Annotated in this window: 52 protein-coding genes and 1 pseudogene (1 of these 53 cut by a window edge); 19 read left to right on the top strand and 34 right to left on the bottom strand. The window is 64.6% G+C overall.

Annotation, left to right across the window (positions count from 1 at the left end):
* Window positions 1–50, bottom strand: the 5' portion of a protein-coding gene (locus GSQ79_RS00260) for a flagellar export protein FliJ (protein ID WP_158806729.1). It extends 355 nt beyond the left edge of the window; the window shows 50 of its 405 coding nt (coding positions 1–50); the start codon lies at window positions 48–50; its stop codon lies beyond the left edge, outside the window.
* A 451-nt stretch (window positions 51–501) separates the two neighbouring features.
* Here GSQ79_RS00260 and ctrA point away from each other — a divergent pair, with 451 nt between their 5' ends.
* The gene (gene ctrA / locus GSQ79_RS00255) at window positions 502–1,203 is read left to right on the top strand and encodes a response regulator transcription factor CtrA (protein ID WP_158806728.1); all 702 of its coding nucleotides are present in this window, start codon (window positions 502–504) and stop codon (window positions 1,201–1,203) included.
* A 98-nt stretch (window positions 1,204–1,301) separates the two neighbouring features.
* On the opposite strand, the gene GSQ79_RS00250 is transcribed toward ctrA, so the two are convergent.
* The 3 genes from GSQ79_RS00250 to GSQ79_RS00240 form a co-directional block, all read right to left on the bottom strand.
* Complete coding sequence (locus GSQ79_RS00250; RefSeq protein ID WP_158806727.1) at window positions 1,302–1,811, bottom strand: chemotaxis protein CheW; 510 nt, start codon at window positions 1,809–1,811, stop codon at window positions 1,302–1,304.
* Entirely contained in the window at window positions 1,808–4,354 is a 2,547-nt protein-coding gene (locus GSQ79_RS00245; protein WP_158806726.1) for a chemotaxis protein CheW, read from the bottom strand. Before GSQ79_RS00245 ends, GSQ79_RS00250 begins: the two co-directional genes overlap by 4 nt.
* A gap of 143 nt (window positions 4,355–4,497) precedes the next feature.
* Window positions 4,498–5,172 (bottom strand): TetR/AcrR family transcriptional regulator, encoded by a 675-nt coding sequence (locus tag GSQ79_RS00240; RefSeq protein ID WP_158806725.1) that lies wholly within the window; start codon window positions 5,170–5,172, stop codon window positions 4,498–4,500.
* 75 nt (window positions 5,173–5,247) lie between these two features.
* On the opposite strand from GSQ79_RS00240, the gene GSQ79_RS00235 reads away from it, so the two are divergent.
* Entirely contained in the window at window positions 5,248–6,465 is a 1,218-nt protein-coding gene (locus tag GSQ79_RS00235) for an HlyD family secretion protein (protein ID WP_246725006.1), read from the top strand.
* Window positions 6,462–8,024 (top strand): MDR family MFS transporter, encoded by a 1,563-nt coding sequence (locus GSQ79_RS00230; RefSeq protein WP_158806724.1) that lies wholly within the window; start codon window positions 6,462–6,464, stop codon window positions 8,022–8,024. The genes GSQ79_RS00235 and GSQ79_RS00230 overlap by 4 nt, the downstream gene beginning before the upstream one ends.
* Window position 8,025: 1 nt before the next feature.
* On the opposite strand, the gene GSQ79_RS00225 is transcribed toward GSQ79_RS00230, so the two are convergent.
* From GSQ79_RS00225 to GSQ79_RS00205, 5 genes are read right to left on the bottom strand one after another with little or no spacing between them, the layout of a single operon-like run.
* Window positions 8,026–8,295: a BrnA antitoxin family protein gene (locus tag GSQ79_RS00225; RefSeq protein ID WP_158806723.1), complete on the bottom strand. Its 270-nt coding sequence runs from the start codon at window positions 8,293–8,295 to the stop codon at window positions 8,026–8,028.
* Complete coding sequence (locus GSQ79_RS00220) at window positions 8,288–8,572, bottom strand: BrnT family toxin (RefSeq protein WP_246725005.1); 285 nt, start codon at window positions 8,570–8,572, stop codon at window positions 8,288–8,290. Before GSQ79_RS00220 ends, GSQ79_RS00225 begins: the two co-directional genes overlap by 8 nt.
* 42 nt (window positions 8,573–8,614) lie before the next feature.
* On the bottom strand, window positions 8,615–9,712 hold the full coding sequence (locus tag GSQ79_RS00215) for an LLM class flavin-dependent oxidoreductase (protein ID WP_158806722.1): 1,098 nt from the start codon (window positions 9,710–9,712) through the stop codon (window positions 8,615–8,617).
* A 10-nt stretch (window positions 9,713–9,722) separates the two neighbouring features.
* Window positions 9,723–10,841, bottom strand: a complete 1,119-nt coding sequence (locus GSQ79_RS00210) for an acyl-CoA dehydrogenase family protein (RefSeq protein ID WP_246725007.1) — start codon at window positions 10,839–10,841, stop codon at window positions 9,723–9,725.
* A 44-nt stretch (window positions 10,842–10,885) separates the two neighbouring features.
* Entirely contained in the window at window positions 10,886–11,815 is a 930-nt protein-coding gene (locus GSQ79_RS00205; RefSeq protein WP_158806743.1) for an aliphatic sulfonate ABC transporter substrate-binding protein, read from the bottom strand.
* 415 nt (window positions 11,816–12,230) lie between these two features.
* Here GSQ79_RS00205 and GSQ79_RS00200 point away from each other — a divergent pair, with 415 nt between their 5' ends.
* Both GSQ79_RS00200 and GSQ79_RS00195 read left to right on the top strand, forming a co-directional pair.
* Window positions 12,231–13,217 (top strand): rhodanese-related sulfurtransferase, encoded by a 987-nt coding sequence (locus tag GSQ79_RS00200; RefSeq protein ID WP_158806720.1) that lies wholly within the window; start codon window positions 12,231–12,233, stop codon window positions 13,215–13,217.
* Window positions 13,218–13,270: 53 nt separating this feature from the next.
* Entirely contained in the window at window positions 13,271–13,417 is a 147-nt protein-coding gene (locus tag GSQ79_RS00195; protein WP_158806719.1) for a hypothetical protein, read from the top strand.
* Window positions 13,418–13,477: 60 nt separating this feature from the next.
* Here the strand turns inward: GSQ79_RS00195 and GSQ79_RS00190 are convergent, their stop codons facing one another.
* Window positions 13,478–14,344 carry a sterol desaturase family protein gene (locus tag GSQ79_RS00190; protein WP_158806718.1) on the bottom strand — a complete coding sequence of 289 codons (867 nt, stop codon included), beginning with the start codon at window positions 14,342–14,344 and terminating at the stop codon, window positions 13,478–13,480.
* A gap of 491 nt (window positions 14,345–14,835) precedes the next feature.
* On the opposite strand from GSQ79_RS00190, the gene GSQ79_RS00185 reads away from it, so the two are divergent.
* Window positions 14,836–15,471, top strand: coding sequence for a 2,3-bisphosphoglycerate-dependent phosphoglycerate mutase (locus GSQ79_RS00185; protein ID WP_158806717.1), 636 nt, complete (start codon window positions 14,836–14,838; stop codon window positions 15,469–15,471).
* A gap of 24 nt (window positions 15,472–15,495) precedes the next feature.
* On the opposite strand, the gene GSQ79_RS00180 is transcribed toward GSQ79_RS00185, so the two are convergent.
* The 4 genes from GSQ79_RS00180 to GSQ79_RS00165 form a co-directional block, all read right to left on the bottom strand.
* The gene (locus GSQ79_RS00180) at window positions 15,496–16,860 is read right to left on the bottom strand and encodes an efflux RND transporter periplasmic adaptor subunit (RefSeq protein WP_158806716.1); all 1,365 of its coding nucleotides are present in this window, start codon (window positions 16,858–16,860) and stop codon (window positions 15,496–15,498) included.
* A complete protein-coding gene (locus tag GSQ79_RS00175) occupies window positions 16,857–20,060 on the bottom strand; it encodes an efflux RND transporter permease subunit (RefSeq protein ID WP_158806715.1) in 3,204 nt (1,067 codons plus the stop codon). The genes GSQ79_RS00180 and GSQ79_RS00175 overlap by 4 nt, the downstream gene beginning before the upstream one ends.
* 277 nt (window positions 20,061–20,337) lie before the next feature.
* Complete coding sequence (locus GSQ79_RS00170; protein WP_158806742.1) at window positions 20,338–20,628, bottom strand: YggT family protein; 291 nt, start codon at window positions 20,626–20,628, stop codon at window positions 20,338–20,340.
* 90 nt (window positions 20,629–20,718) lie between these two features.
* Entirely contained in the window at window positions 20,719–21,417 is a 699-nt protein-coding gene (locus GSQ79_RS00165; protein ID WP_158806714.1) for an ABC transporter ATP-binding protein, read from the bottom strand.
* Between the two features lie 184 nt (window positions 21,418–21,601).
* Between GSQ79_RS00165 and GSQ79_RS00160 the strand changes: the two genes are divergently transcribed.
* A complete protein-coding gene (locus GSQ79_RS00160; protein ID WP_368669899.1) occupies window positions 21,602–22,165 on the top strand; it encodes an arylesterase in 564 nt (187 codons plus the stop codon).
* A 1-nt stretch (window position 22,166) separates the two neighbouring features.
* On the opposite strand, the gene GSQ79_RS00155 is transcribed toward GSQ79_RS00160, so the two are convergent.
* On the bottom strand, window positions 22,167–22,502 hold the full coding sequence (locus tag GSQ79_RS00155; protein WP_158806713.1) for a type II toxin-antitoxin system HicB family antitoxin: 336 nt from the start codon (window positions 22,500–22,502) through the stop codon (window positions 22,167–22,169).
* A complete protein-coding gene (locus GSQ79_RS29225) occupies window positions 22,499–22,678 on the bottom strand; it encodes a type II toxin-antitoxin system HicA family toxin (protein WP_256378968.1) in 180 nt (59 codons plus the stop codon). The genes GSQ79_RS00155 and GSQ79_RS29225 overlap by 4 nt, the downstream gene beginning before the upstream one ends.
* A 161-nt stretch (window positions 22,679–22,839) precedes the next feature.
* Between GSQ79_RS29225 and thpR the strand changes: the two genes are divergently transcribed.
* Together thpR and GSQ79_RS00140 are read left to right on the top strand one after the other, a co-directional pair.
* Window positions 22,840–23,373 carry an RNA 2',3'-cyclic phosphodiesterase gene (thpR, locus tag GSQ79_RS00145; protein WP_158806712.1) on the top strand — a complete coding sequence of 178 codons (534 nt, stop codon included), beginning with the start codon at window positions 22,840–22,842 and terminating at the stop codon, window positions 23,371–23,373.
* A gap of 272 nt (window positions 23,374–23,645) precedes the next feature.
* Complete coding sequence (locus tag GSQ79_RS00140) at window positions 23,646–24,761, top strand: EAL domain-containing protein (protein WP_246725002.1); 1,116 nt, start codon at window positions 23,646–23,648, stop codon at window positions 24,759–24,761.
* Window positions 24,762–24,775: 14 nt separating this feature from the next.
* On the opposite strand, the gene GSQ79_RS00135 is transcribed toward GSQ79_RS00140, so the two are convergent.
* The 6 genes from GSQ79_RS00135 to GSQ79_RS00110 form a co-directional block, all read right to left on the bottom strand.
* The gene (locus GSQ79_RS00135) at window positions 24,776–26,737 is read right to left on the bottom strand and encodes a PAS domain S-box protein (RefSeq protein WP_158806710.1); all 1,962 of its coding nucleotides are present in this window, start codon (window positions 26,735–26,737) and stop codon (window positions 24,776–24,778) included.
* A 105-nt stretch (window positions 26,738–26,842) separates the two neighbouring features.
* On the bottom strand, window positions 26,843–28,132 hold the full coding sequence (locus GSQ79_RS00130; RefSeq protein WP_158806709.1) for an NAD(P)/FAD-dependent oxidoreductase: 1,290 nt from the start codon (window positions 28,130–28,132) through the stop codon (window positions 26,843–26,845).
* A 39-nt stretch (window positions 28,133–28,171) separates the two neighbouring features.
* A complete protein-coding gene (locus GSQ79_RS00125; RefSeq protein WP_158806708.1) occupies window positions 28,172–29,833 on the bottom strand; it encodes a cisplatin damage response ATP-dependent DNA ligase in 1,662 nt (553 codons plus the stop codon).
* Window positions 29,830–30,858 carry a ligase-associated DNA damage response exonuclease gene (locus GSQ79_RS00120; protein WP_158806707.1) on the bottom strand — a complete coding sequence of 343 codons (1,029 nt, stop codon included), beginning with the start codon at window positions 30,856–30,858 and terminating at the stop codon, window positions 29,830–29,832. Before GSQ79_RS00120 ends, GSQ79_RS00125 begins: the two co-directional genes overlap by 4 nt.
* Before the next feature lie 37 nt (window positions 30,859–30,895).
* Window positions 30,896–31,198: a hypothetical protein gene (locus tag GSQ79_RS00115; protein ID WP_158806706.1), complete on the bottom strand. Its 303-nt coding sequence runs from the start codon at window positions 31,196–31,198 to the stop codon at window positions 30,896–30,898.
* Between the two features lie 184 nt (window positions 31,199–31,382).
* Window positions 31,383–31,748, bottom strand: coding sequence for a hypothetical protein (locus GSQ79_RS00110; protein ID WP_210252967.1), 366 nt, complete (start codon window positions 31,746–31,748; stop codon window positions 31,383–31,385).
* 187 nt (window positions 31,749–31,935) lie between these two features.
* Here GSQ79_RS00110 and GSQ79_RS00105 point away from each other — a divergent pair, with 187 nt between their 5' ends.
* The 5 genes from GSQ79_RS00105 to pdeM all read left to right on the top strand — a co-directional run bounded on the left by GSQ79_RS00105 (window position 31,936) and on the right by pdeM (window position 37,065).
* Window positions 31,936–32,862: a class I SAM-dependent methyltransferase gene (locus tag GSQ79_RS00105; protein ID WP_158806705.1), complete on the top strand. Its 927-nt coding sequence runs from the start codon at window positions 31,936–31,938 to the stop codon at window positions 32,860–32,862.
* Window positions 32,863–32,887: 25 nt separating this feature from the next.
* Entirely contained in the window at window positions 32,888–35,425 is a 2,538-nt protein-coding gene (locus GSQ79_RS00100; RefSeq protein WP_246725001.1) for a ligase-associated DNA damage response DEXH box helicase, read from the top strand.
* A 57-nt stretch (window positions 35,426–35,482) separates the two neighbouring features.
* Window positions 35,483–35,746 (top strand): hypothetical protein, encoded by a 264-nt coding sequence (locus tag GSQ79_RS00095; protein ID WP_158806703.1) that lies wholly within the window; start codon window positions 35,483–35,485, stop codon window positions 35,744–35,746.
* Window positions 35,743–36,054, top strand: a complete 312-nt coding sequence (locus tag GSQ79_RS00090; protein ID WP_158806702.1) for a type II toxin-antitoxin system RelE/ParE family toxin — start codon at window positions 35,743–35,745, stop codon at window positions 36,052–36,054. Before GSQ79_RS00095 ends, GSQ79_RS00090 begins: the two co-directional genes overlap by 4 nt.
* A 282-nt stretch (window positions 36,055–36,336) precedes the next feature.
* Window positions 36,337–37,065 carry a ligase-associated DNA damage response endonuclease PdeM gene (gene pdeM, locus GSQ79_RS00085; RefSeq protein ID WP_158806701.1) on the top strand — a complete coding sequence of 243 codons (729 nt, stop codon included), beginning with the start codon at window positions 36,337–36,339 and terminating at the stop codon, window positions 37,063–37,065.
* On the opposite strand, the gene GSQ79_RS00080 is transcribed toward pdeM, so the two are convergent.
* Together GSQ79_RS00080 and GSQ79_RS00075 are read right to left on the bottom strand one after the other, a co-directional pair.
* Complete coding sequence (locus tag GSQ79_RS00080; RefSeq protein WP_158806700.1) at window positions 37,066–37,812, bottom strand: Imm52 family immunity protein; 747 nt, start codon at window positions 37,810–37,812, stop codon at window positions 37,066–37,068. It lies immediately after the preceding gene.
* Window positions 37,730–38,200, bottom strand: a complete 471-nt coding sequence (locus GSQ79_RS00075) for a hypothetical protein (protein WP_158806699.1) — start codon at window positions 38,198–38,200, stop codon at window positions 37,730–37,732. The genes GSQ79_RS00080 and GSQ79_RS00075 overlap by 83 nt, the downstream gene beginning before the upstream one ends.
* A gap of 1,326 nt (window positions 38,201–39,526) precedes the next feature.
* Here GSQ79_RS00075 and GSQ79_RS00070 point away from each other — a divergent pair.
* On the top strand, window positions 39,527–39,691 hold the full coding sequence (locus tag GSQ79_RS00070) for a hypothetical protein (protein ID WP_158806698.1): 165 nt from the start codon (window positions 39,527–39,529) through the stop codon (window positions 39,689–39,691).
* A 13-nt stretch (window positions 39,692–39,704) separates the two neighbouring features.
* Here the strand turns inward: GSQ79_RS00070 and GSQ79_RS00065 are convergent, their stop codons facing one another.
* From GSQ79_RS00065 to GSQ79_RS00055, 3 genes are all read right to left on the bottom strand, one after another.
* Window positions 39,705–40,016 carry an ATPase inhibitor subunit zeta gene (locus GSQ79_RS00065; RefSeq protein ID WP_158806697.1) on the bottom strand — a complete coding sequence of 104 codons (312 nt, stop codon included), beginning with the start codon at window positions 40,014–40,016 and terminating at the stop codon, window positions 39,705–39,707.
* Window positions 40,017–40,119: 103 nt separating this feature from the next.
* A complete protein-coding gene (locus tag GSQ79_RS00060) occupies window positions 40,120–41,379 on the bottom strand; it encodes a glycerate kinase (protein ID WP_158806696.1) in 1,260 nt (419 codons plus the stop codon).
* Window positions 41,380–41,388: 9 nt separating this feature from the next.
* The gene (locus tag GSQ79_RS00055; RefSeq protein WP_158806695.1) at window positions 41,389–45,246 is read right to left on the bottom strand and encodes an SEL1-like repeat protein; all 3,858 of its coding nucleotides are present in this window, start codon (window positions 45,244–45,246) and stop codon (window positions 41,389–41,391) included.
* Between the two features lie 252 nt (window positions 45,247–45,498).
* Here GSQ79_RS00055 and GSQ79_RS00050 point away from each other — a divergent pair, with 252 nt between their 5' ends.
* Window positions 45,499–45,933 carry a MerR family transcriptional regulator gene (locus GSQ79_RS00050; RefSeq protein ID WP_158806694.1) on the top strand — a complete coding sequence of 145 codons (435 nt, stop codon included), beginning with the start codon at window positions 45,499–45,501 and terminating at the stop codon, window positions 45,931–45,933.
* 71 nt (window positions 45,934–46,004) lie between these two features.
* Here the strand turns inward: GSQ79_RS00050 and GSQ79_RS00045 are convergent, their stop codons facing one another.
* A complete protein-coding gene (locus tag GSQ79_RS00045) occupies window positions 46,005–47,807 on the bottom strand; it encodes an ATP-binding protein (RefSeq protein ID WP_158806693.1) in 1,803 nt (600 codons plus the stop codon).
* A gap of 326 nt (window positions 47,808–48,133) precedes the next feature.
* Here GSQ79_RS00045 and mscL point away from each other — a divergent pair, with 326 nt between their 5' ends.
* Complete coding sequence (mscL, locus tag GSQ79_RS00040) at window positions 48,134–48,556, top strand: large conductance mechanosensitive channel protein MscL (RefSeq protein ID WP_158806692.1); 423 nt, start codon at window positions 48,134–48,136, stop codon at window positions 48,554–48,556.
* 200 nt (window positions 48,557–48,756) lie between these two features.
* Window positions 48,757–50,025 (top strand): pyridoxal phosphate-dependent aminotransferase, encoded by a 1,269-nt coding sequence (locus tag GSQ79_RS00035; protein WP_158806691.1) that lies wholly within the window; start codon window positions 48,757–48,759, stop codon window positions 50,023–50,025.
* A gap of 368 nt (window positions 50,026–50,393) precedes the next feature.
* Here GSQ79_RS00035 and hemA read toward each other — a convergent pair whose 3' ends face one another.
* The 5 genes from hemA to GSQ79_RS00015 form a co-directional block, all read right to left on the bottom strand.
* The gene (gene hemA, locus GSQ79_RS00030) at window positions 50,394–51,686 is read right to left on the bottom strand and encodes a 5-aminolevulinate synthase (protein ID WP_158806690.1); all 1,293 of its coding nucleotides are present in this window, start codon (window positions 51,684–51,686) and stop codon (window positions 50,394–50,396) included.
* 225 nt (window positions 51,687–51,911) lie between these two features.
* Complete coding sequence (locus tag GSQ79_RS28750; RefSeq protein WP_174243141.1) at window positions 51,912–52,496, bottom strand: hypothetical protein; 585 nt, start codon at window positions 52,494–52,496, stop codon at window positions 51,912–51,914.
* 276 nt (window positions 52,497–52,772) lie between these two features.
* On the bottom strand, window positions 52,773–52,985 hold the full coding sequence (locus GSQ79_RS00025) for a hypothetical protein (protein ID WP_158806739.1): 213 nt from the start codon (window positions 52,983–52,985) through the stop codon (window positions 52,773–52,775).
* 228 nt (window positions 52,986–53,213) lie between these two features.
* Window positions 53,214–53,921 carry a hypothetical protein gene (locus GSQ79_RS00020; RefSeq protein WP_210252966.1) on the bottom strand — a complete coding sequence of 236 codons (708 nt, stop codon included), beginning with the start codon at window positions 53,919–53,921 and terminating at the stop codon, window positions 53,214–53,216.
* 129 nt (window positions 53,922–54,050) lie between these two features.
* The gene (locus tag GSQ79_RS00015; RefSeq protein ID WP_158806689.1) at window positions 54,051–54,827 is read right to left on the bottom strand and encodes a YoaK family protein; all 777 of its coding nucleotides are present in this window, start codon (window positions 54,825–54,827) and stop codon (window positions 54,051–54,053) included.
* 155 nt (window positions 54,828–54,982) lie between these two features.
* Here GSQ79_RS00015 and GSQ79_RS00010 point away from each other — a divergent pair, with 155 nt between their 5' ends.
* On the top strand, window positions 54,983–55,228 hold the full coding sequence (locus GSQ79_RS00010) for a hypothetical protein (RefSeq protein WP_158806688.1): 246 nt from the start codon (window positions 54,983–54,985) through the stop codon (window positions 55,226–55,228).
* Here the strand turns inward: GSQ79_RS00010 and GSQ79_RS00005 are convergent.
* Window positions 55,225–55,525, bottom strand: a pseudogene (locus GSQ79_RS00005) (MFS transporter); the annotation flags it as partial. The gene GSQ79_RS00010 and the pseudogene GSQ79_RS00005 overlap by 4 nt on opposite strands.

Here is a 55,525-nt window from a genome sequence, read left to right as displayed (position 1 = left end):
TCATCGACCTGAAAGCGTTTTAAACGCAAGAGTGAATCCCGCGACTTCATACCGTGACTCCGCGATGCAGGTTGATTGAACCTGATCATTTTTACAGGACTTCCGCGAGACAGTGTGATCCTGCCGCATCAAAGTTGCCGCTTTGTTACCAGGGCGATCAAATCGTCGGCCACGGGCGTGCTCGCGTGTATAGTTGACGGCGCATTGATTCGATTTCGTCGCTTTTGAGCCGGCGTAGCCTCCGATCAGGGCTCTCGCGTACTGCGTTCCGCTACCTTCGTTCATGATTGTCGGTCCTGCTCCGAGGCGGAGCGGCAAAAATCATGAACATGTCATGGCGCTCCCGGGATTGGGTGGAATTCGTTAACCAATCCCCGTTAACGTTATGACAATTCGTATTGAGGGATGTCGCGCCGCCGCCCGATGGGCTGGCGAGTAGGCGATGTTCAGGGATGCTGTCGCGCCGTCGGGCAACCGATGTGGGCAATCTGGGGGCCAATTATGCGCGTTCTACTGATCGAAGACGACAGCGCGACTGCACAGAGCATCGAGCTGATGCTGAAATCCGAGAACTTCAACGTCTATACGACGGACCTCGGGGAAGAAGGTATCGACCTCGGCAAGCTCTACGATTACGACATCATCCTTCTCGATCTCAACCTTCCCGACATGTCCGGCTACGAGGTGCTGCGCACCCTTCGCGTGGCCAAGGTCAAGACGCCGATCCTGATCCTATCGGGTCTCGCCGGCATCGAGGACAAGGTGAAGGGTCTCGGCTTCGGCGCCGACGATTATCTCACCAAGCCGTTCCACAAGGACGAGATGGTCGCCCGCATCCACGCGATCGTCCGCCGCTCCAAGGGCCATGCCCAGTCGGTCATCACCACCGGCGACCTCATCGTCAACCTCGATCAGAAGACCGTCGAAGTCTCGGGCTCGCGCGTTCACCTCACCGGCAAGGAGTACCAGATGCTGGAGCTCCTCTCGCTGCGCAAGGGCACGACGCTCACCAAGGAAATGTTCCTCAACCACCTTTATGGCGGCATGGACGAGCCGGAACTGAAGATCATCGACGTGTTCATCTGCAAGCTGCGCAAGAAGCTGGCGAACGCTAGCCAGGGCCGCAACTATATCGAGACGGTTTGGGGTCGCGGCTATGTGCTGCGCGAGCCGAACGAAGAAGAAGACCGCATCACCGCCTAAGGTTTTCCGCCGCGCCTCCGGCAGCGAAACCTGCCGGGTCCCCGCCAAAGCATCACACGATACGAAACAGCCCGAGGCTTGCCTCGGGCTTTGTCCTTTCAGAGCGTCGAAACGAGCGGGCGGACCTCCGTCGCGCGCGAAAAGGTGAACACCCAGTCCAGGTCGAGCAGCGGCAGGATCATCGCATCGAGGCGATGCACGGCCGAGATCTTGATGCCCTCCGCACCGAGATGCGGCGGCGTGACGATCCGGGTGCCGGGATCGAGAATGATGACATCCCCGACTTCGTCGACGACGAGCGCGAAGCTTTCACCGCGATGCTCCATGCCGATAGCCAGCATCGACGTCTCGACGGCATGGGCATCTGCCTTCAACCGCCGCCGCAGGCTGACGGCCGTGACGATCTTGCCGCGCAGGTTCACCAGGCCGAGGATCTCGTAAGGCGCGAGCGGCACCGGCGTCAGCGCGACCATCTCGAACACCGTCTGGATGGACTCGACCGGAAGCCCGAACGTGCGGCCCTCCGAGACCACCGTGAAACAACGATTTTCGTCCGGCTTGTGGAAGCTGCCCGGGGCCGAGGGGGCGGTCGCCTGCTCTCTCGTCATGCCGCGAATTCCCGAATGATGCGCTCTTCGAGCTTATGCGTGCCGAGCACCTGCGAGCCCAAGCTCGACCGCACCATGTCGAGGAGCGTGCCGCGATCGAACTTGCCGACGACGCCGAACATGCCGCTTGCCGCCGCCGCTTCCGAGATGATCGGCGCCGCGGCGGCGACCAGCGCGATGATCGGCAGACCGGCATGCTTGGGATCGCGCTTGATCTCCTGCGCCAGCGTATAGCCGTCCATCTCCGGCATATCGATGTCGGTGACGATCACGTGGAAGGTCGCACCTTTCGCGAGCATCGCCAGCGCGTCGCGACCCGAACTTGCCGTCGTGACCTTGTAGCCCGCGGCCGCGAGGATCGGCGACAGCATGTCGCGGAAGAACAACCTGTCATCGACCAACAGCACGGTGAAGCGGCTCGTCACGCCGCGCGCCAGGGCATCCGGCCGCGCGATTTTGACATAATGCGAGATGTCGATGATCTCGACCACGGTGTCCTGGACCGTCGCGGTGCCGATGGTGCCGGGCGTCGCGCTGGCGATCTCGATCTTGAGGAAATCCTCGACGATGTCGATGATCTCGTCGACGATCAGGCCGACGCTCTCGCCGCCGATGCCGAGGACGAGAACGGGACGTTCGGCGCCCGCCACCGATCCAGTATCGCCCATGCAGATCAGCGGCATCAGGAAGCCGCGGTGCTGCATAACGAGCATGCCGTCGCTCGACTGGATGGTGTCCCAGTCCACCGTCTCGATCCGCGAGATCAGTGACAGCGGCACCACTTTCAGGGCACTCGTCCCGGTGCGGAACAGGATGAGACGGGTCTTCTCGCTCGGCGGCACGAAGGGCTCGGCGCTCTCCTGGGCGCCCAGCTCGAGCACCTGCACCAGGCCAAGCGTCTTGGCGATCCCAGCAGGATCGAGGATGAGAACCACCGATCCGTCGCCGAGAATCGTGTGCCCGGAGAAGACGATGAGATGGGCCAGCGACGCTCCGAGCGGCTTGACGACGATTTCCTGCACGTCCGTGACGTTGTCGACGATGAGGCCGAAGCCTTGCGTGCCGACGCGCATCACGACGGCGAGCTGGTCCTCACTGGGAAGCGCGGTCGGATCGTCGTCGAGATGCAGGATCTCGTGGGCGTTGATCAACGGGATCACCTTGTCACGCAGGCGCAGGACAAGACTGCCCTGAACGCGTTCGACCTTGTAACTGCTGCCTTCGCCGAGGCCGATCGCCTCGATCACCGACTGCTGCGGCAAGGCAAAGCGATGCTTGCCGGCGGTGACGATCAGCGCCGGCGCGATTGCCAGAGTCAGCGGGATCTTGAGGCTGAAGCTGGTGCCCTTGCCCCGCTTCGCCGCGACCGCGATGGAGCCGCCGATCGTCTCGATATTGTCGCGAACGACGTCGAGCCCGATCCCCCGGCCGGAAATGTTGGTGACCTGCGCCGCCGTGGAAAATTCCGGTAGGAAGATGAAGCGGAAGATCGCATCGTCCGACATGCGTTCGAGGTCGATCGGCGTCACAAGTCCGCGCGATAGCGCCTTGCCCTTGATCCGCTCCAGATCGAGACCGTTGCCATCATCCGAAATCGTGATGGTGATGTAGCCGGCCTCGTGGCTCGCGGCGATGTGGATCGTGCCGACTTCCGGCTTGCCGGCCGCAAGGCGCGCTTCCGGCGCCTCGATGCCGTGATCGGCGGCGTTGCGCAGCATGTGGGTCAACGGATCGCGGATCACCTCGACCAGCTGGCGGTCGAGCTCGGTCTCGCCCCCTTCCACGATGAGGACGAGTTTCTTGCGCGTTTCGGCGGCGAGGTCGCGGATCAACCGGGGAAGCCGGGCGAACAGCCGGCTGAGCGGCTGCATGCGCGCCCGCATGACGGAATCTTGCAGATCGCTGGTGAGCGCCGACAGGCGCTGCATCGGCGCCTTAACGGCCTCGTCCTCCTCCTTGCGCGAAATTTCCAGCAGCTGGTTACGCGTGAGGACGAGTTCCGACACCAGAACCATCATGCGTTCCAGCGTGCCGACCTCGACCCGGATGGTCTCGGCGCGCTTGTCGCGATCGGGATGCTCCGCTGCCGGCGCCAGGTCCGGGATCGTGGCGGACGGGATCGCCGACGCGCGGACGGGCATATCGTCGGCGACCAGCGGCGCGCCTTCCATGATGAAAAGATGGCTCTCGAGCGCTTCGATCAGGTCGGCATCGTCGCCGCTCGGCTCGACCGCGTGCCGCTCGAGCTCCGCCAGGATAAGACGGATCCGGTCGACCGCCTGCAGGATGACGGTCACCAGCTCGGGAGTCGCGCGCGACCCCTCACGCAGCAGACTGACGACCGCCTCGGCCGCGTGCGCCAGCTTTTCCAGGCGGCTCAGGCCGAGAAAACCGCAGGTGCCCTTGATCGTATGGACGAGGCGGAAGATGCTGGCGACGATCGAGATGTTCGTCGGTTCGCTCTCGAACTGCACGAGCTGCGAACTCGCAGCCTCGATGTGCTCCGACGTTTCTGCAAGAAAGTCGTTGAGGAGATCGTCCATCTATCGTCCGCGCAATCATGGCGAAGCGCCAGACCGTCAGTATCCCGCGCGCAGGTTAAGGAGCGCTGAAGGTAAGCGCATGATCCTGAAGTGGGATTCGTTAAAAGCTGTATACGACAATGTTTTGCGATGGCTCGGCTGGCCTATGGGCCAGATAAAACCGCGCCACGGACGAAAAGCTTGACCGCTTCGTGGAGGCGGTGATCGAGCGTGTCGGCGTCGACCGGCATGCCCAGCAGCTTGAGGCGAGATGTGCGGCCCATCACGATGCTGAGGTAGAGTTCCGCCAGCAGCGGCAGATCGTCGATCGCGTAGCGATGGGTTTCGGCAAAGCGAAGGAAAATGCCTTCGACAAGCTTGGTCTGCCGGCTCGTGCTTTCCTCGAAGGCAAGCCGACCGAGTTCGGGAAAGCGGGCGACTTGCGCCACGAGAATGCGGCCCATCGCCTGTGCCGAGGGCGTCAGCGACTGGTCGAGGAGCCGACGCCCCACGATGCACAGCGTCGCTTCCAGGCTCACGCCCTCCAATCCCCTTTGGAACTCCTCCTCCAGCGTGGCATAGATCATGAGGATCTTGCGGCGCAGGACGTCGGCGAACAGGGCGCCCTTGTCCGGGTAGCGCGCATAAAGCGTGGCCTTGCCGACCATGGCCGTCTCGGCGAGACGCTCCATCGAGGTGCCCTCGAACCCAAGCTCCATGAACATGTCCGCGGCGATTGCCAACAACCGCTCGTCCCGCTCGATAGCCGCGGCCTTCGTCGGCCGGCCGCCGCGCGCCTTCGGCGAAGTCTCGGGTTTTGTTGTCGCGATCTCGGTCATACGTCCTGGCTCATGCTTGCGTATTGGCGGCCCTTAATATAGAACGATACCGTTCTGTTCTATAGTGGTGACGCAATGGATTCTTCCGCAAGGCTCGATCCGCCTCTCGATCTACCCGAGCGCGAAAGTGGCGAGACGGTCAAGGAAAAGCCGATGCGCCGGGCGGAGGCCAAGCCGGCACCGGTTGCGCTGCAGCCGCAGGTCGTCGCAGCGCCGGTGTCGCCGATCGCGCCACCACCGCGTCGCATCACCCGCAAGCGGATGATCCTCGCGCTCGTGCTGCTGGCGGCCATCGGAGGTGCTGGCCGGTTCGGCTGGCACTGGTGGACGGACGGCCGCTTCGAGGAGTCGACCGACGATGCCTTTCTTCAGGCCGACAAGGTCGTGGTGGCCCCGAAAGTCGGTGGCTTCATTGCCGCCGTGTTCGCTCACGACAACCAGCCGGTGAAGGCCGGGCAAGTGATCGCACGGATCGACGACCGCGATTTCCGCGTGGTTCTGCTGCAGGACCAGGCCGATCTCGACAAGGCGCAGGCCAGCCTCGACGGCGTCGCCTCGGCGGTGATCCAGCAGGAGGCGCGCATCGCTGAGGCCAAGGCCGACGTCGCCAACACCACGGCCGCGCTCGACTTCGCGACGGAGGAAGAGAAGCGCTACCGCGATCTCGTCCAAAGCGGCGCCGGCACGACGCAGCGCTCGCATCAGGCCATCTCGGACCTGCTGCAGAAGCAGGCTGCCTCCGACAAGGCCAAGGCCGGTTACGACGCCGCGCAAAAGCAGAACGACGGTTTGCGTTCGCTCGAAGCCGCCGCGCGCGCGAGCCTGCAGCGCTCGCAGATCAATCTTGAACAGGCCAAGCTCAATCTCGGCTACACGACGGTGACCGCGCCGATCGACGGCGTGGTCGGCGACCGCGCCCTGCGACTGGGACAGCTCGTCCAGCCCGGCAGCAACCTGCTGACCATCGTGCCGATGGGCGAGGCGATCTACCTCATCGCGAACTTCAAGGAGACGCAGATCGGCGCCATGGTCGAGGGCCGCCCCGCCAGCTTCACGGTGGACGCGTTCGGCGATCACGTCTTCCACGGCACAATAGAGAGCTTCGCGCCGGGGACCGGCTCGCAATTCGCCCTGCTGCCGCCGGAAAACGCCACCGGCAACTTCACCAAGGTGGTGCAGCGCGTGCCGGTCAAAATCGCGCTCGACCCGCACGACCCGGTGATCGCGCGGCTGCGGCCGGGCCTTTCGGCCGAGGCGGTGGTCGACACCCGCGGCGATCCGGCCAAGCGATGACCGCAGCACCGGAAGCGAAGGCGAGTTTTTACGACTGGCTGGCGTTCGCCGGGGCGATCCTCGGCGCCTTCACCGCCATCCTCGACATCCAGATCACCAACTCATCGCTCGCCAACATCGAAGGCGCGATCGGCGCCTCGCCCGAGCAGGGCAGCTGGATCTCGACGGCCTATCTGATGGCCGAGATCATCGTCATCCCACTGACGGGATGGCTCGGTTCGGTATTTGGTCTGCGCCGTTATCTCTCCATCAACACGATGCTGTTCATCGGGTTTTCCATCGCCTGCGCGATGTCGACGTCGCTGCCGCAGCTGATCATCTTCCGCGCCGGCCAGGGCTTTACCGGCGGCGTGCTGATCCCTACCGCGATCACCATTCTGCGCACCCGCCTGCCGCGCTCGCAGCAGGGGCTCGGCATCACCTTCTTCGGCCTCACCGCGACCTTCGCGCCGGCGATCGGGCCGACCGTCGGTGGTTGGCTCACTGACAATTTTTCTTGGCACTATATTTTCTATCTTAACCTCATTCCCGGTCCGATCGCTGTGCTCTGCCAGCTTACGGCTTTGCCAAAGCAGCAGGCCCGATGGGCGGAATTGGCGAAGGGCGACTGGTTTGGCGTCGGCGCGATGGCGATCGGGCTCTCCAGCCTGACCGTCGTGCTCGAAGAGGGGCAGCGCAAGGAATGGTTTGAATCCGATCTGATCGCCCGGCTCACCATCGTCGCGATCCTCGGCATCGTCGTTTTTATCGCGCGGGAATTGATGGCCGAAAAGCCGTTCATCAATCTGCGTGTTCTCGGCAACCGATCGATCGGCGGCGCCTGTATCCTGCAGACGGTGCTGGGCGCGGTGTCTCTCGGCTCGACTTACGTCATTCCGCTCTATTGCGCGCAGATCCAGGGCTACAACGCCGAGCAGATCGGCTATGTCGTGATGTGGAGCGGGCTGCCGCAGCTTGTCCTGTTTCCGGCGATGCCGTTTCTGATGAAACGCTTCGATCCCCGCGTGCTGATTATCGCCGGTACCCTACTGTTTGCGGCGAGCTGCTTCATCAACGTAAATCTCACGCATGACGTCGGCATGGATCAGCTGATCCTGCCGCAGCTGTTGCGGGCGGCGGGGCAGCCTTTGTTTGCGATCCCTTTGTCGCAGATGTCCACGGCCGGCCTGCCGCCGCGCGACACGGCGGATGCCTCGGCATTGTCGAACATGATGCGCAATCTCGGCGGCTCCGTTGGCATCGCCTTGCTCTCGACGGTGATCGAGAGGCGCGAGTACTTCCACTTCTCTATCCTTGCCGAAGCGATGACGCAGAACGCCGCGCGGACGCAGGAGCGCATCGCAATGCTGATGGCCGGCATGCAAAGTGCCATCGCCGATCCCGCCGTGGCCAAGGGCCGGGTTCTCATGTCGCTCGCCGCGCAGGTGCGCCGCGAGGCCTATGTCTCGGCCTACGCCGACGCGTTCTGGATCGTCGGGGTGGGACTCATCCTGGCGCTATCAGCGATCTTTTTGCTGAAGAAGCCACGACCGATGGGCGCGCCGGCCGGAGCGCATTAGGTCACGCCGCGGTTTCTTTCGATCCGAGCCGCGCCGCTTTGCGCAGGATACTGTTAATCCGGCTCTGCCAGCCCGACCCGGTCTTGCGATAATAAGCAACGAGATCGGTGTCCAGCCGAATGGTGATGCTCTCTTTAGGATGCGTAGATTTCGGGCGCCCGCGTTTAACCGGCACGCCCGCGATGTGCACGGTCCCCCGAGCAAAGTCTTCCTCGGTTTGTTCCGGAATCTCGTCCGGATCGACCGGAGACTGCCATTCGACCTCAGTCATCGGCCAAGCGCGGTCCAAACCTTTTTTGCTCTCGCCCATTGGCTTTTCTCATCGTGAACACGTGGCGACAGCCATTTCGCGGCGTCCACCCGACCACGACCATCCGCCCCTTCAAGAAGCCGAAGGTGATGAAACGCTCTTCACCATACGGTTCGCGTAGGTCCGGGATATCGATGGTGACGCCATCGAAAACCTCGGTTGCATCTTCGAAATCGAGCTGTCGCTCCTTGAGCGTCCAGTCTCGCTTTGCAGGATGGTACGAGATCCTCACCGCCATTTATGTACATACGAAAATTTCGCATGGCAAGACGGTCTTGCGCTACTCCGCCGCCACCCCCAGCGCCGCCGCGCGTTCCGCCACCAGCTTGCGCGTGAGCGGAATCAGCGCCCTCCCATAGTCCAGCGCATCTTCTAACGGGTCGTAGCCGCGGATGAGGAAGGTGGTGACACCGAGGTCGTAATAATCCGCTAGCGTGTCTGCGACCTGGGCGGGGGTACCGACCAGTGCCGTCGAGTTCCAGCGGCCGCCGGTCAGCGTCGCCATCTTGGTCCACAGGCATTTGTCGAGACGATCGCCCTGCGCCGCCATCGCGCGGAGGCGTTGCGAGCCGACGTTGCTCGCCTCCGCCTTGCCGGCGTTGCCCTTGCCGTCGTTGCCGACGTCGAGTGCCAGGCCCTTTTCATAGATCGCCTCGGCGCGGGCCCAGGCCTTCTCCTCGGTCTCGGCGAGGATCGGGCGGAAGGACAGGCTGAAGCGCGGCTGGCGGCCATGCTCGCGCGCGGCGGCGCGAACCCGGCCGATGATCTCGGCGACTTGCGCCCGGCTCTCACCCCACAGCGCGTAGACGTCGGCATGCTTGCCGGCGACCGCGATCGCCGCCTCCGACGCCCCGCCGAAGTAGACCGGGATATCGGCGCGCACGACGGAGCTCGCGCCTTTCACCGTATAGAACCGCCCGGCGTAGTCGAACGGCTTTGCGCTCGTCCATTCCTGCCGCACGATATCGAGATATTCGCTTGTGCGAGCGTAGCGCTCGTCCTTGGTCAGGAAATCGCCGTCCTGCGCCTGTTCCTTGTCGTCGCCGCCGGTAATGATGTGCACGGCGACGCGGCCGCCGGAGAACTGGTCGAGCGTCGCGAGCTGGCGCGCGGCGACCGTCGGCGCCGCAAAGCCCGGGCGATGCGCGATCATCAGGTTGAGGCGGCTTGTCGCCGCAGCGGCATAGGTCGCGACGATGATGCTGTCCGGCGTCGTCGAGTGGAATGCCACCAGCGCCCGGTCGAAGCCTGCGGCCTCATGCGCGTTGGCGACCGTGCGGACATAGGCCGGATCGATCGCCGGCCCGACCGGCGGGTGGATCTCGGAAAATTCGCGGGTGTTGATGTAGCCGATGAACTCGATGTCTTGGGCGCCCATGGCGGGGTCCTTATGGTTTGACGGCCAAAGCGGCGCGCCCGAGATTGAGCTTCACCGTGTCGTCCTGAGGGGTGTGGATGCGGCCGCACAAAACGTCGCGATAGTGCCGCTCCAAAGGGTTTTTCCGCGTCAACCCGTGATTGCCGGTCAGGCTCATCGCTGTTTCCAGCGCCTGCACGGCGTTGTTGGTGACCACCGACTTGATGATGTGGGCATCGGTGGCCGGACGGGCAATGCCGGCATCGAGGTCTGCGGCAAACCCGTCGATCAGCCGATCGTTGGTGGTCAGCAGAATCTCAATGGCGCCGACGGCCTCTTGCACGCGCGGCAGGCTGGACAGCGGCTTGCCGAGGTTGGCCGGCACACGGTCGTTGAGGAAGCCGAGCAGCCAGTCCCGGCCCGCCTTCGCCACGCCATTGTAGAGCGCGGAGAGAAACACGCCGTTTTCGGCGTGCTGCTGCAGCATGTCGTCCGGCGTCCATTCCGCCGGCAGACGGATATCGACGGCATGGTCGATCGGGATCGTGACCTGGTCAAAGATCACGTCGTGACTGCCGCTCGCGCGCAGGCCGAGGTGATCCCAGGTCTCGACGACGCGAGTGCCCCGCAGGCCCTTGGGCACCAAGAACATGCCGACGCGCGGGTTGGCGTCATCCGTCTTGGCCCAGACGACATACCAGGCGAGGATCGGTACCCCGGTCGAATAGATCTTGTGGCCGGAAAGCCGCCAGGTGTCACCGTCGCGCACGGCGGTCGTCGCCGGCAGGCCGCCGCGGGCGGGCGATCCCAGTTCCGGCTCGACGCGCAGCGCGTTGATCAGGGATACGCCGGCGACGGCGTCGCGGGCGACGCGCTCCTTGAGATGGGCCGGCCAGCGCTGGCTCCGCGCAATGCCGGCATGCTGGATATATTGCATCGCCAGAATCAGCGCGGTGGCGGGCTCGCCATAGGCGATCGCGCCGATCACAGCCGCCGCCTCGCGCAGGCCGGCGCCGGCGCCGCCGAAGGCGCGTGGCGTGCGCAGGCTCAGAAGCCCGGCCTCGGACAACCGTGCAAAATTGTCGAACGGAAACGACGCGGCGGTGTCGTGAACGGCAGCGGTCTCGGCGAACAGCGCGCCGAGACGCAGCGCCTCGTCGTGCAGGGTCGGCGTCTTGAGGGCGACGGCTGCGGTCACGTGTGAGCCTCCGGGTGCCAAAGCGGGACGGCCGTGGCGTCGATCGCTTTCGGGATCAGGCCGGCCTCGAAAAACGTATCGGCGATGGCCTGCTGCTCGCCAAGCCCAGCCTTGTCGACAGGCTTAACGACATAGCTGCGCCGGCGGTTCACCACCTCGATGGTGGCTGCGGGGATGCCGCCCCACAGCGGGGCCAGCTTGGCCACGGCGTCCTGCGGATTTTTTTTCACCCAGGCGCCCTGCTCGACCAGGGCGTCGAAGACGAGGCCGACGATCTCCGGATGCGTGGAAACGAAGGCGGTATTGACGGTGTAGTAGCGGTCGTAGCTGGAGAGACCGGTGGCGTCGGCCAGGGTGCGGGTCGCAAGCTTGCTTTCGGTGATGGCGAGGAAAGGGTCCCAGATCACACAGGCGTCGACGCTGTCACGCTCGAAGGCGGCGGCGGCATCGGGCGGGGCGAGATAGGCCGGCGTGATGTCGCGAAAGCTCAAGCCGGCGCGTTTCAATGCGCTGGCAAGGATGAAGTGGCAGCCAGAACCGCGATGGACGGCAACAGTCTTGCCCTTGAGGTCGGCGACCGTGCGGACGGGAGAGCCGGCCTTGACGATGATCGCCTCCGCGGAGGGCGAGGCATCCTCCTTGGCGTAGAAGGTCAACGGCGCGTTGGCGCTCTGGGTAAAAATCGGCACCGCGTCGGCAACATCGGCGTGGAAGTCTACGGCGCCGGCGTTCATCGGTACGACGACATTGTCGAACAGATGCCATGACACGTCGAAGCCCTTCGGCTTCAGCAGCGCTTCGAGCGTGCCGCCGGCCTTGAGCAGGGTCAGCAGGGTGGAGGAGCGCTGATAGCTGAAGCGGATCGTCGATGCGGCTTTGACCGCATGGAGTCCCAATATGGGCAACGCCAACGTGGCGCCGAGCATTTTGAGGGCGGTTCGCTTGGTCGTCATCAGGGATCGTCGGCCTTTGCTGTCCGTGCCGGAACGGCAAGGGAGCGCATGAAACGCGCGGATGCTCTCGCCGTCAACCGCCTGAACTTTCTCCCAAAGCTGCGTTTGCACACGATACAAAGCGTCTCCTGGTCCGGTTTGAAAGAGAACGATTTGCTTACGCCAGCGGGCGAGACTGGATGTTGCCGCGATCCGCGGGTAGAGCATCGGATCTGATCATCGCGAGCGCGTTCTATCTATGCCGTCTTTGCGAGCGAAGCGACGCAACCAGAGCAGCAGCCTCGATCACTGCGGACCTGTATTGCTTCGCTCCGCTCGCAAACACGCCTAACAAGGGGATCGCGACTTCAGATCTCATCCTCCCGCGCCAAAATCTCAGCGACACACCATGAATGCCCCGGCAAAAATCCGCGTCACCAGTCTCTACCAGTTCGCGTCGTTTCCCGACCCGGCCGCGCTGCGTGGGCCCCTGGCCGACGCCTGCGCCGCCGCGGGTCTCAAGGGGACGCTTCTGCTGGCGCACGAGGGGATCAACGGGACGATTGCCGGGCCAGACGCCGGGATCGAGGCGGTGCTGAGCGTCATCCGCGCGCTGCCGGGCTGCGCCGGGCTCGACGTCAAGAACGACTTCGTCGAGGCCATGCCGTTTCACCGGATGAAGGTGCGGTTGAAGGCGGAGATCGTGACGCTCGGCGTCGACGGCATCGACCCGACCCGGGATGTCGGCACCTATGTCGAGCCTGCCGACTGGAACGCCCTGATCGCCGAACCCGGCACGATCCTCATCGACACCCGCAACGACTATGAGGTGGACATCGGCACGTTTCCCGGCGCGATCAATCCGCGGACATCCAGTTTCCGCGATTTTCCCGCCTGGTTCCGCGCGCAACGCGCGGCGCTCGTCGATGGCGCTGCGGCGCCGAAGGTTGCGATGTTCTGCACCGGCGGCATTCGCTGCGAAAAGGCGACGGCGTTTTTGAAGGCCGAGGGGATCGCCGACGTGCATCACCTCAAGGGCGGCATTCTGCGCTACCTCGAGACGGTGCCGGCGGCCGAAAGCGTCTGGGAGGGCGAGTGCTTCGTCTTCGACCAGCGCGTCGCCGTCGGCCAGGGCTTGGCGCCCGGCACCCACGCGCTCTGCCACGCCTGCCGGCGCCCGGTCAGCCCGGAGGCTCAGACCTCACCGCTATACGAGCCGGGCGTGCGGTGCCCCGCCTGCGCCAACGAGCGCCAGGACGATCAGCGCTGCCGCTACGCCGAGCGGCAGCGGCAGGTCGAGCTCGCGACGGAGCGCGGCGAGGCACACCTCGGCGAGTCACGCGGGTCGAACGGGCGTCGCTTGTCTTGCCCGGGCGCTGGACCACTTTTTGAATGACGGCGCCCGGATCACGCGGCATGTGTCGGAGCGCCGATCCCCGGAGCGAATCGATGCCCACCACCCTGCCGGTCAGAGCGCACAAAAGGTTCGATCCCATGCTGCTGTTCGTGATCGCGCTCGGCGCCGCGTTTTTCGTTATCGAACTGGTCGATCCCGCCCCCATGGACGTCGAAGCGGCTCTTGTTACGGCGCCGTAGAGCATCGGACGCAAAAGTTGCGGACTTTTGCGTCCAGCCCGATGCTCTAATCTATGGACTCTAGGACGTGGCCGCGGCGGGCAGCCGCGGCTCGACCGCGGCACATCCCTCCGGGACCGCACCGCCGGCGGCGCGGGCGGCGAACGGCATCGCGATCATGCCGATGCAATTCTGGGTCGCGGGATCGTCGAAATGGGTGTCGAGGCCGAACACCGTCTCCTCCGCCGACAGATTGGCGAAGGTGCCGAACAGGCGGTCCCAGATGCTGAAGACGTCGCCGTAATTGCAGTTGGTGTAGGGCAGCTCGAAGTGGTGATGCACGTGATGCAGGTTGGGCGTGATCAGCACCCAGCCGAGCACGCGCGCCGGGCCCGCGGGGAGGCGGAACGCCGAATGCGCGAAGATGGTGCAGATGGTCTGCACCGTCTGGCGCAGCACGAGCACCTCGAACGAGGCGCCGGTGAGCAGGATCCAGACGAACAGGAAACCGTTGCGGATCGTCGTCTCGCCGGGGTGTTCGCGCACGGTGGTCGAGGCATCGACGATCGTATCGGTGTGGTGGACGAGGTGGAACCGCCAGAACCCGGGAATGTGGTGCATCGTGCGGTGGTAGACGTAATCCAGCAGGTCCAGGACGACGAACATCACGCCGTATTTGACCCACGGGCTGTCGTAGAAGGGTAGGAGGTAGAGCAGCCCCCAGTGGTGAGCCGTCACCCAGGCGGCGAGCGCGACGCAGGCGACGCTGCAGACCAGCTCGATCGGCAGCGCGGAGAGAATGAACAGGCTGTTCAGCGCAGCGTGGCGGGACTTGTCGGCCATCGGCTCCGCGAGAACGAGCTTTTCGACCCCCCAGAGGGCGCTGATGACAAGCGCGAAGATCAGCGTCTGGCTGCTGCCCGCGTTCTGGACGAAAAACTCCGACATGCCTGACCCTAGACGCTGATGGTCAGCGCGCGCGGCGCGGTCGCTGCATCGGGGGTTCGGACGTGGCCGTCGCGGGCGCCATGCGACGTTGCACGCAGCGCGATACACGGCGACGGGCCTCGAAGCAGACGGCGTGACCTGTCGTTCATCAGTTTACTCAGCAAGACCGGGGCTCAAAACTTCGTCGAAACAGTCCAAAGGGCTCCGGTACGTGCGGCAGTGCGAAGTGACTCGTCTGTTGCATCCCCAGCCCAAATATTTAAGCAAAATACTTGGGAAGAGTCACGCAGGATCACGAAAACGTATCTTGGAACGGTCGGTTTTTAGTAAGATCCGCCGGGTTGCGCTGGAGAACCTAGGTTGTGGCTCCAAACGCCGGATCGCGCGCTCGCACGCGATCGCCTTGCTTAACCTCCGCTTTACCGGCAGATGACTCGCGGACGACGCCATGCGGCGCGCGCGCCGCGAAGCGGACAGCAAAGGGGAGCAAAATGACGCCAGCGGAAGGGCTGCTCGTGCTGGTGCGGCATGGCGAGAGCACGGACAACGCGTTGAACTTGTTTTCCGGCTGGCGCGATCCTGAGCTCACCGAAAAGGGCGTGACGGAAGCGCGCAACGCGGGCCTTGCGCTCAAGGCGCAGGGTTTGGTCTTCGATGTCGCCTTCACCAGCACGCTGAGCCGGGCGCAGCGCTCGCTCGCTCTCATGCTCGGCGAAATGGGCCGAACCGATCTGCCGGTGATCGAAAATTCGGCTCTCAACGAACGCGACTACGGCGAACTGTCAGGCCTCAACAAGGAGGGGGCGCGGGCAGTCTGGGGATCGGAACAGGTTCACCTCTGGCGCAAGTCTTATGAGGCGGTGCCCCCTGGCGGCGAGAGCCTGGCGATGACCGCGGCCCGCGCCCTTCCCTTCTGCCGGAAGGTCATCGACCCGCGCCTGAGGCGGGGCGAACATGTCCTCGTGGTGGCGCATGGCAACTCGCTGCGCTCGATCGTCAAGGATCTCGACGGACTCTCCGACGATGACGTCGAGAGCGTGCACATCGGCACCAGCCAGATCCTCACTTACGCGGTCGATACGGACGGCCGGGTGGTCAAAAAGGGCTCGATGCTCGTCGCGGTGTAGCGCCGACGGAACGCCGAGCGGCGCCTACTTCTGCGCCTGCTCCTCGGGCTTTTTCGGCTCGACCTTCACCTTGGCGCCGTCCTGGAGATCGGCCGGCGGGCTCATCACCACCGCCTCGCCGCCATTGAGGCCACTCTCGAGCTCGACGGTTTTGCCGAAGTCGCGATAGATCGTGATTTTCTGCAGGTGGACCTGATCGTCCTGCACGACCGCGACCTGCAAGCCCGCCTGGTTGAAGATCAGCGCCTCTGCGGGCACGACGATGTTGGGCCGCAACCGGGGAATCTCGAAGGTCACGTTGACGAACAGGCCCGGCCGCAGGGCGCCGTCGGGGTTCTGGATGTCGACCTCGGTGGTAAGCGTGCGCGAGGAGTTCAGGAGCGCCACCGAGCTGCGGGCGATCTTGCCGTTGAAGGTGCGATTGGGAATCTGCGGCACCGCCACGGAGGCTTCCAGCCCGTCATGGATCGCCACGGCGTTGGTCTGCGGGATGTGGACCGTCGTGCGGATCACGGCATCCTTGGCGACCGTGAAGAGCGAGGCCCCCGTCTTGCTGTCGGCGTTGACGAGATCGCCGACGTCGACGCCACGGGTCACGATGATCCCGTCGAAGGGCGCGCGGACCTCTTCGAACTGCGTCAGGGTCACGAGACGATCGACGGTGGCCTGCTGCGCCTGTTCGTTGGCTTCGGCAACCTTGATCCCGGCTTCGGCGGTACCGACGGACGCCTTCTGCGTGGTGACGTTGGTCTGCTGCGTGTCGTTGTTCTGCACCGTGTCGTAGCCGCGCTGGACCAGATCCTTGGAGCGCTTGAAGTTCAGGTCGGCGAGCGCGGCGGTGCCCTTGGCCTGATCGAGCGTGGCCTGGGCCTGAGCCATCGTCGCCTGGACCTGCTTCAGCTGAGCGCGGGCCTGGTCGAGCTGCCGATCCGTGTCGGGCGCCGCGATGCGGACCAGCAGGTCCCCCTTCTTGACGCGCGAGCCAATGTCGACGAGGCGCTCGGCGATATAGCCGGTGGCCCGCGGATAGAGCGTCGCGCTGTCGAACGCGTCGGTCTCGCCGGGCAGAATCAATTTCGTCGGCTTGCTGTCGGCCCGCGTCGTGATGGTCCGCACGGTGGGCACGAAGTCGACGGTTTCCTTCTGCGTCGCGGTGGCATCGGCATCGAGCGCCCAATGCTTGTAGCCGCCGTAGCCGAGCAAAAGCGCGGCGCCGATCAGGACGAAGAAGAACACCCATTTCGATGGCAGCGGCGGCGGCGCGTCGCCTGATCCACCGGGCGAGGCTGCCGCCTGGTGCGGCTTGGCATGGGCCTGATCGTGGGCCTGCGCGCCGTCCGCGCCTTTCGCTTCCGCAGGGGTGCCGTTATCGGGCTCGGACCGGGTCATTGATAATCCTCAATCGGCTTAACGTCGCCGCGACGCAGGACGGAATATAGGAACGGAACGAACAGAAGGGTGGAACAGGTTCCAATCGCGACGCCGCCCAGCACGGCGCGGGCCAAAGCGGCGTTCTGCTCGCTGCCCTCGCCGATGCCGATCGCCATCGGAATCAGCCCGACGAACATTGCGCCGGCCGTCATCAGCACCGGCCGGAGACGGGTGGTGCCGGCCTCGATCGCCGCCTCGATGGCGCTGCAGCCCGATGCCTCGCGATGCTCGCGGGCGAAGGTGACGAGCAGGATCGAGTTGGCGCTGGCGACGCCCACGCTCATGATCGCCCCGAACAGCGAGGGAATCGAGAACGTCGTCTGGGTGATGAACAGGCTCATCGTGATCCCGCAGAAGGCAAGCGGGAGGGCGCAGAGGACGACGAAGGGATCGCCCCAGCTTTGATAGTTGATCACCATCAGGAGGTAGACGGCGATGACCGCGATCGCGAGGCCGATCCCGATATTGGTGAAGGCGCTGCGCATGTCGGCGATCTGACCGAGCACGGAAATCTTGTCGGGCACCGGCAGGTTCTTCTGCTCCTCCGCCATGATGCGATCGATCTCCTTGCTCACCGAGCCGAGGTCGCGATCCTGCACGCTGGCGAAGACGTCGTATTTAGGCTGCGTATTGACGTGGTTGACGACCGTCTGTTCGGAGATCCGTTTCAGCGTCGCGACGCTGCTCAGCATGGTCAGGATCGGCGTATCGGCATTGGCCGAGGTCGAGATGAAGATCGGCGTCGTGTTCACCGCATCGAGCGAGTCGGTGCGATATTCCGGTGTTTGCACCCAAAGCTGATAGGGCACGCCGGTCTTCGGGTCGGCCCAGAAGTTCGGGGTGACCTGGAAGCTGCCGGACAGCGAGACGTTGATCGCGCTGGCGATCTGCTGGGTGCTGACGCCGATCTCGGCCGCCATCTCGCGATCGATCGTGGCGAAGAATTCCGGCGCGTCGGTGATCTGCTGGACATGCACGTCGACCGCGCCCTTGACCAGCCGCAGCTTGCGCGCCACCGCCTTGGCCGCGGCCAGATCCTTGTCCGGATTGCGACCCGTGACCTGGACGTCGACCGGCGTGATCGTGCCGAAATCGAGGATCTGCGTGATGATATCGGCCGGCTGGAAGTAGAACATGACGTCCGGGAATTTCTCCCGCAGCACCGTCCGCAATTTCTTCATGTAGATCGCGGTCGGCTTGTGCGCTTCTTTCAGCGCGATCTGCATTTCACCGTCGTTATAGGCGACGAAGGAGCCGTCGCCGAACGCGAAATTATAGTTCAGCGCGGGGAGCCCGATGTTGTCGATGATCTGGTCGACCTCGTCCGGGATGGTCTGATTCACCACCTTCTCGATGGCGGCGAACTTCTGTTCGGCCGATTCGATCCGCATCCCGGACGCGGTCCGGATGTGCAGCGTCATCGCTCCGGAATCGATCTGCGGGAAGTAATCCTGGCCGACGAAGGTGAAAAGGAAGGCCGTCAGACCGAAGATGCAGAAGACGATGCCGAGCGTGACGAACCGATGGTTGATCGTGGCGTGGATCAGGCCGAGATAGCCGCGCTGGAATCTCGCGAAGCCGCGATTGAAGCCGGCGTTGAAGCGCTCCATCAGGCTCTTTTTGCGGCCTGACGAGCCGTCGTCGTGATGCGACCCACCCTCGCCGAACCGCTGCTCGAACTCCTTGCCGACGAGCACGTCGATCAGGATCGGGACGAGGGTCCGCGACAGCAGGTAGGACGTCAGCATCGCGAAGACGACGGCGTAGGCCTGCGGGGTGAACAGATATTTCGGCGTGTCGGTAAGGAAGAGCACGGACACGAAGGCGGAGCAGATGGCGAGCGTCGAGATCAGCGCCGGCTTGGCGATGCCGGCGGCGCCTTCCACCACGGATTTGCGGAAGCCGTTGCCCTCCTCCATCAGGCGGTAGGTGTTTTCGACAGCTACCGTCGCGTCGTCCACCAGGATGCCGACGGCCAGCGCAAGACCGCCGAGGGTGATCACGTTGATCGTTTCGCCGATCAGGGTGAGGACCGTCAGTGACGTGAGGACGCAGAGCGGGATCGAGACGAGCACGACAAGCGTCGAGCGCCACGAGCCGAGGAAGACGAAGATGGTGATGCCGGTCAGGAAGGCTGCGGTCGCGGCCTCGCGGATCACGTCCGTGATGGCCCCGGACACGAACACCGACTGATCGAACAGAGGCTTGATGTCGACGCCTTTCGGCGCCGCCGCCCGGATGATCGGCAGAAAATTCTTCACCGAGTCGACGACGGACAGGGTGGACGCCGTCCCGTTCTTGAGGATGGTGAGGAGCACCGCCTTGGCGCCGTTGGCGCGGACGATGTTCAACTGGGGCGGCGAGCCGTCGCGGGTATAGGCCACGTCGCGCACCAGAATCGGCACGCCGCCGACCACCTTGATGGGAATATTGTTGATGTCGCTGATGGCATCCGGCGCGGAGTTCAGACGGATGGCATATTGATAATTTCCGATCTTCGCGAGGCCGGACGGCACAACCACGTTCTGCGTGCCGATCGCGTTGATGACGTCCGTCGGCGTCAGACTGTTGGCCTGAAGGGCGTGAAGATCGAGATCGACCTGGATCTGCCGCGGCGCGCCGCCGGCCGGGCCCGGCAGCGTCGAGCCCGGCACCTGGGTCAGAGTCTGCCGGATCTTGTACATGCCGTAGTCGTAAAGCGTCGCCTGGCTTTCCGTCTTCGACGACAAGGCGAGCTGGATGACCGGCACCGACGAGGCCGAAAAGCGCAGCACGACGGGGGGCTGAATGCCAGGCGGCATCAGCGCGCGGATTGAATTGGCCGAGGAGACGACCTGCGTGATCGCGAGATCGATACTGACGGATGGATCGAAGTAAACCTTTTCGATCGCCACGCCCGGAAGCGTCTGGCTCTCCATCCGGCGGATATTGTTGACGTTGTTGGACAGCGAATATTCGCTGTAGGTCGTCACGCGGCTCGCCATGTCGGTCGTGTCGAGACCGGTGAACGTCCACACGATCACGACGACTGGAATGTCGACCGCCGGCAGGACGTCCTTCGTGCCGACGATCCCCGAGCCGATGCCGCCGAGCAGCATGACGACCGCAAGAACGTAGAAACTGACCCGGAATTTAAGCGCGTAAAGGACAAGACCCATGAGAACTCGCGGCTAAAAGGAAGGCGCAACGCCACCTTCGGCGCTCATGCTGCGTCGCAGAATAGCCTAGGCAACAATCATCGGCTTCTCAAGACATTGTGAGGCAACCAACCGCCTGTAAGCCGCCAAGTAAACCGCGCTGTCTCGTCGCAGGCGACAGTCGTCACCGCAACATTGGTCGGCGCACCTTGCTAAACAGGCCGTCACAATCCTACGTGCGGGCACCGCACAAGAGCGTTCCATTATAACCGACCGCCCGCATCACTATAGCCCAGCGTTAAAACACGTTTGGATAGATGTAGGTGACGATGATGTCTTCGATCAGGAACAGCAGCAAAAGCAGAACGATCGGCGAAATGTCGAGGCCGCCCATCGTCGGCAGCATCGAGCGGATCGGCCGCAGCAGGGGCTCGGTTAGCGCGTTCATTGAGGTCCAGATCGAGCGGACGACGTTGTTGTAGATATTGATGACGTTGAAGGCGATCAGCCACGACATGATCGCCACAATGATGATGACGTAGCCGTAGAGCTTGAGGACCAGCAGGACCAGGTCGAGAAGGGCGCGCATGGTGTCTCCGAGTGCGGCAAAAGGGTCGATCGTCAGGATCGTCTGGTAGCGGTGTAACAGCATGGCGGCAAGCGAAGCCGCCAGTCAGGCTTAAGCGACGGCCGCGACCGGAGGATCGTCCCGCTCGATGCGGCCGGAGCGCAGTCGCACGGTGCGGTCGCAGCGCGCCGCCAACGCCAGGTCGTGGGTGACGAGAATGAGCGTGGCGCCGCGGTCGCGTTTCAAGGCGAACATCAGCTCGACGATGCTGGCGCCTGTCGTCTCGTCGAGATTGCCGGTCGGTTCGTCGGCCACCAGGATCGCCGGCTCCGGCGCCATCGCCCGAGCGAGCGCCACCCGCTGCTGCTCGCCACCGGAGAGCTGCGCGGGATAATGAGTGGTACGAGCGCCAAGGCCGACGGCATCCAGTTCCGCACGCGCGCGCCCGAAGGGGTCGCGGTGGCCGGCGAGCTCGAGCGGCACCGCGACGTTTTCCAGCGCCGTCATCGTCGGGATGAGGTGGAAAGACTGGAAGACGATCCCGATGCGCTTGCCGCGAAACCGCGCCAGCGCATCCTCGCCGAGCCGCGTCAGCTCCGTGCCCTCCACCGTGATCGTGCCGCTGTCGGGGCGTTCCAGCCCGGCCATCGCCATCAGCAGGGTCGATTTGCCCGAGCCCGACGGTCCGGTCAGGCCAACCGTCTCGCCACGCCCTATGTTAAGCGAGATGTCTCGTAAGATGTGCACGCGTGCCGCCCCCCGCCCCAGGCTGAGGTCGACATGGGCCAATTCGATCGCCGGTGAACTCATGATGCTTTCCAAATCGCGACCCGTCGGATCGCGACCTACCAAGTCGCTGCCCGCACGGCGTGCCGTCAAGTCCAGGCTGCCATATGGGGTCGACCTCCGGCGCTTCCTATCACCCGCGCTTGTTTGCGCCGCGCTGTGTCTGGGCGCGCCGGTCCAGGCCCAACAACCCAAGGATGCGCACGCGGTGCCGACGAAAATTCTCGCCTTCGGCGACAGTCTCACCGCCGGTTACATGCTGCCCGGCGCGGCGGCGTTTCCCTCGGTGCTGGAGAAGGCCCTGCGAGGTCAGGGGCGGGACGTCACGGTGATCAACGGCGGCGTCTCCGGCGACACCGCGACCGGCGGCTTGGCCCGGCTCGACTGGACGCTCGGCGACGGTGCCGACGTGGTGATCCTCGAGCTCGGCGCCAACGACATGCTGCGCGGCATCGATCCCGCCGTGACCAAGGCGGCGTTGAGCACGATCGTCGAGCGGCTGAAGGCGAGGAACATCAAGATCCTCCTCGCCGGCATGCGGGCCTCGCCGAGCCTCGGCCGGGATTACGCGGACCGCTTCGACGCGATCTATCCGGCGCTGGCCAAGACCTACGACCTGCCGCTCTATCCGTTCTTCCTCGACGGAATGGTCCAGGACAGCACCCAGAAGTTGGCAGATGGCATGCACCCGAACCAGCGCGGCGTCGAAACCATCGTCGCCCACATCCTGCCGAGCGTCGACGCGCTGCTGCAGACGGTGCCGAAGGGGTAACTCAGGCCATCACGCCGCGTTGGGCCGCTGCGCGGAGGGCCTCTTCGGCCCATTGGTTCAAACTCTTGCCGGCAAGCTGGGCGGCAAGCGCCGCTTTGGCGTGTATCGCGGGATCGACCCGAAACACCGGAATAGGATTTTCCGGTTCTTTGCCGATCCTCGCACAGGTGGCGACATAGTCCTCCACTGCGGCTTCGAACGCCGCCTTCAGATCGGCGACGGTCTCGGCATGGAAGCCGACCACGTCGTTGATCCCAGCCAGACGCCCGACAAAAAGACCGTCCTCGCCGTCATAGTCGACGCGCGCGAAATGCCCTTTGAAGCTCATGACATTCATGGCGTGATTCCAATCTTGGTCAGGAAATCCCGCGCATCCCTGACCTGATAGCGTTTGGCTTCTTTGGCTGGGTGCGGTCGGTGAAATGATCCGACGACACCCGATCGTTCAAACCGCACCCGCGACCCGTGCCCTTCAATGATCGCACAACCGACAGCTAGAAAAAGCGCTTCGATATCGCGCTATTCGATGGTCCCGGATACAGGTTCGGCAAATATCGCATCAAGTGTTGTGCGATGCCTGTTGTTCATGCGCAAACTGAAACTACGATTGCGCATTCTGCAAGCAAACTTGCTTCTTATCCAACTTGATGTCGCGCTGCCATGCGAGCCTAGCCATGCCCCGCCTCTTCACCGCGCTTGAACTGCCCCGGGATGTCGCCGCCGCCCTTGCGGCCCTGCGGGGCGGCCTGCCCGGCGCCCGCTGGATCGATCCCGAAAACTACCATCTGACCTTGCGCTTCATCGGCGATATCGACGCGGCGATGGCGCGCGATGTCCATACCGCGCTCGAAGGGGTCCGGCGCGCGCCTGTCGCCGTGACGCTGGCCGGCCTCGCCGCGTTCGGCGGCGCCAAGCCGCGGGCAATCGTGATGACGGCGAGGCCGGACGCCGCGCTTTTGGCGCTGCAAAGCGAACACGAGGTGCTGATGCGGCACATCGGCCTTGCTGCTGAAACGCGAAAATTCACGCCGCACGTCACTCTGGCACGCTTGCGTCAGACCGCGCCGCAACTGGTCGGCGAATATTTGTCGGCTCATGGTCTTTTGCCGTTGCGCTCCTTTCGCGCCGTACGCGTCGCGCTGGTCTCGGCACGCAAGTCCAGCGGCGGCGGCCCCTATATCGTCGAAGCAGTGTACCCCCTGCGATAAACACGCCATGGTCGTATTTATATTTTGTCTTTCTACCAGTAATAGCCGAAAACACATTTTTGAAAATTGCATAGGCATTGCACGGTCTTATGTATTTACATCTTGGTAAGTTTATATTTGAATGAAATCATGTCGTATTTTGAAAGACGACGTGACGATAATGGAACGATGCGGCTAACGATGGGTTTAGTTCCTAGACAGCGACTTTGGGATTTTTCATCATGCCTGCGGGCATGAGCCAGCAAGGTCAGTCTATGATCGGATTTCCATTTATGAATAAAGCGATGGCTCGTTACGAGGGGTATGCACCATTCGTTCGAGCCGAGTCGATCGTGCCCGTGTTCCAGCCCATCGAAAGTTTGAAGACAGGCCAGATCGTCGGATTCGAGGCGTTAGCCAGGCTGAGGATCGGGGATGCCGTGCTTCTGCCCGAGCAGTTCATTCCCGGCCTTGAGCAGGCGGACCTCCTACGTTTGTTTTGCGACATGCTCGGCAAGGCCATCGGCTTCCTCGGTGTCTTTACCCCGCAGCACCCGGGCCTCTACGTTTCGGTTAACGTCGAGACCTCGTTGCTCCTGATCGACGGGTTCTTCGACGCGTTGCAATGCACGCTCGATCAGCATGGCCATCCCGGCGGCAATCTCGTGATCGAATTGCTGGAAGGCGATGAGATCGTCGATTTCACTCGCATGCATCAATGCCTGAGCCGGATCCGCAGCCTCGGGCTCGCCATCGCGCTTGACGATATCGGGAGTGCCTATTCCTCGCTGATCAACCTGCGCGATCTGCCGATCGATATCATCAAGCTGGATCAATCCTTCGCCCGTGGGCTGAGCGAGCGCCCGGAGGATCTGCATTTCGTCCTGAGCTTCCTGTCCCTGGCGCGCGGGCTCGGCAAACGGCTGATCGTGGAAGGCGTGGAGACGGCGGAAATTCATGACGCTCTTCGCGTGCTGGGCGTCGAGCAGGCGCAGGGCTACGCCATCGCCCGCCCCCTGCCGCTCGAGGCCGTCGCGGACTGGTTTGCCGCACGCCCGACGGAAACCCTGGATCGCACGCCGTGCACGATGCTCGGCGCCTATGCCGGTCATCTCCTCGTGGTGGAAACCTGTCGGGTGCTGATGAACCAGCCCCTGCAGATCGCCTGGAAGGAGGAATCGAAAGACCCGCATTCCTGCGCGATCGGCATCTACTTCGATCGGAACGGGCTGCACGAGACCGACTATGGGCAAGCCCACAAACGCTTCCACGATGTGATGGCGTGCTACGAAACCGACATGCCGCTTTGGCAGACCGGCGCCGACGATTTCAGAAATGCCCTGCAACGCGCAATTTCTGCGGAATCGAAGGCGGCGTTTCGTTGCGAAGTCTGCGTGCCTGCGGCTTAAGCTGAAGGCGTCTTTTACGCGTGGATCTGCTGGATCCGCTTCATCGGCGCCTTGAAGTCGAGAATCAGTCCGCCCGGGGCATAGTCCATCGTCACCTTGCCGAAGCTTGACAGGCTGTGGGTGATCAGGCGCGATCCGAAGCCGGTTTTCGCGGGCGCGACGACGGGCGGGCCGCCGGTTTCCCGCCAGCGCAGGAAGAGATGCGGTTCGCCCGCCTCGATCTCCTGCGTCCAGATGATGTCCACGCGTCCGTCCGGATCCGACAGCGCGCCATATTTCACCGCGTTCGTTCCGAGTTCGTGCAGCACCAGCGCGATCGACAGCGCGGCCTGAGGCCCGAGGCGAAGATCGGGGCCGCTCACAACCACCTGCTTGTCGGTATCGTGCAGTCGCATCGCGCCGGCCACGAGGCTCGTCATATCGGCAGCGGCCCACTGATGCTGCATCAGCACGTCATGGGCGCTGGCGAGCGCGTTGATCCGCGAGAGCAGGGCCTCGCTCGCGTCGTCCATCGTCTTGGCGTTGCGCAGCGTCTGTCGCGCGATAGAGACGACGACCGCCAGAATGTTCTTCACCCGGTGCGACAGCTCGCCCATTAGGAAGCGCTGCTGCGCTTCGGCCCTCTTGCGCAGATCGATGTCGGTGATCGCCACGACGGCGCCCGTCCTGACGCCGGCCTCGTCCTGGATCGAGGCCGCCTCGAAGCGCACCCAGCCGCGGGTCGCGTCGCCCTTCTGATAGTCGACCTCGAGGGAGGATCGCGCTTCGCCGTCGCGCAGGACCTGCCCGAGAGGATAGTCGTCTCTTTGGACTTGGCGGCCATCCTCATGGAACGCCACCCAGCGGTTGCCGCTGACATCGCCGAACTCGCGCGTCGCCGTATGCTTCAGGATTTCGGCGACCCGCTGGTTGCCTTCGATGATCCGGCCGCCGCGGTCCGCGATAAGGACGCCGATCGGGATCGTGTCGAGGATCGTCTGCAGCCGGTGCGCACTGGCCGCAATGCTCAGCTCGGCCTCTTTGGCCTCGGTGATGTCGCGAGAGACGACAAGGAGTTGCCCCTGCGGGGCCGCGATCCGCGTCACGACGACGTCCCACCAGCGCAAAGTTCCTTTGGTGGTGGGGCAGCGCGCCTGGAAACGACCGCTGTCGCCGCGTTCGGCGGCCGCGATCGCCTGGTCCACGAGGTTCCTGTCGTCGCTCCAGAAATCGATCCAGGGGCGGCCCTGCAATTCTTCGATCGACGTCGCCTCGAGGAGCACCAGACCATTTTCGTTGATGGCGGTGACACGGCCATCGGCGTCCAGAACCTTGATGCAGTCGCGGCTGGCCGCGAGGATCGATCGCGTGAAGGCCTCGCTGTCGCGCAGCTGCTCCTCGGCCAGGCGGGGTTCGGTCTGATCGCGCAGGATCTTCAGAAATCCCAGCGACGTGCCGTCATCGGCGCGCAGCGGCATCATGGTTCCGACGGCGTAAAAACGCTCGCCGCTTTTGCGGACGTGCCAGCGTTCGTCGTTGGCGCGATCGGCGACCAAAGCCTTGGTCATCTCCGTCTCCGGAATGCCGACGGCCCGATCCTCCGGCGTGAAGATGGCCCGGACATGCTCGCCGACGATCTCGTCCGCAGTCCACCCGAGGATGCGGGCGGCGCCCTCGTTCCAGGTCGTGACCCGACCGGACAGGTCCGTGACGATGATGGCAAAATCGATCGCGCTTTGGAGGATCGTCTCGAAGCGGTCGAGTTCGGCTTCGGATGTCGCGAGCTTCGCCTGGCCGAACGAGAGGGCAAGACGGTAATTGCCGGTCGTGCGGACGGATTCCTGCGTCAGCCGGGCGTTGGCCTGCCGCAGGCTCTCGACCTCGGCGCGAGCGTCATCGAGCCCGCCGCGAATACAAGGCGCCGATGCCGCATCCGGGTCGATGCCGGCTTGTGCCAGCAGGGCGCGAAGGCGCGCGACTTCAGGATCGTGTTCCACGGCTCGATTCATCAGGCTGGACTATATCTTCGTGGAACGTCGCAAGCGACGCAGGGTCAACGGATCCAGAAGGCCGATCTATAGGACACGATTTACTGCAGAAGACTAGACGTCTCCGCGAACCTGGTCCCGCCGCAAGGTCTCATGTCTTTCTACGTATGAGCCAAGACTTTGCCCGGCGGCAAGACCCGATTCAAAGGCGCCATGCGCGGTCGAGAAGAAATGCGGGGATGTGGCCTCGCCAGCGAACAGGATCCGGTCGTCGACAGGCGTCGCAAGCACCGCCCGGGCCGCCGCCTGGCCGGGCAGGGCGTGGGAGTAGGAGCCGAGGGCGAACGGGTCGCGCGCCCATCCGGTCGCCAGGATCGGCGTCAGGCGACGACGGATGTCGTTGCCGAGAACGCCGGCGATCTCGTCGAGCGCGGCCTCGGCGAACGCCGGCAGGCCGCGTTGTTCCAGCGCACGCGCATAGTCGCCGCCGAAATAGCCTTCGATCATCGGGCGGCCGCGCGGCCGCGACGTGTAGGAGCCGGCGTCGGTGCGACCGGTCGCGCCGATCAGCCGCGTGTCCGGCGCAAAATCTTCCGGCCGATCCAGGGCTAAAAACAACTTGTCGGCGACGCCCAACGGCAGCGCGGCGGCGGCGGCGAGATGATCGTCAAGCGCGGGGGTGAAGGTGATGGCGCCGGAGGCCAGCACCGTCGTCGGCACGGTGACGATGACGCCATTCGTCTCGACCCGGCCGTCGCTGGTCTCGAGCCGGATCGTCGGACCGGTGGCGTCGACGGCGCTGACCACGCAACCCAGTTTGATCGGCAGGTCGGCGCCGAGCGCGGCAATGAACGCGCCATAGCCGCCGGTCACCCGCCAATCGACCTCGGTATCGCGATAACGGGCGTAATCGATGACCGACACGTGGTTGAGCGGGGCGCCGTTATAGTAGGTCGAGATCGCGTCGATCAGGCTATTCCACCGACCGCCGGGCTCCAGAAATTCGGCGGCGGCGCGGTCCTGACCGGTACGTTCGCCGATCGCGGCAGCATCCGCGAGCTTCGCCTCGAACACAGCCTGAGCCGCCCAGAAAGCCTGCTGATCGGCTGCGGTGAAATCGGCCTGATGCGCCGGACGCCGCCATGGCGCCTCGCTCTTGTCAAGGGCGAACCCGTGGTCCGGCGCCATCGCTGCCAAAATGTTGGCATCGGCCGAGTGCAGCCATTCGCAGCCGAGATCGAGCGGCGCGCTGGTCCCATAGGGGATGCTCCAGGCCCGCCCCCCGATGCGATCGCGGGCCTCAAGAATGACGAAGCCGATGCCGCGCCGCCGCAACTCGCGGCCCGCCGCGATGCCCGCCGCGCCGGCGCCGATGATGACGACGGGATGTGTGAGGAGACTCATCCCGCGCACATGGCCCATGCCGGCGGGAAAGCCAAGGGCCTAGCTGACCCGCAGCAGCGCCTCCAGAGTCTCGATGCGGTCGGCTTCGCGCGCCGGCTTGTCCCAGCGGATGCGCGACACCCGGGGAAAGCGCATCGCCACGCCGGATTTGTGCCGCGTCGAGCGGTTCAGCCCCTCGAAGGCGATTTCGAGGACCAGGCCGCCATCCATCCCGTGCGTCACTTCGCGCACCGGGCCGAAGCGGTTGGTGGTGTTGTTGCGGACGTATTTGTCGAGCTGCGCCAGCTCTTCGTCGGTGAAGCCGAAATACGCCTTGCCGACCGGCACAAGGCCCGTCCCTTCGGCATCGGTGCGCCAGACGCCAAACGTATAATCCGAGTAGAAGGACGAGCGCTTGCCGTGGCCGCGTTGCGCATACATCAGCACCGCATCGACGGTGAACGGATCGCGCTTCCACTTGTACCACAGGCCCTTGGGGCGACCGGGGACATAGATAGACTCCGAACGCTTCAGCATCAGCCCTTCGATGGCCTCGGCATCCGCGCCTGCCCCCGCGCTCCTCGGGTCTTTTCGCGCGCGGGCCAGAAAGTCCCAGTCGGCAAAGGGGACCAGCGGTGAAAGATCGAGCCGCGCGTCCGCCGCCTCCACGACGAACGCTTCGAGCTTTTGCCGGCGCTCGTGAAACGGCAGCGGCCGCTGGTCCTCGCCGTCGAGGGAAAGCAGGTCATAGGCGCGGATATGGGCCGGGTACTCGGTCACGAGCTTCATCGACACGGTGCGGCGGTTTAGGCGCTGCTGCAGGACGCCGAACGGCTGGACCAGGCCCTGGCGCACCACGAGCAGTTCGCCGTCTAGCGAAAAGCGCTGCTGCGGGAAGGTCGCCAGTGTCTCGACGAGATCGGGAAATGCCGGCGACACGTCCTCGCCGGTGCGCGAGTACAGGCGGATGGCCATGCTGCCGTCGGGCTCGAGCCCGCGCGTCGCCTGCACGCGGATGCCGTCCCACTTCCACTCGGCGGTAAAATCGGCCGGGTTGAGGACAGCAAAGTCCTTGTCCTCGATGGCGTGGGCCAGCATTGCCGGATGGAACGGCGCGGGATCGGTGGCGTCGGGCTTGTCCTCGCGGCCCTCGACCCAGGCGAAGAGATCGATGTAGGGCGCGCGCAGACCGTGCCACACTTCCTCGATTTCGTTGGCCGCCTTGCCGCCGAGGTCGCCAACCGCCGTCTTGGCGAGCCGCGCCGAGACACCGACGCGCAGCGAGCCGGTAATCAGCTTGAGCAGCGCCCAGCGGCCGTTCTCGTCCAGCGCGTCGAGCCAGGCGGCAATCAGTTTCGGCAGGTCGAGCTTTCCCGCCGTGTGCAGAGTCGTGACCACCTCGGTCAGGGTCAGCGGCGATTCGTTGGAGCCGGGTTCGTCGACATGCGGCGGCGTCGGCCAGAGCAGCGCCACGGTTTCCGAGAGATCGCCGACGTAGTCGTAGGAGAGGCCGAACAGGTAGGGATCGACGCGGGTGGCGATCAGCGCGCGGATCAGGTTCGGCTTGGCGTGTTGGAACGACAGCGCGCCTGTGAGGGCCGCCAGCGCGTAGCCGCGCTCGGGATCCGGCGTCGAGCGGAAGAAATCGACCATCAGGCGCAGCTTGTTGTTGCGCGAGGGCTCGTAGCTCAGGCGATCGAGCAGCCAGGCGAACTGGTTCACGCCGCCTCGTCCGCCAGCGGTGCTTCTTCCTCGTCGCCATAACCCAGAATATGCAACGGCTCCGCCTCGATGCCGAGGTTGCGCGCCCAATGGACCAGCGCATCCGCCTCGCCGTGGGTGACGAGCAGCTTGGAACAGCCGGTCTCGACGATGGTCGTGCAGAGCGCCTCCCAGTCGGCGTGGTCGGAGATCACTAAGGGCAGCTCAATGCCCTTCTGGCGTGCGCGCGCCCGCACCCGCATCCAGCCCGAGGCAAAGGCGACCACCGGATCGGGAAATTTGCGCGCCCACAGATCCTGCAGTGCACTCGGCGGACAGATGACGATCTCGCCGCCGAGTTTTGGACGCTCCGCCGCGGTTACTTTGCGGATCTCGCCGAGCGGAATGCCGTGCTCTTGGTAGAGCGTCGTGAGCCGCTCCATCGCGCCATGAATGTAGATCGGGCGGTCGTAGCCGGCCTCGCGCAGCAGCGCCATGACGCGCTGCGCCTTGCCGAGCGCATAGGCGCCGACGAGATGCGCCCGCTCGGGAAACAGCGCGCGCGACGCCAGCAATTTCGCGACTTCGAGATCGGTGCGGGAATGGCGGAACACCGGCAGGCCGAAGGTGGCCTCGGTGACGAAGACGTCGCAGGGCACGACTTCGAAGCTGGCGCAGGTCGGATCCGCCTCGCGCTTGTAATCGCCGGAGACGACGATCGTCAGGCCGGGAAAAGCGAGGCGGATCTGGGCCGACCCCAGCACATGGCCGGCAGGATGGAAACTCACCGTCGCATCGCCGAGCAGGACCTGCTCACCGGGCGCAATGGCCTGGCGGGTCGCGCAAAACGCGGCGCCGTAGCGAACCGCCATGATGGCCAAGGTCTCCGGCGTCGCCATGACGAAGCCGTGGCCGGAGCGGGCGTGATCGGAATGGCCGTGGGTGACAAGCGCGCGCGCGACGGGGCGCGTCGGATCGATAAAAAAATCTCCCGACGGGCAATAAAGCCCTTCGGGAGCGAGCGTCAGACATTTGCCCAGATCCATGCCTGTCAATCAGACCTGTTGGATCGAAAATTTGAGGCTACTGGCCGCCGCAAACCATGCCCATGGTCGGGTAGACCTTGCCGTCCGGGCCGGTCATCTTGGTGACGCGAACGCAATCCTCGCCTTCACCCTGGTCGGCGCGGGCCAGCGTGATCGCCGGGCCTGAGCCAAGCGGCACAAGCTTGGTCGCGATCACGGGGACGATGGTGCCGGCGACCGAAGCCTTCGGAGCCAGGGTCATCGGCGCAGCCACGACAACAGCACCGAAACAGGCGAAGGCAGCGGCCGCGATGGAAAGCTTAAGAGCCTGACGCTGAAGACGTTTCTGAGTTGTGACCATAGTATTTGGTCCTCGCCCTGAAGGCGCCGCAGCGGCGCTTGACTGTGGCACCACATCTGTGCCTCGGGTTAAGAACGAACATGCTGGGGAAAGGTTGCGTCTGTGACGCCGTCACGACAAACTTTTAAGATCTAGTTAAAAAAAGACCCCGCCGAAGCGGGGCCTTTTACAGATGTTCTAGACTTTAGTAGCCGTAACCGTAGCCATACGGGCCGTAGGCATAGGCGCGACCATAGTATCCGCAGCCGCCGTAGTAACCACCATAGTATCCGTAGCCGTAAGGACCGCAGGCCCCATAGGCACCAGCAACCGCGAGGCCGGCAAGACCGAGGCCTAGCCCATACCCACGGAAGCCGCGACCGTAGCCGCCACCGAAACGACCGCCGCGGAAGCCGCCACCGTGAAAACCACCGCCATGGAATCCGCCACCATGAAATCCACCGCCGCCGAAGCCGCGGGCGTCCGCCGCGGACGGGACGGATGCCACACCAGCCACGAGGGTCAAAGCAGTCGCGCCCGCAACAAGAGTCTTCTTCAGAACGTTGTTCATCATTGTCTCCTTGTCAAAGCCTGGGTTCATCACGCCAAGCTGTTTCATGACTTGAAACTATCGGCCGGCTGCTGAACTCAAAATGAATATGGGAGCAGTCCATGAGGTTTCACGAACCGCTCCTTTCACAGTAATGCGATTAGCGGGTTCAGGTTTCCTGGATCCGAACAATTTGGATGCCCACTTTATGCTTAGTCCTTCGACGCCCCTTCGCGATGACTATCGCGGGCGCGATCCCCGTGCCGACGGACGCTCGGCCTACGCCCTCGCTGCGGCCGATGACGGGGCGTGGCAGGAAGCCGCGGAGCTGTACCAGCAGGCGATCGATCTGGCGCCGGATTGGACGGCGGCGTGGATGGGGCTCGGCGGCGCCCGCGGCGCGTTGGGCGAAACCGCTGCGGCGATGCTTGCCTATAGGCACGCATTGCTGCTCGATCCCGCCGATCTACATGGTGCGTCGATGCGGCTCGCCGTGCTCGATCCGACCGTCGTGCCGCTGTTTGCGTCCCCGGCCTATGTCGGCGCGCTATTCGACGCCTATGCGCCGCGGTTCGAGGCCCATCTCACGCAGGGCCTGAGCTACCACAGCCCCGCCGATCTCGTGGCGGCGATGGCGGAGGTGGGGCTTTGGCATTTCGCGCACGCCATCGATCTCGGTTGCGGCACGGGCCTCGGCGGCGTCGCTTTGCGGCCGTCGACGGAGGCACTGACCGGCGTCGATCTCTCCAGCGAAATGGTCGCCACGGCGCGCAAAAAGGCGATATACGACCGTCTTGCGGTGGGCGACATCTGCGCTTTTCTTGGCGCGGAGCCCGTTGCCAGCGCCGACCTGGTTTTCGCCGCTGATGTCTTCGTCTACGTGGGCGATCTCGCGGCGATCCTTACCGAAACAGCGCGGGTGCTGCGCCCGGGCGGCACGATGGCCTTCAGCGCGCAACGCTGCGCCGTCGGGATTGCGGTCGGCACGGACATGCGCTTTGCCCACGCCATCAGCTACGTCGACGCCGTTCTCGAAACCTGCGGCTTCGCGCCGCTGGTTCTGCGGGCGCAGAGTGGCCGGCGCGAAAACGACGGCGATGTGCCCGGACTCATCGCTGTCGCCACTCGTCTTTGAGGTCAGGCGTATCCAAATAGACGGGGTGAATGCCCCAGCCGTCCTCCCCGCGCTTCTGCCGCCGCGCTTCCACCAGTGGTTTTCCGCGCGGGGCTGGGAACCGCGGCAGCATCAGCTCGATCTTCTCGCCGCCGCGCAAGCCGGCGAAAATACGTTGCTGATCGCGCCGACCGGCGCCGGCAAGACGCTGGCCGGCTTTCTGCCGAGCCTCATCGACCTGTCGCGCCCGGCCAACCGTTCGCGCCTGCACACGCTCTACATCTCGCCGCTGAAGGCGCTCGCCATCGATGTCGAGCGCACCCTCGGTCGTCCCGTCGCCGACTTGCAGCTGCCGATCCGCATCGAGACGCGCACCGGCGATACCTCGACGTCGAAGCGCAAGCGTCAGCGCGTCAACCCGCCGGACATCCTGCTGACCACGCCGGAACAGCTGGCGCTGCTGCTGGCGGGCCCCGATGCCGAACACCTGTTCGCCGATCTCCGCCGCGTCATTTTCGATGAGCTGCATGCGATCGTGGCCTCGAAGCGCGGTGACTTGCTGGCGCTCGATCTCGCGCGGCTGCGCACCATCGCGCCCATGATGACGACCACCGGCCTGTCCGCCACCGTGCGCGATCCCGCCGAGCTCCGGCGCTGGCTGGTGGCGCAGGACCCGCAGCACGGCCGACGCCCGGAAAGCCGGCTCATCCAGGCGCCCCCCGGCGCCACCGCCGATCTCACCATTCTGGACACCGAGGAGCGCATGCCCTGGGCCGGGCATTCGGCGCGCCACGCCCTCGCCGAGGTCTATGCGCGGATCAAGACGTCGGGGATGACGTTGGTGTTCGTCAACACACGCAGCCAGGCGGAATTCGTGTTCCAGCAGCTGTGGAGCCTGAACGACGACAACCTGCCGATCGCGCTGCACCACGGCTCGCTCGATGCGTCGCAGCGCCGCCGCGTCGAAGAGGCGATGGCGGCGGGCAAGCTGAAAGCCGTGGTCTGCACGTCGACGCTGGATCTCGGCATCGACTGGGGTGCCGTCGATCTCGTCGTCAATATCGGCGCGCCGAAGGGCTCGAGCCGGCTGATGCAGCGGATCGGCCGCGCCAACCATCGGCTCGACGAGCCCTCGCGCGCCATTCTCGTGCCGTCGAACCGCTTCGAGGTGCTGGAATGCCGCGCCGCCGTCGACGCGGCGCTGGAAGGCGCGCAGGATACAGCGCTCGCCCGCGCCGGCGCGCTCGACGTGATGTGCCAGCACATTCTGGGCATGGCCTGCGCGGGGCCGTTCCAGGCGGATGCGCTGTATACGGAAATCGTATCCGCCGAACCCTACGCAAGCGTCGATCGCGAGACCTTCGATCAGGCGCTGGCCTTCGTCGCCCATGGCGGCTACGCGCTCGCCGGCTACGAGCGTTTCGCCAAGATCAAGCAGGCCAAGGATGGCAGCTGGCGCATCGCCAATGGCCGCGTCGCGCAAGCCTACCGGATGAACGTCGGCACCATCGTCGAGGCGTCGTCGCTAAAAGTGCGGCTGGTGCGCGGCGGCGGCGGGCCGAAGGGAAAGGCTAGCGGCGGCGGCAAGTACACCGGGCCGCTGCGCAGCGGCGGCCGCGTGCTCGGCGAGCTGGAGGAAGGGTTTCTGGAAAGCCTGCTGCCGCAGGATACGTTTCTGTTCGGCGGCGAAATTCTGGCGCTTCAGGGCATCGTCGAAAACGAGGCGCTGGTGTCGCGCTCGCCCTCCGATACGCCGCGCGTGCCGAGCTATGCCGGCGGCAAGTTTCCGCTCTCCACCTACCTGGCGTCCCGTGTGCGCCAGCTGCTCGCCACGCCGGAAAGCTGGAAGGACCTGCCGATGCAGGTCGCGGAATGGCTGGAGCTGCAGCAGGAGCGCTCGGCGCTTCCCCCGCCGGGCGATCTGCTGGTCGAAACCTTTCCACGCAGCGGGCGCAATTACCTCGTGTGCTACCCCTTCGAGGGGCGGCTGGCGCATCAGACGCTCGGCATGCTGCTCACCCGCCGCATGGAGCGCGCGCACCTCAAACCGCTCGGCTTCGTCGCCAACGACTATGCGCTCGGCATCTGGTGCGCCACCGACGTCGGCGCGCGCCTCGGCAACGGTCTCGTTTCGCTCGACGAGTTGTTCGCCCAGGACATGCTCGGCGACGACCTCGAAGAGTGGCTGCAGGAATCCGCCTTGATGAAGCGCACGTTCCGCCAATGCGCGATCGTCTCCGGCCTCATCGAGCGCAATTTTCCCGGCAAGGAGAAGAACGCGAGGCAGATCACCATCTCGACGGATCTCGTCTACGACGTGTTGCGCCGCCACGAGCCCGACCACATCCTCTTGAAAGCCGCGCGGCTCGACACGGCGTCCGGCCTGCTGGACCTCGCCCGTCTCGGCGCCATGCTGGCGCGCATCAAGGACCGCATCCTGCACAAGGACCTCGACCGCATCTCGCCGCTCGCCGTGCCGATCATGATGGAAATCGGCCGTGAGCCGATCCACGGCGAAGGGCGGGACACGATTTTGGCCGAAGCGGAGGAGGACATGGTGCGCGAGGCGACGGGGCCGCTGTGAGAATAGCCGGGCGGCGTGCCCTATTGATACGAAGCCCGTCCATGGTATTTAGAACCGATGTCAATCACGCTCAGCCTTGAACAGGAGTCCTGGCTCCAGACCCAGGTGGAGAACGGCGCGTTTCCGTCCGTCGAAGCCGCGGTGCGCCACCTGATCGACGAGAAGATCGCCGAGCACGAAACAGCCGAAAATGATGATCTGGCCTGGGCAAAAATATACGTCGATGAGGCCCGCGCCGCTGTAGCGCTCGGCGAATACGTTTCGCTAGAGGAATACAAGGCACACAATGCGGCGCTGCTCGCGTCGCTTCGGGGTCGATGACGCGGCTCGTCGTCTCGCGCCTAGCGCAATCGGACACGACTTTCATTGTGAGCGGGCTCGCCGCAAAGGCGGGCAACAGTATTGCCGCACGATACGCGGCAGACTTTGAGGCGCTCTACGAGCGATTGCTTGTGCATCCGGAAAGTGGCCCAGTCCGTTTTGCGATCGGACCACGCGTCCGGATCGGTATCGTTTGGCCCTACATCGTCGTCTACGAATACGACGGAATTCGCGATCTCGTGACAATCCTCCGTGTGCTTCATGGACGGCGAAAGATCACAGGAAGGTTTTTGCTCTCCGATGAGTGACACGGCCAATTGCCGCAGCCACCCTGGAAGCTGCCATCGCGACGGCCGAATCAGGCATAAGGTGCGCATCCAAATCGCCGCCCGATCGCAACGAGCCATGAGCGAGGCCAGAATTCTGACGCGACATTGTCTTTCCGGGGCGCCGCAGGCGAGCCCGGAACCCAGGCACACCCAGGCTGCAAGACGCGCCGCAACGGCGACGCTGCGGTCCTATCCGCATCTTAGCCCGCCTGAATTCCAGGCTCGCGCCGCTGGCGCGCCCCGGAAAGACAGCAGGGCCGCATGAACGCGCACGTCAGACCCGCCGACACGGCTCCCAAAGACAAGATCATCCGCCTGCACGGCCACGCCTTTCTCGCCGATTGGTCAGGCGCGCTGTACTGGCCGGACGAGCACATGCTGATCGTCGCCGACCTGCACCTGGAAAAAGGCTCGTCCTATGCGGCGCGGCGCGTGTTTCTGCCGCCCTACGACACGACGGCGACGCTTGCCGCGCTGGCGCTCGTCGTCGCGCGGCTGAACCCGAAGCGGGTGGTTGCGCTCGGCGACAGTTTTCACGACAACGGCGGCGCGGCGCGGTTGCTGCCGCATGACCGCGCGAGCCTGCGGGCGATGCAGGTGGGCCGCGAGTGGCTGTGGCTCGCCGGGAACCACGATCCGAGCCCGCACGGGCTCGACGGCGACCATGGCTGCGAGCACCGCGTGGGGCTGATCTGTTTCCGCCACGAGCCCGGCGAAAGACAGTCCGACGGCGAGATCGCCGGGCATCTGCATCCGGTCGCCCGCGTCGGCGGCCGCGCCGGGGCCGTGCGCCGCCGCTGCTTCGTCTCCGATGGCATCAGGCTGGTGATGCCCGCCTTCGGCGCCTATGCCGGCGGCCTCAATGTGTTGGACGCGGCTTTTGCGCCTCTGTTCGCCGCCGGTGCCTGTCGAGCCCACGTGTTGGGGCGCGACGCCGTCTACACGGTGGCACCGCGTCAGTGCCTAGCCGAGGTTTCGGGATACCGCTAGTCAGGTCGATGCTGTTGGTTTGAACAGCGACCAGTCGTTGATCGGCGTGATCGCCGCCTGCATCGCCTTCGAGACGGCGATGTGGCTGGGGTTGGCGGTGTCGAAAGTTTCGTCGGTTGCCGCCATGAAAAGACTGCCGTCGGGACGCGTCTGCGAGATGGCAGCGGGAGGCGGCTTGATATGCTTTGCGAGATCCTGTGGCACGAGCGCCATCCAGCCCGTAAAGAGGGGCGACGCCTTGCCATCGGGTACGATGAGATCGCGATCCAGCGATCCAGGCGATGCATAGGAAAAGCGCGGGGCAAATGCGTCGGCTAATGCGAAAAGCATCTTCTTGACGACATCGTAACGCGTGAGGCGGGGATCCGGCTCAATATCGGTATCTGTTTGAATCCAAACCCGATTGGCTTTGGGCGCACCGACAAGCATCTCGATATTCATTCGAGTTGGTAACGGACCTTTTGGTTCCGGCATTGTCGAAGCGCCGAAATAGTAACGAGATTGCCCGACGGGATCTCGTACTCCGCCAAGGCGCCCGAACTCATAGATCGTGCGCGCGAGAGACGGTTCATCGAGCGGCACAGGGATTGGCGGCGCTGGAACGATAGCCGTGAAGAAATCACGAAAGAGGGGATCGATCGTGGCCAGCGATTTCATGAGGGCGCTAGTTCGCGCAGCGATGCGCGCCAACGAATCGGTGTTCGGCGGCAGCCAGGCATCGACCGTCATCAGTTTGACCAAGTCCATTTTCTCCGTCTCCCCAAAGAAACAGGCTCTTTCTTGGCCGCTTCGGTACGACAGGTGTCACCGGAGCGAAGTGAAATATGTCGATGTTATCGAGATTCTGAAGAAGAAACTTCAGATCTTCGACTGCGCCAATTTCCGCAACAAGATATACATCTCTGCGACCGCTACCGGAGATCGCATTATTCTGACGGTCTGCTTGATCGAGCACCTCCCATGGGGTCATGGCGAAAAGGCCATTAAGAAGCCAATGATATGTCGGCCCTTTCAACTCGATCATGTCGCCGGCTTTCCATCGCCCCAAAGGGTCATCTGTCCGGGCGCAGTCGTCGAAATACTCGCCGCGGTAAAGAATGGCCTCTCCAAACTGCAATGGGTCGATCTTGTTCACTTCGTTGTGCCCATCGATTGTATATTGCCTAGCGGCTAGAGACTCGTAATGGGGCGTATCGGGAACCGGTTTCGGACACCGCTTCGGGTCGTCGTCGTCCGGATCTGCCTGCCGCGTCGGTGGTCTATTTGGCTGAATCTCGTCTGGTTTCGGAACTGTCCCCGGCATTGGGGTCGGCATGACAGGAGGGATGGGCACAGTCGGAGATCCGGGTGCGGTCCCGAATGGTCCGAGCGGTTCGACTGGGAGTTCCAAGGGAACCGGCATGTCTAGAAACGCAGGCTGTGGCCTCAGGCCTTCTCGGCTGGAATCGAACTCACCACTCGCGTCTCCATTGCCCGCCGGAACATGACGCTGGCCCGGAAACTTTCGAAAGTTCATGTGGGGCGCATGAAAGCCCAGCTCCATCATCAGCGAGTGGGGCGCGAATCCTGCCTGCAGCAAGGTGTCTGCGAGGGAGAGCCGATAAGCATCGTCCTCGCATTCGAGGGGCGGAATGTGCGCGTAGGCAAGGCGAATATGCGCGAGCACCTTTTCACCGCTGCGCCAGTGCCTGCCGCGGCTTTGAGATGCGGAACCAGCTCCGTCGGCGCACGGACACGCGTCGCGACGGCCAAAAGGGCGAACAGACGATCATGGTCTTCGTCACGGTCGAGAAAGGTGCGACCGCTTTCGCTGGTGCGCATCCGCGCAAGCACTGTTCCCGCACCGAGCATCAGGCCCGCATCGCTTATCGCTGCAGAAGGAAAGTATGGCATCGTCGCTGCGTGGCGACGCCAGATTTGGTGGGGGTCTTGAGTCACCGCTCCGAGCCTCTTTAAACAAGGCCTAAATCAGATGCGGATTATGCGCGCTTCAACGATCGCCGCCTAGATCCGGCCCAAAGGCGAGATCGGACATCGGTGCGCTTCGACAATGTCGTCTTTCACAATCTGCTTTTTTTGAAAAGCACCACTGCGGATCGAACCAACTTAAGGATCGAGGCAATCTGCTCGCGGAAAATCAGTTCGGTGACTAGTTTGCTAGCAATCTAATCGAGCCGGAAGCCGCCTTTATAGGGGCTTACTACGGTTTGTCCAAAAAAGCACGATGGAGGATGCAGCGGGAGCTATGCCTGACTGATGCAGCTCGAACGCCATCCTCCATCGCAGCCAACCTGGAGTGCCGCTCCGTCGCAGCGCGGTTTCAGCGCGACGTTTATTGCGGCCCCTGCATGGGTGGATCCATCGTGAACCTCCCTCTCTGCCTGTCGGCGGATTTTTGGCACTGCCTGGAAGCAGCACCTCATGCTTTGCCGATCCGAGCCTGCTGTCAACGTGTTTTGCTATGTCGTTTCAGCATGCGCTGACCGTGGTCGATGCGCTTTCGTCACACACCGCACAACGGCGTCCGTACGAGACGGATTGGTGCAAAACGTTTGCTTACCGACTTCGCCATATGCAGCTGATCGCGCCGCGCCTTGCCGAACGCAATGGCTTTGCGGAACGATGAGGGGACAAAACCCCTATAGTATCGGGGTCGATGCGGCACCCTGGGCGAAGACGGCGATGGCCGCGCCGTGCGACACGCGGCGGCCGTCCGCCTGCACGTCGGCGCAGACGCGAGCGACCAGCGTGTCGTCGCTGGCGCCCTTGATCATCGCGACGATAAGATCCTGCTCATAGATCGTTGCCGCCTCGTCGTCGTGGCCCATTGCCCGCGAGGCCCAGGCGGCGAGCGCCTGCAGGCCGCGGCGGCGGCCGAGAAATAGGCGTTCTTCCGCCTGGACGAAAATGGTTTCCGCGGCGCGCTCGCGCTCTTCGAAAAGCCGTGTCATCGCGAGTCTCCTCTCGAGTCGCCGCGCCATCAGGCGCGTGACTCACAGAGGTAGGCTTCGGACACGCCGATGCCAATCCGGCTTTGGGCGTGCGCCAGCGCGCTTACAGGATCAGAATTGCCCTAAAATCGTTGACGTTGGTCAGCGTTGGGCCCGTCACCACGCTGTCGCCGATTGCCTGAAAAAAGCCGTGGCCGTCGTTGGCGGCAAGGCTTTCCGCCGGATTGATGCCCTTCGCCCAGGCCTTGGCGATCGTTTCCGGCCCAACATAGGCGCCGGCAATTTCTTCCGCGCCGTCGACGCCGTCGGTGTCGCCCGCCAGCGCGTGAATCTTTAGGTTGCCCTGCAGCGCAACCGCGAGCGCCAGCAGAAACTCGACGTTGCGGCCGCCGCGGCCGTTGCCGCGGACGGTGACCGTGCTCTCGCCGCCCGACAGCAGCACGCAGGGCGTGGCGAAGGGCTGGCCGCGGGTGGCGACCTGGCGGGCGATGCCGGCCATCACCACGCCCATGTCGCGCGACTCGCCCTCCAGGCTGTCACCGAGAATGTAGGGCGTGATCCCGTTTTTCCGCGCGAGATCTGCGGCGGCTTCGAGCGAGGCCTGCGGCGCCGCGATCAGATGGAATTCATAAGGGGGCAGGCTGGCGTCGCCCGGCTTCGGCGTCTCGCCGGCGCCGGAGGTCAGCACCGTCCGCACGGCGTCGGGAATCTCGATCGCGAATTTGGCAATGATGGCGAGCGCGTCGGCGCAGCTGGTCGCGTCCGGCACGGTCGGGCCCGACGCGATGTCGCCCGGCGCGTCGCCCGGCACGTCGGAGATCGAGAGAGTGACCACTTTCGCCGGCGCGCAGGCGGCAAGCAGCCGCCCGCCCTTGATGCCGGAGAGATGACGGCGCACGCAGTTCATCTCGGTGATGGTGGCGCCGCTCTTCAGCAGCGCCTTGTTGACTGCTTGCTTGTCGGCGAGCGTCAGCGGTGGGAACGGCATCGGCAGCAGCGACGAGCCGCCGCCCGAAATCAACGCGATGACGAGGTCATCGGCGGTGAGACCCTTCACCAGCTCGAGCATCCGCACGGCGGCGTCGGCGCCGGCCTGGTCCGGCACCGGATGGCTCGCTTCGACGATTTCGATATGCTGGGTTTCAGCGCCGTGCCCGTAGCGGGTGACAACCAGGCCCGAAAGCGGGCCGCCGGCCCAGTGCGCCTCGAGCGCCCGCGCCATCTCGGCGGAGGCCTTGCCCGCGCCGATCACCAGCGTGCGGCCCTTCGGCGGCGACGGCAACAGCGGGGCAATCGTTTTCATGGGATCGGCGGCGGCGACCGCCGCGTCGAAGAGGGCGCGGAGAAACGTTTTCGGATCCAAGGGGTGCTCTTAAAGAGATGAGAGTTTCGGTCTCGTGCTCTTTACGTAAGACGGCGACGAAGCGCCATCCCACCCAGCGGAGGGGGTTGTGATCTCTGTCGCCGCGACATCCGCGATCTTCGCCCGGAACGTCGAGGCCAGGGCTTTCGCCACGGCGAGATCCGCGGCATTCAGCTTGGCCGCCACCTCGTCGCGCTTCGTCGCCGCATCCGCATCGTTCTGCTGCGCCGCGATCGCGAGCCACTGGTAGGACTGGACGAGCGACTGCTGGGTTCCCAGGCCGCGCGCGAGCAGGATGCCGAGATTGTACTGGCTGTCGTGGATGCCGTATTCGGCCGCCTTGCGGAACCAGATCACCGCGCTCGTATAGTCGGGCTTGCCGTCGCCGTCGGCGACCAGCACGGCCAGATTGTGCATCGCACGCGGATTGCCGGCGTCGGCCGCCTTGATGTACCAGAACTTTGCCTTGGCCTTGTCGCGCGGCACGCCGAGGCCCTTTTCGTAAAGCGCGGCGAGCTTGTATTCCGCCGGGGCCAGGCCCTGCTGCGCCGCCTTCTCGTACCAGTCGGCGGCGAGCTTGAAGTCCTTGATCATCGCGCGCCCTTCGGCATAGCGCGAGGCCACTTCGTACTGCGCGGCCGAATTGCCGTCCTCCGCCATCTGGCGCAGCGCCCCGGTGGGCGCAACGGGCGCCGCGCTGGCGACGCTCTGGGCCGCGAAACTCGGGATCCGCGTCGCGATGGAGCCGGTGGTGATCGGATCGCTGCCGGGCAAAGCGCTATCGGCTGGCGGGGGTGCCTTGGGAAGCGCGCTGGGCGTCAGGTCGGCAAGGGTTGCGGTGCCGGCACCGAGCGTGGGATCAGCCCGGCGCGGCGTGGCCACCGCCATGCGAGCCGGCGGCGTCGGCGCCTTGACGGCGGCGAGCTGGCTGCTGCCGTCCTCCGGCTTCAAAGAGCCCATGACCGCGAGCGTGCCGAGAATGACGAATAGGGCCGCGATGCTCAGCAGCACCGGCTTCTTGTGGCTGGCGACGTAATCGCGGGTCCGCGCCATCAGGCCGGCGCGCACGTCGCGGGCGGCCATCGGGGCGTCGGGCCGCGTCATCGCGAGGACGGACGGATCGTTCTGCGCATTGCGGGCGGCGCGCCGCGCTGCGGCAATGAAGTCGGCGCGCCCTGCCGTCTCGTCGAGATCGGTCGGGGCGGCGCGCGAGGCGGCGAAGGCCGGCGCTCGCGTGCGGTCGACGTTCTTGAACCCGCTGATCGGCTCGTTGAGCGTATCGGAGGCCTCCAGCATGAGATCCGGCAGATCCGCCGCCGGCTGCCGGGTCTTCAGGCTCGGCGCATCCGCGCGGTCGTCGCGCTTGAAATCCGGGCTCGGCGATGGCGGCGCCGCGACGCGCTGCGTGCGTGCGCTGGCGGCGTCGCTTTCCATCAGAGACAGGCGATCGACCACCTTCTCGAGCGTCTCATGGACGGCGTTGAGTGTATCGTGGGTGCGCCGATCCGCATCTTCCTGGATGATCTTGAGCTTGGCGATTTCCCGTGCGGACGCAGGGTCGGCAGCGGTGCCCTTGGCGAGCGCCGCGTTCATCGCCTCCCGCGCCGCGCGGGCGGCCGAGGTCTCGACGCTGGCCCGCGTCTCTTCGAGGTGGGCGAACAGCTCGTGCATCGAGCGTTCGATGGCGGAGAGCGCGGAGAGTTCGCTGTCGGTGCGTTCGAAACGGCTCGACAAGCGAAGGATCTGTTCCTGCAGCGCCTCGATCGCGTGGCCGCTGGCGTCGGGCGCGCGAACCGCCTCGATCCGGCTCGAGAGATCGCGGACGAGGTGCTCCAGCGACTGAACATCGGCGGATGCCTGCGGCGCGGTCTCGTCGAGACGGGCGGCCAGTTGCGCCTGGACATCGTCGAAACGACGCTTCGACAGTTCGGCGATCTTGCGCGCGCCGGCGGCTTCGTCGATCGCCTGATCGACCTTGCCCGTCAGCGCTTCGAGCCGGCGTTCGATCTTGTCGAACAGAGCCGTGCCGGGCGGGTTCGCCAGCATGCTGCGGATGTCGTCGGCCGCGGCGCGGAAGGCGTGGTCGTCGCTGGTCGAAAAAGCCGGCTGACGGTCGATCTTGTCCGACAGCGTCGCGACCTGCTGCTCGATCCGCTCTACCGCGAGCGGATGCGCCGCTGCCGCCGACAGCAGATCGCGGATCTCTTCGGTCTGATTCTGAATGCGGCCGAGCGCCGAAACATCGACGCCGTTGAGGTCATCGAGCTTGCCGCCGATGGTGCGCACGTCGCGCTCGAGTCCCCCGATCGTGTCACGCGCATCGATGTCGGCCAGCGAGTGGCGAAGATCGCCGACGATGTCCTCGAGCGGCCGCATCGCCATGTCCGGGACCCGGCTCTGGCTTTCTCGCGACGCTTCCATGCGCGCCGTCAGCGAACGGATCGCATCTTCGAGCGCGGTAACCGAGCCGCGTGGCGCGAGCTGGCTCAGCGTTCTCGAGATGCCGCCGATTTCGGCCTTGAGACCGTCGAGATCGGCGCGAGACGCGACTTCCGCCAGCTTCGTCTCTTCGCGGCGCCGCTCGTCCTCCCGTCCGGCAATCTCGCGGCGCATCGCGTCGAGCGCCGTCGTCATTTCGGCGATCTGCCCCTGCACCGGATCGCGCGGGCTCATGTCGCGCATCGTCCGCGACAGACCGGCGATCTCGACGCGAAGATCGTCGATGTGAGAGGCGTCGTCGCGTGCCTTGGTCGGCGCGGCCCGTGACGCGATCTCGCGCTGCATGTCTTCGATCTTCGACGTCAGCGCAGCGATGTCCGCGTGCAGGCCGTCGACTGCGAGCGCCGGCAGGGCTGCCGACGGATCCGGGCGTCGTCGTCCCGCGGTGCCTCTGTCGAGCGCGCGCTGATGATTGGCGATGTCGGCGATGGCCTCGCCGAGCTTGCGGTTGGCGAAGGCCGGTGGTTCGATCTGCGGCTGTGCCGCGGCCCGGACCTGCGTGGATGCCAGCGCCGAGGTCTGCATGGTGTCGAAACGCGGCGTCGTCGTCACGGCTTCAAGAATCGAGTTCAGTTTGGCTTCGAGCCGCCGGATCGGCTCGTCGTTGCCGCGCTTCGGCACCTCGACCGCCGCATAAGCAGGCGGTGCGATGGCGCGCACGGACGTGTCCGGCGCGCGCCGGCTCATCGTGTCGAGGCGGGCTTCCAGCCGCGCGAGCGCACCCTTGATCGGGTTGTCATCGACGACGCGATCCTTCAATCGCGCCTCCATGTCCGACAGCTTGCGCGTCAGCGCGGTGAACATCTCGCGCTCGTCGTCGCGCTTGGTCTCGGTCGATTCGACGATCTTGGCGAACGACGCCAGAGCCTTGTCGGCCTTGCGTTCGGCACGCTGCGCACGGCGATCCATGGCGTCATAGGCTTCTTCCAGAAGCGCTTCGGTGTCGGCGGCGCCGACGCGCGAGCGGCGCTCGTCGCGAAAGCGCTCGGCCGGCCGTTCGCTGTCCGAACGGCGGAAACGCGGCGAACGCTCATCGCTGTCGCGATCGTCGTCGAACCGATCGGCATCGCTGGCGTAGGTGCGTTCGCGGCGGGCGGGTTGCTCGCGGCCGCTGTCGTTCTGCTGACCGCGCGCCCGCGTGCCGGAGTCGGCTCGCGCGACGAGGCGCTCGAGTTTCGTCGTCACCGCGTCGATCCGCGCCTGTCCGTCAAAATCATGTTCTTCGACGCCGAGTTCGGCGGCGTGATCGGCGATCACGTCGTGCAGCCACTCGCCGAGCGATTTTCCCTGGCGCCGCGCCGCTTCGCGGGCTGCTTCACGGGCATCGAACCCGACGCCGTTGATGTTCCAGGTGACCGCCTTATTCATCGATCTATCCGCCGGGCTAAAGATCCCGTGTTGGAGCAGACTTTTATCGGTGGACTGTCGTCGTGCGAATCGACCTAGATCGAAACGCGGACCAATCCGCTGTCCAGGACTTTCCGGCGACGCGGTAAAGATTGGGTTAAGGCTGATCGATTTTGGGACAGCGGAAGGCTAACCGAAAGTTCTATTTCGAGCGGCACCGGGAGGGTCTACCAATCGTTGACGATGAGAATCAGACCTCGATAAGGGGGCTCGATGCTGGACAATTCAACAGCCGTTGCATCGCACGTCGAACCCGCCGATCCTTGCTCGATCAGCGACATGGCGCGGATCTACGGCGTCAGCCTCCGAACGCTCCGGTTCTACGAAGATCGCGGCTTGCTGGCGCCGCAACGCCAAGGCACCGCGCGCTTTTACAACGCCAACAACCGCACGCGGCTGGAGCTGATTTTAAAGGGCAAGCGGCTCGGCTTTACGCTCGCGGAGATCCAGGACCTCATCGCGTCGCGCTTCAAGCATGGGCACGGGCAGGGCAACGGCAGTGACAAAGCGGATCTGACGAGCGGCCTCGACGGCCACCAGATCGAAGCGCAGATCGCGCATCTCGAACGCCAGCGCAGCGAACTCGATGACGCGCTGCAGGAGCTGCGGCAGGCGCTCGGCAAACTGCAGCAGAGCAAGAGCGCGTAACGCCTTTCGGCATGGGATGGCGGTGCCACCAAGCACCGCTGCGCTTCGACGCACTCGTTCGTGTCGCTGATCTAGTGCGTCGCCTGTTTCACAAGATGCCATTGCGACAGCAGCGAGCGTAACGCCGCCGGCTTCACCGGCTTGTTGAGCAGCCGGACATCCGCCTCCTGCGAACGGCTGCGGACGAGCGGACTGCGGTCGGCGGTCACCAGCACGGCCTGGCACCGCCCAAAGCGCGCGCGGAGAGCGGCAACCGCGGCGAGGCCGTCGGCGGCGCCGACGTGAAGGTCGGCGATGATCACGTCCGGAATGAGGCCCTGGGCGACGAGGATGGCCTCGACGCTTGCGCGATCGGTGCCGACGATGATCGTGCAGTCCCATCCCCGCAGCAGCGCGTCCATTCCCTTGAGAATCGCCGGTTCGTTGTCGATGGCGACGACCACCAGACCGTCCAGCGAGCGCGGCCTGCCCTGCATACCTTGGGATATGGCGGCAGGGAGCGGCAGCGTCGTCGCGCGCGGCACCACCACGGTGAAGACGGACCCGCGTCCAGGCTTCGAGCGAATCCGGATCTCGTGATCGAGCACGCGGCTCAGGCGCTCGACGATGGAGAGGCCGAGGCCGACGCCGGGGGCCGTCATGATCGCGGAGGGCAGTCGCTCGAACTCCCGAAACACGTCGGCCTGCTTGGATTTGGGGATGCCCAGGCCGGTGTCCCACACCTCGATCCGAACGCTTTTCGCACCACGGCGGACGCCGACGATGACGCGGCCCTCCACCGTGTATTTGATCGCGTTGGAGACGAGGTTCTGGAGAAGCCGGCGCAACAGGCGGCTGTCCGACTCCACCGGGATCGACGAACGGATGAAACGCAAGGCGAGCCCCTTCGCGGCGGCGCTGGGTTCGAATTCCCGCTGCAGCGTGCGAAAGATATCGTCGACGCGGAAGGCGGAAATATCGGTCTTCATGGCGCCGGCATCGAGATGCGAAATATCGAGAAGCGCGTTCAGCATGTCCTCGACGGCTTCCAGCGATTCTTCGACGTTCAGCGCCAGCGCAAGGCTGTCGTCGGCCGGGCTCTGCGCGCGCACGCGCTCCTTGAGCGATGTCGCGTAGAGGCGGGCGGCATTCAGCGGCTGCAGCAGATCGTGGCTGGCCGCCGCGAGAAAGCGGGTTTTGGAGATGTTGGCTTCTTCGGCCTCCGCCTTGGCCTTGGCGTAGGCGGCGTTGAGACTCTCGAGCTGCTCGGTGCGCTCGCGGACGCGGCGCTCCAGCGTCTCGTTCTCCGCCTCCAGCTGCTCTTCGGTCGCTGCCTGCTGGGTGACATCGAAATTGAGAACCAGCAGGCCGCCATCCGGCATGCGCACCGAACGCATGTCGAAGATCTTGCTGCCATTCATCGAGCGGGTCCGCGTGATCGAGCCCGCATCCAGAATGGCCGCGACGCGCGACGCCGCGAGATCGTCCACGCGCCCCGGCCCATAGAGACCGCGTTCCGCGCAGGCGCGGATCACTTCGTCCAGCCGCGCGCCCACGTGGAAAATGTTTTCGGGAAGTTCAAAGATATCCAGACCGGCCTGATTCCAGGTCACCAGACGCAGATCGCGATCGTAGAAGGACATGCCTTGCTGCGAGCGGGCGATCACCTGATCGAGGATCTCGCGGCTTTGCCGCATCGCAGCGCGCACCCCATCGAGCTGCGGCAGAAGCGCCACCTGCGATCCGCTGTCCGCTGTTGCGAGCACCGCGAGGATCAGCTGCGACACTTGCGGCCCGAGGACACTCGTCAAGGCGGCCTCGGCGCTGTCGAGCTCCTGGCGATCGGCCGGTCGCGCAAGCGGGGCCCCGTTTGCCTCCGGGAGGGCAAGGCGCATCTGGGCCGCCCCGCAGTAGTGCGCCACCACAGCCCGGAGGTCGGCAAGGGTCGCCCCAGGGGGCGATCGGTCGCGATCCGGCCACCGCCCAAACCGCAAGACGAGACCCGTCGTGCCGAGGCCGACCAAACAACCGAAAAGGAACCAGCCTGAAGCCATCGTCGCTGTCACCACCTTCGGCCCGAGACTGTCATGGATTGGCCCGCAGTGCTGGGTCGTTGGCTTCGGACAAAGGGACGATGCCGCTTGCCACGCGCCCCGGCCCGGCTAGGCTAAGGGACGTTGCCGTCGCGCGACGCGGGGACCGACCACAGGGGGCGATATCGATGCTGAAGGATTTTCGCGATTTTGCGATGAAGGGGAATGTCGTCGACCTTGCGATCGGCGTCATTATTGGCGCTGCATTCGGCAAGATCGTGGAATCGCTCGTCGCCGACATCATCATGCCGATCGTCGGCGCCATCACCGGCGGGCTTGATTTTTCCAACTACTTCCTCCCGCTTTCAAAAGCCGTGACTGCGTCCTCGCTCGTCGATGCGAAGAAACAGGGCGCCGTTCTCGCCTGGGGCAATTTCTTGACCATTGCGGTCAACTTCCTGATCGTCGCTTTCATTCTCTTTCTGGTGGTCCGCGGAATCACGCTGCTCAAGAAGCGCATCGCGGCCGAACCGAAGGCGGCGCCAGCCGAACCGTCCCGGCAGGAAGTTCTGCTGCAGGAGATCCGCGACCTCCTGGCGCAGCGGGTCTAGTCGCGAGACGGCCCGTCCGTCTCCGACGAACGGCCCGGATCGACGAAGGCGGTTGACCCTAAAACCGCCCTCGGCTACCCGGCTTGCTGCGTTATGGGCACCAGCAGCGACTGGGCGCAACGATCGCGTCGACAAGGATGCGACGGGGCCTCCAGCGCCTTAAGCCGACTCGATCAATGAAAATCAATGAAAGACGTGTGATGACGAGCGATGCGGCGACTTCCTTCGAGCTCGGTTCGACGAAGGCCACGCCTGAGTCTGCCGCCTTCCTCGCGGCCGTCAGCCCGGAGTCGCGGGGCGCGCCGGAAAGCGGCATTGCCGAGCTGTTCAACTACGGCCGCGGCCGTCAGGGCCTGATCCCCCTCTGGGTCGGCGAGGGTGACCTCGCCGCGCCGAGCTTCGTTGCCGAAGCCGCGGCGCGGTCGCTGTCCCGGGGCGAGACCTTCTATTCCTTCCAGGGCGGCGTTCCCGAGCTGCGGGAGGCGATCTGCCGCTACATGAGCCGGCATTACGGCGCGCCTTACGAGGCGACCAACGGGCCGTTCACCGCGGACCGTTTTTCTGTGACCACGGGCGGCATCCACGCCTTGCAGATCGCAGTGCGCCTGACCTGTGGTCAGGGTGACGAGGTGATCGTGCCGACGCCGGCCTGGCCGAATTTTCAGGGCGTCGTCGCGATCGCCGGCGCGGTGCCGGTCGAAGTGCCGATGCAGCTCGAAGGGGCCGGCACGGCCGACGCGGCTTGGACCCTCGACATCGCCCGCATCGAGGCGGCGATTACCCCGCGCACCCGCGCGCTCATCATCAATTCGCCGACCAACCCGACCGGCTGGAGCGCCAGCGTCGACGAGTTGCGCGCGCTGAGGGATCTTGCCCGCCATCGTGGCCTGTGGATCATCGCCGACGAGATCTACGGCCGCATCGTCTACGACGGCGCGCGCGCGCCCTCGTTTCACGACGTGATCGAAGCCGACGACCGGGTGATCTTCATCCATACCCTGTCAAAGAACTGGGCGATGACCGGCCTGCGTCTCGGCTGGATCGAGGCGCCACCGGCGCTTGGGCCGACCATCGCCAACCTCATCCAGTACTCGACATCGGGGGTCGCGGTGCCGCTCCAGCGCGGCGCGGCGGCGGCGCTCGAATATGGCGAGCCGTTCATCGCCCGGCAGCTCGAGCGTTTCCGCCGCAGCCGCGACATTCTCTGCCAGGGACTCGCCGCCACGGGAAAAGTGCACTTCGCGCGCCCGACGGCTGCCTTCTACGTGTTCGCCGCCTTCGCGGGACGGCCGGACACCCGGGCGCTGGCCTTCACCCTGGTGGAAGAAGCCAATGTCGGCGTGGCGCCGGGCTCGGCCTTCGGCCAGGGCGGCCAGACCTATGTGCGGCTGTGCTTCGCCCGCGACCCCAACCAGGTGGCGGACGCGACGCAGCGGCTGGTGCGTTGGGTCGAGACGGCGCTGACCTGACGCGCTGCGCGAACATCCCCTCGTAGAGGGAGGACCGTGCGAGGATGGCGGCAGGAAGGCCGCAGCCTGAATCGCGAAGCTCCCGTCAGCATTTTCGCGTCACTCTGCGTCACGCGTCACCAAGTCCGTTCACTGTAATGAGGCGAAGATAAGCGCCAAGGGTCAGTTGATCGACACCCGAGGGCTGCCGCGATCTCGGCAATCGCACATCGGCGCAGCTGATGCGGGACCGGTTGGCGCGGCGCGCCTGTGCGGCTCGCGACACTAGGCACGCGGTCGGGCGTCGCGGCCGCGTATCTGCGGCCTAGTCAACTAGCAAACGGCCGGCCCGCTTCAGCGCACTGGGTAGCGACGGACCGGGACTCCGGCTATTCCGCGGCCTTCTTGAACTCGGGGAAGCTGCAGACCGGCTCGGCCTGCGCCGCACGGCGGAACTTGACGATCTTCGGCTCTTCGAAGGGCAGTTTCAGCGCCTTCCAAACATCGACCAGCGCATCCACCAGTTCCGCGATATGCGCATCGCTGTGGAACGGGGTCGGGGTGATGCGCAGCCGCTCGGTGCCCTTGGCGACGGTCGGATAGTTGATCGGCTGGATGTAGACGTTGTGGCGCTCCATCAGCATGTCGGAGGCCGCCTTGCACAGCTCGGCGTCGCCGACGAAAACGGGCACGATATGCGACGGGTTGGCCATGACCGGCAGACCGGCGGCGCTCAGCGCATGCTTGGTGAGCAACGCTTGGCGCTGGTGCTGCGCCCGCAGCGCGTCGCCATCCTTGAGGATCTTGACGGCCGTGCTGGCGGCAGCGGCGATCGCCGGCGGCAGCGCTGTCGTGAAGATGAAGGACGGCGCGTAGGAGCGCACGGCATCGATAATCGTCTTGTCCGCCGCGATATAGCCGCCCAGCGTTCCGAAGCCCTTCGCCAGGGTGCCTTCGATGACGTCGACGCGGGCCATCAGGCCCTCACGGTCGGCGATGCCGCCGCCACGCGGCCCGTAGAGGCCGACGGCATGGACTTCGTCCATATAGGTCATCGCGTTGTAGCGCTCGGCCAAGTCGACGATCTCGGCAATCGGCGCGATGTCGCCATCCATCGAATAGAGGCTTTCGAAGACGATCAGCTTGTTGCGCTCCGGCCCCGCCGCCTTGAGCAGCTCTTCGAGGTGGGCGATGTCGTTATGACGGAAGATCATCCGCTGCGCCGTCGAGCGGCGGACGCCCTCGATCATCGAGTTGTGGTTGAGCGCGTCGGAGAGGATGAGACAGTCGGGGATCAGATCGGCGATCGTCGAGATCGACGCGAGGTTCGAGATCCAACCCGAGGTGAAGACCAGGGCGCCGTCCTTGCCGTGGAGGTCGGCGAGTTCGGCTTCGAGCTTGACGATCGGATGGCTGGTTCCGGCAATATTGCGGGTCCCGCCCGCGCCGACGCCGTACTGGCCGGCGGCTTCGGTCATCGCGGCGATCACCTTGGGGTGACGGCCCATGCCGAGATAGTCGTTGGAGCACCAGATCGTCACGTCTTCGGGCTCGGCTTCGCCGCGGTGCCAGCGCGCCGTCGGAAAGTTTTCCGCGCTACGCTCGAGGTCGGCGAACACGCGGTACCGGCGTTCGGCTTCCAGGCGGCCGATGGCATTGGCGAAGTGGTGACGATAGTTCATCAGAAACCCTACCCGCTAGCTCGTTCGATTGACCCATCACATTGTAAATGTAACGGACTGTCAATCTGACCTGACACTTTATTATTGCTCCAGGTCCAAGCTTTTAGCAATTCCAAATGCTTCTATCGAGTGACAGATGGTCCTAGCGAGTCGATTTTTTCGTTTTCTTCTAAAAAATAAACGACCGGGACGATGCCCGGCCGTTTTCATAACGATAACAGGTTGTTACTGGGTCACGCGACCATGTGAGCGGCCACCCGAGACCTTGCAGGAGCAGCTGCTGCCCACGTACGACTGGTTATAAAGTGTGCACGCCTTGACCGGGGTCGAGCAGGTATCGCCGATCGTCGCGGCGCTTCGGCCTGTCCGGACGGGCGCGTCATCCTCGTCGGGAGCCTGACTGTACTGTGCGCCCGGGGCGTACTGGACGCCCGGAGCATAGCCTGGCTGGTTGTAGCCGTAGCCAGGCTGACCGTAACCGTATCCAGGCTGGCCATAGCCATAACCCGGCTGGCCGTAGCCATTCCCGTAATCGTAGTTCCCGGCGTAATAGTCGGACCCGTAAAACCCGTCGTCGAATCCGGCGACGCCATAGCCAAAGCCGCCGAAGCCACCACCAAACCCGCGACCGCCGAAGCCACGTCCGCCGCCGAACCCGTGACCACCGCCAAAGCCGCCGTGCCCACCACCGAAACCACCGCCATGCCCGCCGCCACCGCCATGCCCACCTGCTGCAGAAGCCGGCGCGCTAGCGGTGAAGGCGAGAGCGGCCGCAACGGTAACGACCAATGCTATAGTGCGAAAGCGCATGAGATTTCTCCGATTGAGTGATCCGATCGGGCGCGGCGCGTTGTGCTGCAAGCCTCGGATGTTGTCGGAGCAACGTGCCCTGGGATGGAGGGGTTCCAAACAGCAATGTCGCAGCTGGCCCGCGCTTCGAGCAGGAGCCTCGTCCCCGTAGCCGCGAACGCCTCGAGCATTTTCCACAAAAGTTGCAGACTTTTGTGTTCGCGAAAATGCTCTAACTTCCTGAGAAGAGAGAGCGATTCTTATCGTTTTGGTAATTCCACCAAAGCGGAAAGCGCTCTAGTCGCGGATCGGCTCGTGGCGGATCGCGGTGCGCATGAAGAAATAGAGCAGGACGAAGCCGCTGAGCCCGAAGATCACTTCGAGGCTCCGGCTGACCACCGGCGACAGCTGCATGATTCCGCCGATCGCCCACCCGGCTGCCCAAGAGGCGCCGACAACTTCGGTGCCGACCAGGATCGCAACCGCGATCAAGGTCGACAGCTTCGCCATATTGATGTTGCCACGCGCTGCCACGGTCTCGTGAGCTCCTCGAAATCTCCAGCATGTCGTGTCAGCTGGGAGCGCTTCGGTCAACTGTCGAGGGTGGCAGCGCGGCAGGCAGCTCAGAGCATTTTCCACAAAAGTCGCAGACTTTTGTGATCGAGAAAATGCCCTTACTTTTTTGAGCAGAGAGCGATTTCTTGCTGCTTTGGTCATTCCACCAAAGCGGAAAGCGCTCTAGTTGCAGCCGCAGTGACCGGCATAGCCGGCATTGTAGTTCACGCTGTTGCCGCCGATGACCGGAAGGAAGGCCGGTGCGGCATAGCTGGTGCCATACCCGACACCCTGGTTGCCGTAGCCGTACGGGGTGCCATAAGTCGGGGCATAGCCATCACCAGCGGAACCGTAGCCATTGCCATAACCAGCGGCGCCATAACCCTGGCCCGCATCGTTGGGATAGGTGTCGTAGCCGCCCAGGCCGTATCCGATGCCGGCGCCGGCGAGACCGTAGCCGAAACGACGCCCGTAGCCGCGATGGAAGCGGTTATAGCCGTACTGCCGGCCGTTGAAGCCGTGCTGCGCGTAACCCGCGCCGTAGCCGTAGCGCGCGTTGGTGGTGAATCCGCGACCGCCGCCTCCGATGTGGTAGATTCCGGGACCCGGATGGTTGTTGCCATAGCCATAGCCATAGCCGTAGCTGCCGCCACGCATCATCATCGGCGCGCCGCCGTGATACCCGTTGCCCGCGTAGGGCCGCGCGCCCATCTGGCCGCCGTAGCCGCCCATCCGACCACCGTAAGCGTGACCGCCACCCATGTGAGCGCCCCCGTAGCCGCCATGGCCGCCGCCACCGTGGCCGCCCATCGCCGAGGCCGACAGGTTCGACACCAGGGCCAGTCCCAATCCGGCCACCAGAACCGTCGCCGCCTTTTGCATTTGCATCATCTTGATCTCCGAACGCGATACGCTGTTCCGGATCTGGTTCGGTGTGGAACACCGGCCGTTCAAATCGGAACACATCATTTGAACAAGACGATCCGCTGCAAAAGCGGGTCCGGCTCGCGCGGGCGGCGATCAGGCTTTGCGGAACACGCTTTCATCGTCGGAGGAGAAGATCAGCGCGACGGCGACGACGGCGAGAAGGGCCGCCGGCGCGAGTGTCGCGTGGTTGCCGAAGCGCGGCGTGGCAACGGCGCCGAGCGCGGCGCCGACGACGAAGCTCGTCAGGATCGCGCCAAGATCGCGCACCTGTTCGCGCGCGGCGGCCTCGCCCGGCCAGACGCCCACGGCCAGCGAATTCGAAAACGCCTGCAGGTTGCCGGTCATGATGACGGAGTTGTAAGTGCGCGTCCCGATGTTGCGGAAGCTGGTATTCTGCATCGCCGTGCTCACCGTCACGACCGCGACGAGGATGTGGTCGTCGACCGTGCCGGGCAGGAAGGCGACGCCCGCCAGCACCGCGATCTCGATCAGCAGCGTGGTGAAGTGCGGCGAAAACGGGAGATGGCTGCGGACGCCCTTGCGCAGCAGCAGATTGGCGCTGATCACGCCGAACACGAAGGCGATCAGCGGATAGAGGTTGCCCAGCGCCTCGGGGGTCAGCGCCGCCAGATTGATGCCGAGCAAAACCATGTTGCCGGTCATCGCGCTGGCGAAACTGTGCCCGTGGCCGACGAAGGTGAAGCCGTCGAGGTAGCCGGCGCTGAGCGACAACGCCATCGCCACGGCGAGGCTGTTGGCCGCGGTGAAGTGCGGGCGCCGCCCGGATGTGGGCTCCGCGGCCGTCGGGAGCGGCTCGCCCAGCAACGCGTCCTTCTGCGTCTCGATCGGCGATGAGGTGGACACGGTCATGCAGCAAGGCTCACTGGTGGCCCCTGAATGAAGGGGACGGGACTTTTCGGCGGCGGACGAAGCACGAACCTGGCTATAAAGCGAAGACAGAAACGCATGCCAGCGCAATCTCTTGCGGGACACGACGTTGGCAGTCAAACGAGCACGGTAGCGTCATGGATGGTCTCACCCTGTTCGGGTTTTTCGCGGTCACGGCCATGCTAATCTGTTACGCGCTGGAAGGCCGAAGCCCCTGGTTTACGCTGGCGTTTGCCGGCGCCTGCGCGCTGGGCTCGACCTACGGATTCCTTCAGGGCGCCTGGCCTTTCGGGCTTGTCGAGGGCATCTGGACCGTCGTCGCTCTGGCGAAATGGTGGCGGCTGTTTCGCGGCCGCGACGCCGCCCAGGCCGGCTCGCCCTAGCCGACCGTAGCGCGCCGACCGGCAGGCTCCCAGGCCCAGCGTTCCGAGACGCGGGCCGGCATGAAATACCAGACCGCGCAGACCAACTGCACCACGACGAGGAAGCTCCAGGCAACCTGATGCGCCTGCGCCGGATAATGACCGTTGACCGCCGGCCAGCGGTTTACGATGGCGCCGATGCCGTTCTGGATGGCGAAGATCAGCAGGAACAGCACCAGCGTGAGCGTGGTGTTGGAGCGGCCGATCATCGGGGGCGGCACCTGTTCGGCGAGGATCGCGTAGCTCAGAACGCCGGTG

The sequence above is a fragment of the Beijerinckia sp. L45 genome (assembly GCF_009765775.1).
In the GTDB taxonomy this organism is placed as follows: domain Bacteria; phylum Pseudomonadota; class Alphaproteobacteria; order Rhizobiales; family Beijerinckiaceae; genus RH-AL1.
The sequence above is the reverse complement of the archived record's forward strand: the minus strand, read 5'-3'. Positions and strand labels throughout refer to the sequence as shown.

What these genes read in the sequence shown, in the direction of transcription:
- hemA (WP_158806690.1), bottom strand. Translation starts at nt 51,686, where the DNA reads ATGAACTATCGTCACCACTTCGCCAATGCCATCGGCCGCCTGGAAGCC.
- GSQ79_RS00220 (WP_246725005.1), bottom strand. Translation starts at nt 8,572, where the DNA reads ATGGCGGTGAGGATCTCGTACCATCCTGCAAAGCGAGACTGGACGCTC.
- GSQ79_RS00105 (WP_158806705.1), top strand. Translation starts at nt 31,936, where the DNA reads ATGCTTAGTCCTTCGACGCCCCTTCGCGATGACTATCGCGGGCGCGAT.
- GSQ79_RS00080 (WP_158806700.1), bottom strand. Translation starts at nt 37,812, where the DNA reads ATGGACTTGGTCAAACTGATGACGGTCGATGCCTGGCTGCCGCCGAAC.
- GSQ79_RS00230 (WP_158806724.1), top strand. Translation starts at nt 6,462, where the DNA reads ATGACCGCAGCACCGGAAGCGAAGGCGAGTTTTTACGACTGGCTGGCG.
- GSQ79_RS00025 (WP_158806739.1), bottom strand. Translation starts at nt 52,985, where the DNA reads ATGGCGAAGCTGTCGACCTTGATCGCGGTTGCGATCCTGGTCGGCACC.
- pdeM (WP_158806701.1), top strand. Translation starts at nt 36,337, where the DNA reads ATGAACGCGCACGTCAGACCCGCCGACACGGCTCCCAAAGACAAGATC.
- mscL (WP_158806692.1), top strand. Translation starts at nt 48,134, where the DNA reads ATGCTGAAGGATTTTCGCGATTTTGCGATGAAGGGGAATGTCGTCGAC.
- GSQ79_RS28750 (WP_174243141.1), bottom strand. Translation starts at nt 52,496, where the DNA reads ATGCGCTTTCGCACTATAGCATTGGTCGTTACCGTTGCGGCCGCTCTC.
- GSQ79_RS00110 (WP_210252967.1), bottom strand. Translation starts at nt 31,748, where the DNA reads ATGAACAACGTTCTGAAGAAGACTCTTGTTGCGGGCGCGACTGCTTTG.
- GSQ79_RS00045 (WP_158806693.1), bottom strand. Translation starts at nt 47,807, where the DNA reads ATGCGCCTTGCCCTCCCGGAGGCAAACGGGGCCCCGCTTGCGCGACCG.
- GSQ79_RS00185 (WP_158806717.1), top strand. Translation starts at nt 14,836, where the DNA reads ATGACGCCAGCGGAAGGGCTGCTCGTGCTGGTGCGGCATGGCGAGAGC.
- GSQ79_RS00215 (WP_158806722.1), bottom strand. Translation starts at nt 9,712, where the DNA reads ATGGGCGCCCAAGACATCGAGTTCATCGGCTACATCAACACCCGCGAA.
- GSQ79_RS00250 (WP_158806727.1), bottom strand. Translation starts at nt 1,811, where the DNA reads ATGACGAGAGAGCAGGCGACCGCCCCCTCGGCCCCGGGCAGCTTCCAC.
- GSQ79_RS00020 (WP_210252966.1), bottom strand. Translation starts at nt 53,921, where the DNA reads ATGATGCAAATGCAAAAGGCGGCGACGGTTCTGGTGGCCGGATTGGGA.
- GSQ79_RS00140 (WP_246725002.1), top strand. Translation starts at nt 23,646, where the DNA reads ATGAATAAAGCGATGGCTCGTTACGAGGGGTATGCACCATTCGTTCGA.
- ctrA (WP_158806728.1), top strand. Translation starts at nt 502, where the DNA reads ATGCGCGTTCTACTGATCGAAGACGACAGCGCGACTGCACAGAGCATC.
- GSQ79_RS00090 (WP_158806702.1), top strand. Translation starts at nt 35,743, where the DNA reads ATGACGCGGCTCGTCGTCTCGCGCCTAGCGCAATCGGACACGACTTTC.
- GSQ79_RS00165 (WP_158806714.1), bottom strand. Translation starts at nt 21,417, where the DNA reads ATGAGTTCACCGGCGATCGAATTGGCCCATGTCGACCTCAGCCTGGGG.
- GSQ79_RS00010 (WP_158806688.1), top strand. Translation starts at nt 54,983, where the DNA reads ATGGATGGTCTCACCCTGTTCGGGTTTTTCGCGGTCACGGCCATGCTA.
- GSQ79_RS00050 (WP_158806694.1), top strand. Translation starts at nt 45,499, where the DNA reads ATGCTGGACAATTCAACAGCCGTTGCATCGCACGTCGAACCCGCCGAT.
- GSQ79_RS00155 (WP_158806713.1), bottom strand. Translation starts at nt 22,502, where the DNA reads ATGAATGTCATGAGCTTCAAAGGGCATTTCGCGCGCGTCGACTATGAC.
- GSQ79_RS00245 (WP_158806726.1), bottom strand. Translation starts at nt 4,354, where the DNA reads ATGGACGATCTCCTCAACGACTTTCTTGCAGAAACGTCGGAGCACATC.
- GSQ79_RS00180 (WP_158806716.1), bottom strand. Translation starts at nt 16,860, where the DNA reads ATGACCCGGTCCGAGCCCGATAACGGCACCCCTGCGGAAGCGAAAGGC.
- GSQ79_RS00015 (WP_158806689.1), bottom strand. Translation starts at nt 54,827, where the DNA reads ATGACCGTGTCCACCTCATCGCCGATCGAGACGCAGAAGGACGCGTTG.
- GSQ79_RS00055 (WP_158806695.1), bottom strand. Translation starts at nt 45,246, where the DNA reads ATGAATAAGGCGGTCACCTGGAACATCAACGGCGTCGGGTTCGATGCC.
- GSQ79_RS00095 (WP_158806703.1), top strand. Translation starts at nt 35,483, where the DNA reads ATGTCAATCACGCTCAGCCTTGAACAGGAGTCCTGGCTCCAGACCCAG.
- GSQ79_RS00115 (WP_158806706.1), bottom strand. Translation starts at nt 31,198, where the DNA reads ATGGTCACAACTCAGAAACGTCTTCAGCGTCAGGCTCTTAAGCTTTCC.
- thpR (WP_158806712.1), top strand. Translation starts at nt 22,840, where the DNA reads ATGCCCCGCCTCTTCACCGCGCTTGAACTGCCCCGGGATGTCGCCGCC.
- GSQ79_RS00240 (WP_158806725.1), bottom strand. Translation starts at nt 5,172, where the DNA reads ATGACCGAGATCGCGACAACAAAACCCGAGACTTCGCCGAAGGCGCGC.
- GSQ79_RS00130 (WP_158806709.1), bottom strand. Translation starts at nt 28,132, where the DNA reads ATGAGTCTCCTCACACATCCCGTCGTCATCATCGGCGCCGGCGCGGCG.
- GSQ79_RS00200 (WP_158806720.1), top strand. Translation starts at nt 12,231, where the DNA reads ATGAATGCCCCGGCAAAAATCCGCGTCACCAGTCTCTACCAGTTCGCG.
- GSQ79_RS00170 (WP_158806742.1), bottom strand. Translation starts at nt 20,628, where the DNA reads ATGCGCGCCCTTCTCGACCTGGTCCTGCTGGTCCTCAAGCTCTACGGC.
- GSQ79_RS00235 (WP_246725006.1), top strand. Translation starts at nt 5,248, where the DNA reads ATGGATTCTTCCGCAAGGCTCGATCCGCCTCTCGATCTACCCGAGCGC.
- GSQ79_RS00225 (WP_158806723.1), bottom strand. Translation starts at nt 8,295, where the DNA reads ATGACTGAGGTCGAATGGCAGTCTCCGGTCGATCCGGACGAGATTCCG.
- GSQ79_RS00195 (WP_158806719.1), top strand. Translation starts at nt 13,271, where the DNA reads ATGCCCACCACCCTGCCGGTCAGAGCGCACAAAAGGTTCGATCCCATG.
- GSQ79_RS00035 (WP_158806691.1), top strand. Translation starts at nt 48,757, where the DNA reads ATGACGAGCGATGCGGCGACTTCCTTCGAGCTCGGTTCGACGAAGGCC.
- GSQ79_RS00070 (WP_158806698.1), top strand. Translation starts at nt 39,527, where the DNA reads ATGTCGTTTCAGCATGCGCTGACCGTGGTCGATGCGCTTTCGTCACAC.
- GSQ79_RS00175 (WP_158806715.1), bottom strand. Translation starts at nt 20,060, where the DNA reads ATGGGTCTTGTCCTTTACGCGCTTAAATTCCGGGTCAGTTTCTACGTT.
- GSQ79_RS00205 (WP_158806743.1), bottom strand. Translation starts at nt 11,815, where the DNA reads ATGCTCGGCGCCACGTTGGCGTTGCCCATATTGGGACTCCATGCGGTC.
- GSQ79_RS00065 (WP_158806697.1), bottom strand. Translation starts at nt 40,016, where the DNA reads ATGACACGGCTTTTCGAAGAGCGCGAGCGCGCCGCGGAAACCATTTTC.
- GSQ79_RS00190 (WP_158806718.1), bottom strand. Translation starts at nt 14,344, where the DNA reads ATGTCGGAGTTTTTCGTCCAGAACGCGGGCAGCAGCCAGACGCTGATC.
- GSQ79_RS00120 (WP_158806707.1), bottom strand. Translation starts at nt 30,858, where the DNA reads ATGGATCTGGGCAAATGTCTGACGCTCGCTCCCGAAGGGCTTTATTGC.